60 protein-coding genes (2 of these 60 running past the window's edge) are annotated in these 55,427 nt (G+C 60.7%); 23 read left to right on the top strand and 37 right to left on the bottom strand.

Features of this window, described 5'->3' with window-relative positions:
- From C7U61_RS15330 to C7U61_RS15295, 8 genes are all read right to left on the bottom strand, one after another.
- Positions 1-192 carry the beginning of a 5'-nucleotidase C-terminal domain-containing protein gene (locus C7U61_RS15330; RefSeq protein WP_106998876.1) on the bottom strand. 1,902 nt of this gene lie to the left of the window's left edge, so 192 of the gene's 2,094 nt are visible here — the first part of the coding sequence; its start codon is at positions 190-192; its stop codon lies beyond the left edge, outside the window.
- Positions 193-339: 147 nt separating this feature from the next.
- Positions 340-663, bottom strand: coding sequence for a hypothetical protein (locus C7U61_RS15325; protein WP_106998875.1), 324 nt, complete (start codon positions 661-663; stop codon positions 340-342).
- Between the two features lie 27 nt (positions 664-690).
- The gene (locus C7U61_RS15320; RefSeq protein ID WP_106998874.1) at positions 691-1,080 is read right to left on the bottom strand and encodes a hypothetical protein; all 390 of its coding nucleotides are present in this window, start codon (positions 1,078-1,080) and stop codon (positions 691-693) included.
- Positions 1,081-1,259: 179 nt separating this feature from the next.
- Positions 1,260-2,711: a homospermidine synthase gene (locus C7U61_RS15315; protein WP_106998873.1), complete on the bottom strand. Its 1,452-nt coding sequence runs from the start codon at positions 2,709-2,711 to the stop codon at positions 1,260-1,262.
- A 242-nt stretch (positions 2,712-2,953) separates the two neighbouring features.
- Positions 2,954-3,238 carry a YciI family protein gene (locus C7U61_RS15310; RefSeq protein ID WP_106998872.1) on the bottom strand — a complete coding sequence of 95 codons (285 nt, stop codon included), beginning with the start codon at positions 3,236-3,238 and terminating at the stop codon, positions 2,954-2,956.
- The gene (locus C7U61_RS15305; protein ID WP_106998871.1) at positions 3,238-3,882 is read right to left on the bottom strand and encodes an aminotransferase class IV family protein; all 645 of its coding nucleotides are present in this window, start codon (positions 3,880-3,882) and stop codon (positions 3,238-3,240) included. The genes C7U61_RS15310 and C7U61_RS15305 overlap by 1 nt, the downstream gene beginning before the upstream one ends.
- Positions 3,867-5,027 (bottom strand): aminodeoxychorismate synthase component I, encoded by a 1,161-nt coding sequence (locus C7U61_RS15300; protein ID WP_106998870.1) that lies wholly within the window; start codon positions 5,025-5,027, stop codon positions 3,867-3,869. Before C7U61_RS15300 ends, C7U61_RS15305 begins: the two co-directional genes overlap by 16 nt.
- A 267-nt stretch (positions 5,028-5,294) precedes the next feature.
- Complete coding sequence (locus C7U61_RS15295) at positions 5,295-7,139, bottom strand: M3 family oligoendopeptidase (protein WP_106998869.1); 1,845 nt, start codon at positions 7,137-7,139, stop codon at positions 5,295-5,297.
- Between the two features lie 220 nt (positions 7,140-7,359).
- Between C7U61_RS15295 and C7U61_RS15290 the strand changes: the two genes are divergently transcribed.
- From C7U61_RS15290 to C7U61_RS15270, 5 genes are all read left to right on the top strand, one after another.
- Positions 7,360-8,940, top strand: coding sequence for a sigma-54 dependent transcriptional regulator (locus C7U61_RS15290; protein WP_106998868.1), 1,581 nt, complete (start codon positions 7,360-7,362; stop codon positions 8,938-8,940).
- A 175-nt stretch (positions 8,941-9,115) separates the two neighbouring features.
- Positions 9,116-11,062 carry a DUF882 domain-containing protein gene (locus tag C7U61_RS15285; RefSeq protein ID WP_106998867.1) on the top strand — a complete coding sequence of 649 codons (1,947 nt, stop codon included), beginning with the start codon at positions 9,116-9,118 and terminating at the stop codon, positions 11,060-11,062.
- Between the two features lie 279 nt (positions 11,063-11,341).
- Entirely contained in the window at positions 11,342-11,959 is a 618-nt protein-coding gene (locus C7U61_RS15280) for a hypothetical protein (RefSeq protein WP_106998866.1), read from the top strand.
- A 214-nt stretch (positions 11,960-12,173) separates the two neighbouring features.
- Positions 12,174-13,016, top strand: a complete 843-nt coding sequence (locus C7U61_RS15275) for a glycosyltransferase family 25 protein (protein WP_106998865.1) — start codon at positions 12,174-12,176, stop codon at positions 13,014-13,016.
- A gap of 10 nt (positions 13,017-13,026) precedes the next feature.
- A complete protein-coding gene (locus tag C7U61_RS15270; protein ID WP_106998864.1) occupies positions 13,027-13,728 on the top strand; it encodes a polysaccharide deacetylase family protein in 702 nt (233 codons plus the stop codon).
- Between the two features lie 147 nt (positions 13,729-13,875).
- Here the strand turns inward: C7U61_RS15270 and C7U61_RS15265 are convergent, their stop codons facing one another.
- Complete coding sequence (locus C7U61_RS15265) at positions 13,876-14,136, bottom strand: hypothetical protein (protein WP_106998863.1); 261 nt, start codon at positions 14,134-14,136, stop codon at positions 13,876-13,878.
- Positions 14,137-14,411: 275 nt separating this feature from the next.
- Here C7U61_RS15265 and C7U61_RS15260 point away from each other — a divergent pair, with 275 nt between their 5' ends.
- The 4 genes from C7U61_RS15260 to C7U61_RS15245 all read left to right on the top strand — a co-directional run bounded on the left by C7U61_RS15260 (position 14,412) and on the right by C7U61_RS15245 (position 19,138).
- Positions 14,412-15,674 carry an NAD(P)/FAD-dependent oxidoreductase gene (locus C7U61_RS15260; RefSeq protein WP_106998862.1) on the top strand — a complete coding sequence of 421 codons (1,263 nt, stop codon included), beginning with the start codon at positions 14,412-14,414 and terminating at the stop codon, positions 15,672-15,674.
- 190 nt (positions 15,675-15,864) lie between these two features.
- A complete protein-coding gene (locus tag C7U61_RS15255; protein WP_106998861.1) occupies positions 15,865-16,962 on the top strand; it encodes a branched-chain amino acid aminotransferase in 1,098 nt (365 codons plus the stop codon).
- A 98-nt stretch (positions 16,963-17,060) separates the two neighbouring features.
- A complete protein-coding gene (locus C7U61_RS15250; RefSeq protein ID WP_106998860.1) occupies positions 17,061-17,987 on the top strand; it encodes an NAD(P)-dependent oxidoreductase in 927 nt (308 codons plus the stop codon).
- A 98-nt stretch (positions 17,988-18,085) separates the two neighbouring features.
- Positions 18,086-19,138: a nitronate monooxygenase gene (locus tag C7U61_RS15245; protein ID WP_181315853.1), complete on the top strand. Its 1,053-nt coding sequence runs from the start codon at positions 18,086-18,088 to the stop codon at positions 19,136-19,138.
- Between the two features lie 63 nt (positions 19,139-19,201).
- Here the strand turns inward: C7U61_RS15245 and C7U61_RS15240 are convergent, their stop codons facing one another.
- From C7U61_RS15240 to C7U61_RS15230, 3 genes are all read right to left on the bottom strand, one after another.
- Entirely contained in the window at positions 19,202-19,453 is a 252-nt protein-coding gene (locus tag C7U61_RS15240) for a DUF2312 domain-containing protein (protein WP_069613239.1), read from the bottom strand.
- Positions 19,454-19,624: 171 nt separating this feature from the next.
- Positions 19,625-19,930, bottom strand: a complete 306-nt coding sequence (locus C7U61_RS15235) for a DUF1244 domain-containing protein (protein WP_106998859.1) — start codon at positions 19,928-19,930, stop codon at positions 19,625-19,627.
- 27 nt (positions 19,931-19,957) lie between these two features.
- Positions 19,958-20,752, bottom strand: coding sequence for an N-formylglutamate amidohydrolase (locus C7U61_RS15230; RefSeq protein WP_106998858.1), 795 nt, complete (start codon positions 20,750-20,752; stop codon positions 19,958-19,960).
- 204 nt (positions 20,753-20,956) lie between these two features.
- Between C7U61_RS15230 and C7U61_RS15225 the strand changes: the two genes are divergently transcribed.
- The 4 genes from C7U61_RS15225 (at position 20,957) to C7U61_RS15210 (ending at position 24,853) form a co-directional block, all read left to right on the top strand.
- Positions 20,957-21,445, top strand: a complete 489-nt coding sequence (locus C7U61_RS15225; RefSeq protein WP_069613236.1) for a DUF1036 domain-containing protein — start codon at positions 20,957-20,959, stop codon at positions 21,443-21,445.
- A complete protein-coding gene (pyk, locus tag C7U61_RS15220) occupies positions 21,445-22,884 on the top strand; it encodes a pyruvate kinase (protein ID WP_106998857.1) in 1,440 nt (479 codons plus the stop codon). Before C7U61_RS15225 ends, pyk begins: the two co-directional genes overlap by 1 nt.
- A gap of 127 nt (positions 22,885-23,011) precedes the next feature.
- Positions 23,012-23,893 carry an NAD(P)-dependent oxidoreductase gene (locus C7U61_RS15215; RefSeq protein ID WP_106998856.1) on the top strand — a complete coding sequence of 294 codons (882 nt, stop codon included), beginning with the start codon at positions 23,012-23,014 and terminating at the stop codon, positions 23,891-23,893.
- 324 nt (positions 23,894-24,217) lie between these two features.
- Positions 24,218-24,853 carry a LysE family translocator gene (locus C7U61_RS15210; RefSeq protein ID WP_106998855.1) on the top strand — a complete coding sequence of 212 codons (636 nt, stop codon included), beginning with the start codon at positions 24,218-24,220 and terminating at the stop codon, positions 24,851-24,853.
- On the opposite strand, the gene C7U61_RS15205 is transcribed toward C7U61_RS15210, so the two are convergent.
- The 4 genes from C7U61_RS15205 to C7U61_RS15190 form a co-directional block, all read right to left on the bottom strand.
- The gene (locus C7U61_RS15205) at positions 24,850-25,818 is read right to left on the bottom strand and encodes a threonine/serine dehydratase (RefSeq protein WP_106998854.1); all 969 of its coding nucleotides are present in this window, start codon (positions 25,816-25,818) and stop codon (positions 24,850-24,852) included. The genes C7U61_RS15210 and C7U61_RS15205 overlap by 4 nt on opposite strands.
- Positions 25,819-25,907: 89 nt before the next feature.
- Complete coding sequence (locus C7U61_RS15200) at positions 25,908-26,480, bottom strand: DUF4865 family protein (RefSeq protein WP_106998853.1); 573 nt, start codon at positions 26,478-26,480, stop codon at positions 25,908-25,910.
- A gap of 3 nt (positions 26,481-26,483) precedes the next feature.
- On the bottom strand, positions 26,484-26,879 hold the full coding sequence (locus C7U61_RS15195) for a cupin domain-containing protein (RefSeq protein ID WP_106998852.1): 396 nt from the start codon (positions 26,877-26,879) through the stop codon (positions 26,484-26,486).
- Between the two features lie 5 nt (positions 26,880-26,884).
- Positions 26,885-27,277: a tautomerase family protein gene (locus tag C7U61_RS15190; protein ID WP_106998851.1), complete on the bottom strand. Its 393-nt coding sequence runs from the start codon at positions 27,275-27,277 to the stop codon at positions 26,885-26,887.
- 111 nt (positions 27,278-27,388) lie between these two features.
- On the opposite strand from C7U61_RS15190, the gene C7U61_RS15185 reads away from it, so the two are divergent.
- On the top strand, positions 27,389-28,330 hold the full coding sequence (locus tag C7U61_RS15185; RefSeq protein WP_106998850.1) for a LysR substrate-binding domain-containing protein: 942 nt from the start codon (positions 27,389-27,391) through the stop codon (positions 28,328-28,330).
- Here C7U61_RS15185 and C7U61_RS15180 read toward each other — a convergent pair.
- From C7U61_RS15180 to C7U61_RS15155, 6 genes are all read right to left on the bottom strand, one after another.
- Positions 28,309-29,358, bottom strand: a complete 1,050-nt coding sequence (locus tag C7U61_RS15180; RefSeq protein WP_106998849.1) for an alpha/beta hydrolase — start codon at positions 29,356-29,358, stop codon at positions 28,309-28,311. The genes C7U61_RS15185 and C7U61_RS15180 overlap by 22 nt on opposite strands.
- A gap of 97 nt (positions 29,359-29,455) precedes the next feature.
- Positions 29,456-30,082, bottom strand: coding sequence for a hypothetical protein (locus C7U61_RS15175; RefSeq protein WP_106998848.1), 627 nt, complete (start codon positions 30,080-30,082; stop codon positions 29,456-29,458).
- A gap of 96 nt (positions 30,083-30,178) precedes the next feature.
- Positions 30,179-30,304 (bottom strand): type B 50S ribosomal protein L36, encoded by a 126-nt coding sequence (gene ykgO, locus C7U61_RS15170; protein WP_003582204.1) that lies wholly within the window; start codon positions 30,302-30,304, stop codon positions 30,179-30,181.
- A gap of 151 nt (positions 30,305-30,455) precedes the next feature.
- A complete protein-coding gene (locus C7U61_RS15165; protein ID WP_106998847.1) occupies positions 30,456-31,514 on the bottom strand; it encodes a 5-(carboxyamino)imidazole ribonucleotide synthase in 1,059 nt (352 codons plus the stop codon).
- Positions 31,511-32,008 (bottom strand): 5-(carboxyamino)imidazole ribonucleotide mutase, encoded by a 498-nt coding sequence (purE, locus tag C7U61_RS15160; protein ID WP_181315852.1) that lies wholly within the window; start codon positions 32,006-32,008, stop codon positions 31,511-31,513. Before purE ends, C7U61_RS15165 begins: the two co-directional genes overlap by 4 nt.
- 16 nt (positions 32,009-32,024) lie before the next feature.
- Positions 32,025-32,228, bottom strand: a complete 204-nt coding sequence (locus C7U61_RS15155; RefSeq protein WP_015341042.1) for a DUF465 domain-containing protein — start codon at positions 32,226-32,228, stop codon at positions 32,025-32,027.
- Between the two features lie 230 nt (positions 32,229-32,458).
- Here C7U61_RS15155 and C7U61_RS15150 point away from each other — a divergent pair, with 230 nt between their 5' ends.
- Complete coding sequence (locus C7U61_RS15150) at positions 32,459-32,632, top strand: DUF465 domain-containing protein (protein ID WP_069613224.1); 174 nt, start codon at positions 32,459-32,461, stop codon at positions 32,630-32,632.
- A gap of 344 nt (positions 32,633-32,976) precedes the next feature.
- Here the strand turns inward: C7U61_RS15150 and C7U61_RS15145 are convergent, their stop codons facing one another.
- Positions 32,977-33,237, bottom strand: coding sequence for a metalloregulator ArsR/SmtB family transcription factor (locus C7U61_RS15145; protein ID WP_106998846.1), 261 nt, complete (start codon positions 33,235-33,237; stop codon positions 32,977-32,979).
- A 223-nt stretch (positions 33,238-33,460) separates the two neighbouring features.
- Between C7U61_RS15145 and C7U61_RS15140 the strand changes: the two genes are divergently transcribed.
- The 5 genes from C7U61_RS15140 (at position 33,461) to C7U61_RS15120 (ending at position 38,551) form a co-directional block, all read left to right on the top strand.
- Entirely contained in the window at positions 33,461-34,114 is a 654-nt protein-coding gene (locus C7U61_RS15140; protein WP_106999119.1) for a thiamine phosphate synthase, read from the top strand.
- Between the two features lie 9 nt (positions 34,115-34,123).
- On the top strand, positions 34,124-35,344 hold the full coding sequence (locus C7U61_RS15135; protein ID WP_106998845.1) for a tetratricopeptide repeat protein: 1,221 nt from the start codon (positions 34,124-34,126) through the stop codon (positions 35,342-35,344).
- A 192-nt stretch (positions 35,345-35,536) separates the two neighbouring features.
- A complete protein-coding gene (locus C7U61_RS15130) occupies positions 35,537-36,337 on the top strand; it encodes an inositol monophosphatase family protein (RefSeq protein ID WP_106998844.1) in 801 nt (266 codons plus the stop codon).
- 135 nt (positions 36,338-36,472) lie between these two features.
- The gene (locus C7U61_RS15125; protein ID WP_106998843.1) at positions 36,473-37,516 is read left to right on the top strand and encodes a flagellar motor protein MotA; all 1,044 of its coding nucleotides are present in this window, start codon (positions 36,473-36,475) and stop codon (positions 37,514-37,516) included.
- A 3-nt stretch (positions 37,517-37,519) separates the two neighbouring features.
- Positions 37,520-38,551, top strand: coding sequence for a peptidoglycan -binding protein (locus C7U61_RS15120; RefSeq protein WP_106998842.1), 1,032 nt, complete (start codon positions 37,520-37,522; stop codon positions 38,549-38,551).
- Between the two features lie 7 nt (positions 38,552-38,558).
- On the opposite strand, the gene C7U61_RS15115 is transcribed toward C7U61_RS15120, so the two are convergent.
- The 4 genes from C7U61_RS15115 to C7U61_RS15100 form a co-directional block, all read right to left on the bottom strand.
- A complete protein-coding gene (locus C7U61_RS15115) occupies positions 38,559-39,803 on the bottom strand; it encodes a DUF6596 domain-containing protein (RefSeq protein WP_106998841.1) in 1,245 nt (414 codons plus the stop codon).
- Positions 39,804-39,808: 5 nt separating this feature from the next.
- Positions 39,809-40,147: a YciI family protein gene (locus C7U61_RS15110; protein WP_106998840.1), complete on the bottom strand. Its 339-nt coding sequence runs from the start codon at positions 40,145-40,147 to the stop codon at positions 39,809-39,811.
- Positions 40,148-40,394: 247 nt separating this feature from the next.
- A complete protein-coding gene (locus tag C7U61_RS15105) occupies positions 40,395-40,583 on the bottom strand; it encodes a YegP family protein (RefSeq protein WP_015341032.1) in 189 nt (62 codons plus the stop codon).
- A 101-nt stretch (positions 40,584-40,684) separates the two neighbouring features.
- Positions 40,685-42,487: an ABC transporter transmembrane domain-containing protein gene (locus tag C7U61_RS15100; RefSeq protein ID WP_106998839.1), complete on the bottom strand. Its 1,803-nt coding sequence runs from the start codon at positions 42,485-42,487 to the stop codon at positions 40,685-40,687.
- Between the two features lie 192 nt (positions 42,488-42,679).
- Here C7U61_RS15100 and rpmE point away from each other — a divergent pair, with 192 nt between their 5' ends.
- Complete coding sequence (rpmE, locus tag C7U61_RS15095; protein ID WP_034503571.1) at positions 42,680-42,901, top strand: 50S ribosomal protein L31; 222 nt, start codon at positions 42,680-42,682, stop codon at positions 42,899-42,901.
- Positions 42,902-42,975: 74 nt separating this feature from the next.
- Here the strand turns inward: rpmE and C7U61_RS15090 are convergent, their stop codons facing one another.
- The 4 genes from C7U61_RS15090 to C7U61_RS15075 all read right to left on the bottom strand — a co-directional run bounded on the left by C7U61_RS15090 (position 42,976) and on the right by C7U61_RS15075 (position 47,581).
- Positions 42,976-44,913 carry a TetM/TetW/TetO/TetS family tetracycline resistance ribosomal protection protein gene (locus C7U61_RS15090; protein ID WP_106998838.1) on the bottom strand — a complete coding sequence of 646 codons (1,938 nt, stop codon included), beginning with the start codon at positions 44,911-44,913 and terminating at the stop codon, positions 42,976-42,978.
- 273 nt (positions 44,914-45,186) lie between these two features.
- Positions 45,187-45,702, bottom strand: coding sequence for a DUF1465 family protein (locus C7U61_RS15085; protein WP_106998837.1), 516 nt, complete (start codon positions 45,700-45,702; stop codon positions 45,187-45,189).
- 384 nt (positions 45,703-46,086) lie between these two features.
- Positions 46,087-46,278: a DUF1192 domain-containing protein gene (locus tag C7U61_RS15080; RefSeq protein ID WP_106998836.1), complete on the bottom strand. Its 192-nt coding sequence runs from the start codon at positions 46,276-46,278 to the stop codon at positions 46,087-46,089.
- A 28-nt stretch (positions 46,279-46,306) separates the two neighbouring features.
- A complete protein-coding gene (locus C7U61_RS15075) occupies positions 46,307-47,581 on the bottom strand; it encodes an MFS transporter (RefSeq protein ID WP_106998835.1) in 1,275 nt (424 codons plus the stop codon).
- 224 nt (positions 47,582-47,805) lie between these two features.
- Between C7U61_RS15075 and C7U61_RS19540 the strand changes: the two genes are divergently transcribed.
- Positions 47,806-47,967, top strand: a complete 162-nt coding sequence (locus C7U61_RS19540; RefSeq protein WP_181315851.1) for a hypothetical protein — start codon at positions 47,806-47,808, stop codon at positions 47,965-47,967.
- Positions 47,968-48,015: 48 nt separating this feature from the next.
- Here C7U61_RS19540 and C7U61_RS15070 read toward each other — a convergent pair whose 3' ends face one another.
- On the bottom strand, positions 48,016-48,933 hold the full coding sequence (locus tag C7U61_RS15070) for a PhzF family phenazine biosynthesis protein (protein ID WP_106998834.1): 918 nt from the start codon (positions 48,931-48,933) through the stop codon (positions 48,016-48,018).
- A 159-nt stretch (positions 48,934-49,092) separates the two neighbouring features.
- Positions 49,093-50,277 (bottom strand): serine hydrolase, encoded by a 1,185-nt coding sequence (locus C7U61_RS15065; RefSeq protein WP_245410802.1) that lies wholly within the window; start codon positions 50,275-50,277, stop codon positions 49,093-49,095.
- Between the two features lie 28 nt (positions 50,278-50,305).
- Between C7U61_RS15065 and C7U61_RS19675 the strand changes: the two genes are divergently transcribed.
- Positions 50,306-50,581: a hypothetical protein gene (locus C7U61_RS19675; RefSeq protein WP_245410801.1), complete on the top strand. Its 276-nt coding sequence runs from the start codon at positions 50,306-50,308 to the stop codon at positions 50,579-50,581.
- A gap of 91 nt (positions 50,582-50,672) precedes the next feature.
- On the opposite strand, the gene C7U61_RS15055 is transcribed toward C7U61_RS19675, so the two are convergent.
- From C7U61_RS15055 to tkt, 4 genes are all read right to left on the bottom strand, one after another.
- Positions 50,673-51,875 (bottom strand): phosphoglycerate kinase, encoded by a 1,203-nt coding sequence (locus C7U61_RS15055; protein WP_106998832.1) that lies wholly within the window; start codon positions 51,873-51,875, stop codon positions 50,673-50,675.
- Between the two features lie 102 nt (positions 51,876-51,977).
- Positions 51,978-53,819 (bottom strand): potassium/proton antiporter, encoded by a 1,842-nt coding sequence (locus C7U61_RS15050; RefSeq protein ID WP_106998831.1) that lies wholly within the window; start codon positions 53,817-53,819, stop codon positions 51,978-51,980.
- Positions 53,820-54,231: 412 nt separating this feature from the next.
- Positions 54,232-55,242 carry a type I glyceraldehyde-3-phosphate dehydrogenase gene (gene gap, locus C7U61_RS15045; protein WP_106998830.1) on the bottom strand — a complete coding sequence of 337 codons (1,011 nt, stop codon included), beginning with the start codon at positions 55,240-55,242 and terminating at the stop codon, positions 54,232-54,234.
- 63 nt (positions 55,243-55,305) lie between these two features.
- A protein-coding gene (gene tkt / locus C7U61_RS15040) for a transketolase (RefSeq protein ID WP_106998829.1) crosses the window boundary here: on the bottom strand, positions 55,306-55,427 show its 3' portion. It continues 1,861 nt past the right edge of the window; only the last 122 of its 1,983 coding nucleotides appear in the window; the start codon falls outside the window, past its right edge; its stop codon occupies positions 55,306-55,308.

The raw sequence follows: 55,427 nt of genomic DNA, 5'->3' as shown, positions 1-55,427 counted from the left end.
CGCGCCGCCGAAGCACTCGTTCTTGGCTTCCTCAGCCGCGGAGCAGGTAGCGTCGAACTTGTTGATCGATTCGACGCGCGAATGGAAATCGTTGAAGTGCAGGATGTTGAGCTGATAGTCCGCGAAGGCGGCGCTGGTGCTGAGCGCCAGCAGCGTGGCGGCCAAAAGACCCACTCCGAAGGGCTGCTTCATCTGTCTCTCCTGTTGGTCATTGCAATCCGGCCCGCCTGTGCCCCACGGCGGTCCCCCATGCCGATGTTTTCATCCCGGCGGAGTGAGCGCAAGCAAAAGCTGTTGGCTTCATTAGGATTTTACAACGCGGCGGAAAGGAGTGCCCAATCAGGCGCAGGCCTCGACCGAGGATGCGCCGTAGGATTCGCGCAGCGCCGCAACGGCATTCCAGCCGACAGACGAGAGGACGAGCAAACAGCAGAGGGAGGCGACAAGATGAAGGCGCCGACTGCGCTTTCGGTAGAGCAGGATAGCGCCGGCACCATAGATGAGCAAAGCCGGTACGGCGAAAAGGAGGACACTCGCCGGGCCGTCGCAATCGAGAGCCTTTATGCCTTGTGCGCGGTAGCTGTTGACGGGGAGGACCGCCGCCAGAAGGGCGACGGGCAATGCTGCGAAAAGAGGCAGATAGAGGACCAGCATTCCGCGCATGATGCCTATCCGTCCATCAGGCCTCTATCAGCCCTGGCGATTGAGCGAGAAGTGCCCGCCGGTTTCGGAGGTGCAATTGAGCTGGCTGGGATTGGCCAGGAAGCAATTCACCTTCGATGAGGTGCGCTTGATGTTCGAATAAAGATTGATCTGAATCATGCCGGATGGATCGGTCGTATAGGTTCCCGAGGCCATCTGCTGGTTCGTGCCATCCGTGGTGTGCGTTTCGAAGCGACCGCCATTGAAGGTCGAATTCAGGCCGTTCGAATCGGCCCAGCTTCCCTCCACCGAATTCATGCGCGGCTGGGAGCCGCCCGGGTTCATCGCCATCGGCGGCGGCCGGGAGCCGCCGAAATCGACGCAGGCAGAGAGGGCTGCCGCGGCAGCAACGAGAGCAAGAACGGTTCTTATCTTCATAAATATCTCCCGCGAATAGGGGCGGCCTAAAGGCGTATCGGTTGCAAGGAAGATGCCGCGACCATTGCGCTAAAGCAAGACTTCACAGGCGATCTGCTTGATTTATCTGGCTTGCGTAACAAAAATGCCCGCACGACCTGTGCGGGCATTCGGTCTGGCATCAAGCTGACACTATACCCTTAGCGAACCAGAATGTTCCGGAACTGCCAGGGGTCCTTGGTGTCGATGTCCTCCGGGAAGAGGCCCGGACGGCCGTCGAGCGGGGTCCAGTCGGTGTAATGACCTTCGACCGGGCCAAGATAGGGCAGCTGCACTTCGAGGCAGCGCTTGTAATCGATTTCGTCGGCTTCGACGATGCCGGCCTTCGGGTTTTCCAGTGCCCAGACCATGCCGGCGAGCACGGCGGAGGTCACCTGCAGGCCGGTGGCGTTCTGGTAGGGGGCGATGCGGCGGGTCTCTTCGAGAGACAGGCGCGAGCCGTACCAGTAGGCATTCTTGGCATGGCCGTAGAGCAGCACGCCGAGTTCGTCGATGCCGTCTTCCAGCTCGTCCTCGTCGAGAACGTGATGGACCGGCTGCGGCGTGCCGCCATTGCCGAACATCTCGTGCAGCGAGAGCACGGCGTCGTTGGCCGGATGATAGGCGTAATGGCAGGTCGGGCGGAAGGTGACCTCGCCGTCCTTGTCGCGCACGGTGAAATAGTCGGCGATCGAGATCGACTCGTTGTGGGTGACGAGGAAGCCGTATTGCGGGCCGGGGGTCGGGCACCAGGTGCGCACGCGGGTGTTGGCGCCCGGCTGTTCGAGATAGATGGCAGCCTTGCAGCCCTTCTTGTGCTTCTTGGCGTTCTTCGGCATCCACTCTTCATGGGTGCCCCAGCCGAGTTCCGCCGGTTGCAAACCTTCGGAAATGAAACCTTCGACCGACCAGGTGTTCCAGAAGACGTTGAGCGGCTTCGGATGCTTGGTGCGCTGCGTGTCGCGCTCGGCGATGTGAACGCCCTTGACGCCGACCTTCTTCATCAGCTTGGCCCAGCCTTCGCGGTCATGCTGATCCGGCTCTTCGAACTTCAGGCCGATATCCTTGGCAAGGTTGACGAGCGCCTGCTTGACGAACCAGGAGACCATGCCCGGATTGGCGCCGCAGGTGGAAACGGCCGTCGTGCCGCCCGGGTTCTTTTCCTTTTCCTTGCGCATGGTTTCGCGCAGGGCGTAGTTGGTGCGGTCGGCGTTCTTCAGGTTCTTGTCGAAGTAGAAACCGAGCCAGGGCTCGACGACGGTGTCGATATACAGCACGTCAAGTTTGCGGCACAGCTTGACCAGATCGAGCGAGCCGGTGTCCACCGAGAGGTTGACGCAGAAGCCCTGGCCGCCGCCTTCCGTGAGAAGCGGCTTCAGGAGATCCTTGTAATTATCCTTGGTGACATGCTCCTGGATATGGCGGACGCCATGCTTTTCCAGGATCGCCAGGTGCTCGGCATCCATCTGCGGGTCGATGACGACCATCCGGCTCTTGTCGAATTTGAAATGGCGCTCGATCAGGGGCAGGGTGCCACGGCCAATGGAGCCAAAGCCGATCATTACGATCGGACCGGTAATTTCGGCATATACCGGATAGTCTTGTTTCGTCATTCTTTTCTCCTTCGAAAGGCAGGACGCCGTTCGGTTCACGAAATCTAGTTAGAGTTTGCGCGAAAACGCGGGGTGAGCGGCTCTAATCATAATTTGATGTCACAATAAAGAGCTGTCGAGAGTTAGCCAGGCAAAGTCAAGTGGGCCCAACATACACGCCTTATGCGACGGGTTTGTTGCCCTCAAGGTTGGTTTTGGCTGACATTAACGGAATGCGATGGAAGGCAACCGCATTCCGTCGCTTAGGCCTTCAGGCCTTCCAATCCGTCGACGACGGTGGTGAGGGCGATTTCCTGGACTTCATAAGCGGCGACACCGTGGATCGTGAAGGGGTCGGCGGCGACATAGGTCTCCAGTTCGGCACGCTCGCCGCGGGCAAAAATGATGCCGCCGGTGCGCGGCACCTTGCGGCCGGAAGCAAGAAACCAGCCTTTGGCATAGCCCTCCTTCACCCAGGCCATGTGCGGTTCCATATGCTTGTCGGCTTCGTCATTGCCCTTGAGGTAGGTGAGCGAGAGAATGAGCATCAATCAATTCCATAGAGTTGCGCGCGGATCAGGCCGCGCAGGGAATTTCCGACATAAAGGGGGCGATCTTTCAGGTCTTCGAGGCGGATGCGGCCGACGCGGGCCTTGCGCTGGCAGATGAGCTCGGTGCGCAGAACGCCGGCAAGCAGGCCGGCTGATATGGGAGGGGTGCGGAACAGGCCCCCACCGTCTTCAAGGAAGATCGAGGTGATCGTTCCCTCGCAAACCTCATCCTTCTCACTGAGCAGCAGCACTTCGTCTGCTTCGTCGGGCCGGTATTCCGCGCGCGCGGCTTCATAAACGGCGCGGCGCGTGGTCTTGACGCGCAGCAGCTTGTCGGCGGAATCGAGCCGGGTTGCGGCGATGCGGACACGCCAGACGGTGTCGGGTGGCAGCGGGACAAAGGGAGCAGTCGTCACTTCCGTCTTGCCGTCGCGGTCCAGCGTCAGCCGCACTCGCAAGGGCGCAGCGGCGCCTGTCACCGCCTGCTCCAGCTTGCGAAGCACGTTCTGCGGCGCGGAAAAGCCGAGGCGGCGGGCGGAACGCTGCAGCCGGGCGAGATGCAGGCGCAGACGCACGAAGCCGGTTTCCGGCTCGTAGCGCAGCGTCTCGATCAGGGAAAAATCCTCTACCGGTCGATCCATCTGTCCCCCACGGCGAAGCGAGCCTTGAGGAGGCATTCCTCATATTCCGCCTCCGCCGTCGAATCGAAGACGATGCCTCCGCCGACATTGAACACCGCGCGGCCGTCTTCGAAAAGCGTGATCGTGCGGATCGCCACCGAAAAGCGCATGGCTCCATCAGGCGAGATCATGCCGATCGCGCCGCAATAGGCGTCGCGCGGGCCGTCTTCGAGATCGTGCAGGATTTCCATTGCCCGCATCTTCGGCGCACCGGTAATCGAGCCGCAGGGAAAGAGCGCCGCAAGGATGTCGCGGATCGATATGCCCGAAAGCAGCTTCGCCTGCACATGGCTGACCATCTGGTGCAGGGTGGGATAGGTCTCGATCTCGAAGAGCTTTGGGACATCCAGCGTGCCGACTTCGGTGATGCGCGAGATATCGTTGCGAAGCAAGTCGACGATCATGCGGTTTTCGGCCTGCGTCTTCTCGTCGGCGAGCATGGCGGCGATGATAACTTCATCTTCGGCAGCATTCACGCCCCGCTTGGCCGTGCCCTTCATCGGATGCGTCTCGATCCAGCCGTCCCTGTCCGTGCGGAAGAAAAGCTCCGGCGAGCGCGACAGGATGATCGGGCCGCCGAGATCGACGAGCGCGCCGTATTTCACCGGCTGCCGTTCGATCAGCGACCAGAAGGCGGCGCGGGGATCGCCGTTCCAGCGGGCATGGATCGGCATGGTGAGGTTTGCCTGATAGCAGTTGCCGAGGCGCAGATGCTGGTGCAGCCTGTCGAAGCGCTCCTGATAGGTCTCGAAATTCCAGGCCGCTTTCGGCTCTGTGAGAAATTCCTGGTTTTCCGGGCGCTGCGCGGGCTGAGCAACCGGATGATCATCCGCCGCCGGGGCATCGAAAACGCCAAAGCAAAGCAGAGGCGTTTCCCTGTTTTCCTCGGCGAAGGGCGCGAGTTTTTCCTCGAAGAGATGGCCGGCCTCATAGGCGATATAGCCGGCGAGCCACTGTCCCCGTTGCCTGGCATCTTCCATTCGATGGAGGGTATCGAAGAATTGCCCGCGCGTATGGGCCGTAATGATCTCGGCCGGTTCGGCAAAGAGCATCACCTGTCCTGTGCTGTCGTCCCTGAAGAGGACGTAGGGTATGGCGTCGGCCATGCGCGGGTGTCTATCGGGTCGTTGTTATGTCGATTGTCAGGTACGTCCGCCATTGCCGCAACTTCCGTGCCTGGCCCCTCACCCCAACCCTCTCCCCGTCAATGCGGGGAGAGGGAGTTACCGCAGCTGCTACACCGTCGTCTGCAAAGAACGATGCGGTGAATGCTGAGCCAGTCCCCTCTCCCCGCAAGCGGGAAGAGGGCTAGGGTGAGGGGCATGCAGAAAGCTGCAGCAATGGCAGACGCGCCTGTCCTGCTTCTCTTCAGCTCAGTTCTTATCTAACGCTTCCAGCTCGTCGATCAGCCCTTCGATCATCGACAAGCCCTTGCTCCAGAACGACGGATCGGTTGCGTCGAGGCCGAAAGGCTTCAGGAGTTCGGAGTGATGCTTGGTGCCGCCGGCCTTCAGGAGCTCGAAATACTTTTCCTGGAAGCCTTTTTCGGCGTTGCGGTAGACGGCATAGAGCGAGTTCACTAGGCAATCGCCAAAGGCATAGGCATAGACGTAGAAGGGCGAGTGGATGAAATGGGGGATATAGGCCCAGTAGGTCTCGTAGCCCTCGGAGATCTTGATCGCCGGGCCCAGGCTCTCCTCCTGCACGGAGAGCCACAGCTCGCCGATATTCTCAGATGTCAGCTCACCATTCTTGCGGGCGGTATGCACCTTGCGCTCGAATTCATAGAAGGCGATCTGGCGCACGACCGTATTGATCATGTCCTCGACCTTCTGGGCGAGCATCGCCTTGCGCTCGCGCTTGTCGGTGGTCTTGTCGAGCAGCGCGCGGAAGGTCAGCATCTCGCCGAAAACGGACGCCGTTTCGGCCAATGTCAGCGGCGTCTGGCACATCAGCGCGCCCTGGCCGCCGGCCAGCACCTGATGCACGCCATGGCCGAGTTCGTGGGCCAGCGTCATGACATCGCGCGGCTTGCCCATGTAATTGACGAGGACATAGGGATGGGCCGACGGGACGGTCGGGTGCGCGAATGCGCCCGGCGCTTTGCCGGGGCGCACCGGCGCATCGATCCATTCCTCATCGAAGAAGCGCTTGGCAATGGCGGCCATTTCCGGCGCGAAATTGCCGTAGGCGGAAAGAACCGTTTCCCTGGCGTCCTTCCAGGGGATCAGCGCATTGGGCGTTTCCGGCAGCGGCGCGTTGCGGTCCCAGAAATTCATCCGGTCCATGCCGAGCCACTTGGCCTTCATCTTGTAATAACGGTGCGAGAGGCGCGGATAGGCGTCGCGCACGGCAGCCGCCAAGGCGTCGACGACCTCGCGCTCGACGCGATTGGCGAGATGCCTGCTATCGGCAATATCCTCGAAGCCGCGCCAACGGTCGGAAATTTCCTTATCCTTTGCAAGCGTATTGGTGATCAGCGTGAAGGTGCGCAGGTTCGCCTTGAAGGTTTCGGCAAGCGCGATTGCGGCCTTGCGGCGCACTTCGGGGTCCTGCTCCTGCAGCATGTTCAGGGCGACCTCCAGCGGCTGCTTCTCGCCGTCGATCTCGAAGCGCAGTTCCGCCATCGTTTCGTCGAACAGCCGGTTGAGGGCGGCAGCGCTCGTCATCGACTTTTCAAGGAACAGTTGCTCGAGCTTGTCGTCGAGCTGATGCGGCTTGTCCTGGCGCAGGTCGACGATCCACGGGCGGTAGTGACCGGCGATGGCGTCGTTCGCCATGCAGGCATCCATGACAGCGTCGTCGATGCGGTTCAGTTCCAGCGGGAAGAACAACAGATGTGCGGCGTAGTCCGTCAGCTTCGCCTGAACGTCGCCATAGAGTTTGCCGTTGGCCGGATCGATGGTGTTGGAGAAATAAGTGAGCCCGGCATAGGAGCCGAGCCGGCCCATGATATCGTCGAGCGCCTCATACTCCTTGATGGCGGCGCCAATGCCGGCGTCACCGGATTTGGCGGCAGCTTCGGTAAGCTTGCCCTTCCATTTTTCCTCGAAGGCAATCGCCATTTTGCCGGCCTTTTCGATGTCTCCAAGGAATTCCGGCGAAGTCGCGGATGGATAGAGATCGCTGAGCTTCCAGGCGGGCAGCTCGCCGAGCGCCTGGCCGGCGGCCGGGCTTGCGGAGAAGTTAAGGGAGTGGCGGAGCGAGGTCGGGCTCATGGGCGATATTTCCTCTGCTTTTATTTTTCGGATCGTCCGATCCGTTCGTGTCTAGTCGGCTGGATAGGCCGCCGCAAGGCCTGATTTCCCTGCATCGGCGGTTGAATCATAAGCAATTTTATATTCGTCATAATGATTAAAATGCGATGATTTGGCAAAACTTCATGTTCAAGCCTTTCTGCGAATGTTCGTGTCAGGTTTCGCATGAAGTGAGGCACCAATGACCGTTTACAATAGCGCCAAGGGGGGCGCGCAGATTCTCGTTGTCGAGGATGATCCGATTCAACGCCGTCTGCTGAAGAATGCCATCGAGCGGCACGGACACGTTGCCCATTTGGCAGAAAATGGCCGTCTCGGCCTAGAGTTCCTGAAGCGTGGCAACGATCAGATCAACGTGATCGTGCTCGATCTCATGATGCCGGAAATGAACGGCCTCGAGTTCTTGGGCGCGCTGAACGATATGGGCATAGACCTGCCCGTCATCGTGCAGACAGGGCAGGGTGGCATCGATACCGTGGTGCAGGCTATGCGCGCCGGCGCCTTCGATTTCGTCGTCAAGCCCGTGTCGCCGGAGCGCATCGCCGCGTCGATCGCCAACGCCCTGAAGCTCGACCAGCGCGAGGCGAAGGCTCGTGCCGGACGCAAATCGCGCTCGAGCAGCATCACCTTCGACGACATCGTCTCGGCAAGCCCGGCGATGATGCGCGTGATCGATCTCGCCCATCGGGCGGCGCAATCGAACATTCCGGTGGTTCTGGAGGGCGAATCGGGCGTCGGCAAGGAACTGGTGGCCCGCGCCATCCAGGCCGCCAGCGATCGTGCCGGCAAGCCGTTCGTGACCGTCAACTGCGGTGCGATCCCGCACAATCTCGTCGAAAGCATCCTTTTCGGACACGAAAAGGGCGCGTTCACGGGTGCGACCGAACGCCATGTCGGCAAGTTTATGGAAGCCGATGGCGGCACGCTATTTCTCGACGAGATCGGCGATCTGCCGCTGGAGGTCCAGGTCAAGCTTTTGCGCGCCGTGCAGCAGGGCGAAATCGAGACCGTCGGCGCACGTGTCGCGCAGAAGGTCAATGTCCGGCTGATTTCGGCCACCAACAAGGATCTGATCGAAGAGGTCAAGGCAGGGCGATTCCGCGAGGATCTCTATTATCGCCTCAACGTCTTCCCGATCACCATGCCGGCCCTGCGCCGCCGTAAGGAGGATATCCCGCATCTGGCGCGCGCTTTTGTCGACCGGTTCGCACTGGAACAGAAGCTCGATCGCCCGCTCGGTATCAGCAAGGATGCTCTTGCATTGCTGACGGCCTATGACTGGCCGGGCAACATCCGCCAGCTCGAAAACGCGATCTTCCGCGCGGTCGTCCTGTCGGAAGGGCCGGAACTGCTTGATAGGGATTTTCCGCAGATCGCCGCGCAGCTGCCGGGTTATTTTGCCGCCGAGCATCCGACCCTGGTTGTGGACAATTCGCATATCTCTTCTGCGGATGCTATCGCGGCTGAAAGAAGCGAACGGATCCCTTACGAGGTTTCGCAGGGGTCAGCTGCAACTCCTCCGCTTGTTTCTGCCGAGGCCCCGGCCGGTGCTTCCGACAACGTCATCGTCAGCACGAACACTTTAGGCGACGTGAGAAAGCTGGCGGATGTCGAGGAGGAATTGATCCGATTTGCCCTCAAATTCTACCGCGGACAGATGAGTCAGGTGGCCAGGAAGCTCGGTATCGGCCGCTCAACGCTCTATCGCAAGTTGAAGGACTATGGCATCGACCCGGATGATCCGCAAAAAAGCGCGGCATGAGGAAAAGCTTAACGTTTAGGCAAGCATATTTTGTTACCCGTCGTAAAGCACTTGTTAGTGCATCGTTCACCATGTATGAAGGGGGCGACTATGTGTGGCATTTTTGCCATCGTGTCACCGCAATTGACAGCCATTTGGAACACGATGCGACATTGTCTGTCGGACGGGGATCGAATTGCCGAATTTGAGTGCAAATACCAAGCCTAATAGCTTGAGCTGGCATTCTGCGTGCTCTCACCTATTTAGCAAGGTGGCCAAGGTTGCAGCCATTGGCCTCCTTGCTTTGGCCGTTTCTACTCCTGTTTTCGTCGGCACTCCCTCGCAGGCTGGTGGTGAAACCCGCAGCCTGAAGATCTATTACGTTCACACCGGCGAAAAGGCCGTCATCACCTACAAGCGCAACGGCAAGTTCGATCCGGACGGCCTGGAGAAGCTGAACCGCATCCTGCGCGACTGGCGCAAGAATCAGCCCACCAAGATGAACCCGCGCCTGTTCGATCTGATCTGGGAAGTTTACCGCGAAAGCGGTTCGCACGAATTCATCTACGTGATCTGCGGTTTCCGTTCGCCCGGCACTAACGAGATGCTGCGCACGCGTTCGGCCCACACCGGCGTTGCCAAGAAGAGCCAGCACATGCTCGGCAACGCGATGGATTTCTATCTCCCGGACGTCAAGCTTTCCAAGCTGCGTGAAATCGGCATGAAGCTGCAGGTGGGCGGTGTCGGCTATTATCCGACTTCGGGTTCGCCTTTCGTCCATATGGATGTGGGCGGCGTGCGCGCATGGCCGCGCATGGATCGCCAGGATCTCGTCCGCCTCTTTCCGGATGGTAAGACCATGCATATCCCAGCCGATGGCCGGCCGCTGCCGGGCTATCAGCAGGCGGTCGCCGATTACAAGCGCCGCATGTCCTCCGACGATATCCAGATCGCCAGCTCCTCTTCGCCGCGCCGTGGCTTCTTTGCCCGTCTGTTCGGAGGCGGCGGTGCGGATGAGGAAGAGGATAACGCAGATACCGGGACGACGGCGGCACCGGTGGCCGTCGCTTCGGCTGCTCGCAAAGGCCAGCCGGCTCCGGCCGCCAGCGATGATGGCGACGATAGCGCAGCTCCAGCCCAGGTTCAGGTCGCCAGCGTAAACGCGCCCGTTCCGCAGGTTCGCCCGGCCTTCGGCAATCAGCCTGCCGGCAGCGATGTTGCTTCCGCTCTCGTCTCGCCGTCTCGTAGCGCTGCTCAGGATGCGCTTGCCGCCGCCATGCCGGATACGGGAGATCAGCCGCAATATGCCGATCTTCGCTCTTATCATGTGCCCGTGCCGTCCTTGCTGGATCGACGCTCGCCTGGCGATGCCGAAGTTGCATCGGCAGAGGCTGACATGAAAGGCCAGCTGGCGGCCGTTCCGGTGCCGGCGCAACGTCCGGAATTGGCCGAAAGCCTGCTGGCATCAGCCGATGCCGATCAGGAGGCTGCCGACGACCAGGCCGATGCAGGCGCGCTTTCGCCTTCGGTCATTGCGGCTCTGGAGCAAAGCCGTCCGGATCGATCGGATACCAACAATGCGGTTGCGGTGACCCAGCCATCCAACAATCTTGCGTCCAAGGATGAGCTGCCCCCGGCAGGCAATGGTCTGACCTCCGGTAACGATGCGGCGCAGGCAATTGCTGCCGTCCTGCCGCAGCAGAGGCCGGCTCAGCAAATGCCGATGCAGGTTGCCGCGCTTGCGCCGGTTCGTAACGAGGTGAAGGCCAGCAGCCGTCGCTTCAACGACGGTTTCGAGCCGACGACACCTCAGGAACGTCCGATTGCCGCCGGTATTGCCACCAAGGGCGGTCGGCCGAACAAGCAGGACGCCGTTGTGGCCGATTCAGGCCGAGCAACGGTGACGACCGCGCCGACGCTGACGGAGAAAATGATCTCGCAATGGGCGATCGCGAAGGCTCGGGTCGAGATCGTGAACCGTCCTGTCAAGGCGCCGCGCTTCGTGAGCCCGACGCTCCGGGCGCAGCCGACTGCCGTTTACACCGACGGTTTCAAGATGCAGACGGCATCGATCGATCCCGAACGCTTCAGCGGAACGGCAGTGAATTTCCTTCAGGTGAAGAAGTTCAATTCAGTCGAATAGGCGAGGCGCATCGTCATCGCTTCGGGGAGCCCGTTTGGGCTCCTTTTTGATTCGGCAGGAGATCATCCCTTCGAGGTCGCAATCGGGCTTGCGCGCTCGCAAGCTGTCGATAAATCTGAGCTGAAGTTCGATTCTCAGGCACTGCTGTTGCTTGCGGGTGACATCGCGACGGCTTTCAGGTTCGTGTCAGGAATTATGTATCCTTGCCTGACCGTCATTCAGTTTCGCTTCATTTGGCTTCGTTAGGTCGGCGGTTTTAGACCTGGTGGATGTCCATATTTGACCCGCAAGACGGCAATTATCATCGGCAATGGCAAGCTGGACCGCGACCTTTCCGAGGTCGTGGACAATGCGGAATTCGCAATGCGCTTCAACGAGCCGAAAGCCTCGATCGGGATGAGCGGATCACGCACCGATATTCTCATGCTTGCGGCTTCCAGCAAGCCGATGCAGCGTCGATTGACGGACCCTGCCTTTCTGACAAGTCCGACTTTCATTGCCGCTAAAGAGGTCGTGCTGGCCTATCATCCCGATATCATCCGCAGATATCACCCCAAGCCCAATCTTCTCTCGCGCCTCAAGGGTAGGAGGAGCGATTGGACGATGCGGACGATCGAATTGGTCGGCGCGGCCGGCAAGGAAATCCGCATCATGCCGCCGCAGTTCTACATCGAAGGCTGCAAGGAACTCGGCGTGAACCAATGCCGGATGCACCAGCTCTTCCCGAGCACCGGCTTCTTCGGCATTCGATATGCCCTGTCACGATTGCCTGCCGACGAATGGGACGTGAAGCTGTGCGGCTTCAGCTGGGAAGGCTGGAGGCGCCATGCCTGGCTGGATGAGCGCCGCTGGGTGGAAGACAAGGTCGCGAGCGGCCGTATCGGCATGATCGTTTAAGTGTGTCGCGATCCTTCAGATTCGCTTCCCACACTTTTGCGCATGCCGTCGTGGCAAAACCGCTGTCCACATTTGCGTGACATGCTCTAGCCTTCCTTCAGTTGTTTAGATCACTTGAAAACAACCATTTTCAGTTTCGGCTCAGGTTTGCCTAAGCTCGCTTTCATTCAGGGTTGCTAGAGCCTCGCGGAATATGACCTCGAGGTATCCATTCATGCAAGCCCACGAATTCAACCCGTCTTCGGCGATGCCGCTCGAAAGATCTCATACGGGATTCGAGTTCGCTCCTGCGTCCAATCCGGTCGGTGTTGTTCCGGACGCGCCGGGCCAGCCGGTCATTCGTGGCTTCATCATCCATCTGGCTCGCGCCCGCGATCGTATGCCTCAGGTCGAAAGGCTTGCCGCAAAGCTTCCGGTGCAAAGCGAGATCGTCGAGGCAGTCGATGGCCGCACCCTGAGTGCCGCCGAGATCGATAACGTCTACCGTCCTCGGCTGCAGAAGCCATATTATCCGTTTGCGATGAGCGCGGGCGAGATTGCCTGCTTTCTGTCGCACCGCAAGGCTTGGTCCGCCATCGTCGAGCAAGGCATCGATGCCGGTCTCGTCTTTGAGGACGATGTCGAGATCGACGATGCGTTCCATGCCGCTTTCGCCGCCGCCAAGGCCTGCCTGAAGCCGGGTTCTTTCATCCGCTTCCCGTTTCGTATGGGCAAGGAGCATGGCAAATGCGTGCTCTCCCAGGGAGCGACCAATGTCATTCAGCCGACGCGGATAGGACTTGGCATGGTGGCGCAGCTTGTCAGCCGCGACGCCGCTATTCGCCTGCTGGAAGCGACCTCCGTCTTCGACAGGCCCGTGGATACCACCGTTCAGATGAGCTGGTTTACCCGCGTGTCGCCCCTCGCGGTCCTGCCAGGCGGTGTGCGGGAAATTTCTCCCCAGCTCGGCGGCAGCACGATCAAAAGCCGCAAGACATTGACGCAGACTCTCTCCAGAGAGGTGTTGCGGCCGCTCTATCGTGCCAAGATCGCGCTCCGCTCGCGCCGCTTCATCTGAGACATCCATCGTGGCCGTTCCGATCCTCGCGTATCATCAGATTGCGGTGCCGCCGTCGCGCAAGGCGCCGTTCAGAAGCATGGTTGTCCATCCGGAAGCCTTCCGCCGTCAGATGGAATGGCTGAAAAGGCTGGGAATCCACGGCATGGCGCTGCGTGAAGCAATGCCATACATCCGCGGCGAGAAGGCCGGCAAAGTCGCTGCCATCACCTTCGACGACAGCTATGCCAATGTCTATGAGAACGCCTTGCCGGTGCTGCAGGAGTTCGGCTTTACCGCCACGAATTTCGTCGTGGCGAACCAGATCGGAGGCAGCAATATCTGGGATCTCCCCCTCGGCGTTGCACAGGCGCCCTGCATGTCGGTCGAGCAGTTGCGACACTGGCACAGCCTGGGGCATGAGGTGGGATCGCACACCCTCGATCACGTTCGCCTGCCACAATTGCCGATGGAGGAGGCGCGCCGGCAGATCACGCATTCGCGCGATCTGCTCGAAGACCTGTTGGACGAGGGGATTTCGTCCTTCTGCTTTCCCTATGGCGACGAAACGCCGCTCGACCGTGTGCTTGCCTATGAAGCCGGTTACAGCGCAGCAACGACGACGCGACGGGGCCGGGCGCGCTCAGGCGACGATCCGTTCGGCCTGCCGCGCGCAACCATCCGGCGCAACGACAGCTGGCTGCATTTCGTCAAGAAATGCGTCGTCGGCTAGCCGGCCCTTCGATCACCGTCCGACAGTAAAGCTGGAACTGCCGTCGATCTTATGGACGGCGGTGGAAAGTACCGCGCCTGCCCCGACCACCTCGGTCCTGGTCGATCACCGTCCACGCATCTTGATCTTCTCATGCCTCATCGGCGGCTATGGCTGCTTTTTCGGCGCCGGATCGGCAATCGGATGAGCATTGCTGTCGCTGAGCGTGGTAGGTCCACCCACATGGATCTGCGCTGTTGCCGGCGGCATGAGGGTCCAGGTGAAATAGGCGATCAGACCGCAGACGCCGAGCAAGAAGATGGTGAGGATCGCGGGGATGGACCACTCCTTGGTGAACATCGGTGTTTCCGGACGCGGTTTGAAAAAGCTGCGGCGTGCGGTTGCGGTCTTATTGAGCTGTGTCGGCAAGGTCGCCTCCCATGCTGTGCTTCGCGGCCGAAAGTGTCGTTCCGAAGTCCGTTTCCGCACGATCGTCCTCATTATGTGCCTCGATGAAGCACGTACGACATTCGTCATTTCGGCTCAATGCGGCAATTTGGTATGCCCATCGCGGCGCCCGTTTACAGGCCGCGCCGTGGTCGGCTACAGATGGTCGCAAGGGTTCGCGTTGGCGGATTGGCGAGCCTCATCACCAAGTCGCGCGGCTGGATCACTCTCCGATGCCCGGGCGAAAAGGAATTGGAATGCCCATCGAATCCTGGAAAGGCGGCGAGGTCGACGTTGCCGTGATCGGCGCCGGCGCAGCCGGTGTGGCCGCAGCCCGGCAATTGCAATTGCTTCGGCCGGATCTCTCGATCCTCTTGCTCGAGGCCTCCGACCGCGTGGGCGGCCGGGCCCGCTCGATCCATCCGTTCGGGGCCGATGCCGCCGCGCTCGATCTCGGCTGCGGCTGGCTGCATGGCGCGCGGACCAACGCCTGGACAGAGATTGCCGGGGAAGTGGGTCTGACCGTCGATCGCACGCCTGCACCCTGGAGCGACGGCGGCCATCGGCTCGAACAGAGCGATCCCGATGCAAAAGCTGCGGCTGCAGCCGTCAACGCCTTCTTTGCGCGCGTCTATGATTATGAGGGCGATGCAGACGCCGATCTCTCGGCCATGCTGTCTCCGAATGATCCGTGGAATGAAAGGATTTACGCTGTCGGCGCCTTCATGACCGGGGGAGAGCTGGACAAGTCCTCGGTGATCGACCTTGGCCGCTATGATCCCGGCCCTGGTCCCGACTGGCGCGTGCGGCAGGGCTACGGCACATTGGTCGCCACCTACGGCCTGCCGGTGCCGACCGTTCTCGGCGCCGAAGTCAGCCGTATCGACCACAGCGGCGCCGGCCGTATCGTGCTTTCGACAGGCAAGGGCGAGCTGCGGGCGAAGGCCGTCGTCGTCACGGTTTCCACCAATGTGCTTGCGGCAGAACGAATCGCCTTCTGGCCGCCTTTGCCGGAGAAGATCGACGCGGCGGCCCGCCTGCCGCTCGGCTTGGCAAACAAGCTTTTCCTTCGCGTTGCTGAACCAGCGATGTTTCCGGAGGATACGCATGTGATGGGATCGCTGCATAGCCGCCGGACGGGCGCCTATCAGCTGAAGCCGTTCGGTGCGCCGGTTATCGAGGCCTATTTCGCCGCCGACCTTGCGTTCGATCTGGAGCGGCAGGGCGTGGATGCGATGTTTGATTTTTCGGTGGAACAACTGAAGCGCGTCTTCGGCGCCGATATCGGCAAGACGCTATCGCCGCTGGCGGCATCCGCCTGGGCGGGAGAGCCCTTCTTCGGCGGTTCTTATTCCTATGCGACGCCCGGTGCGTCCGATCTGCGCGGCGTCCTCGCCGCTCCCCTCGATAAACGCTTGTTCTTCGCCGGGGAAGCCTGCTCGAAGACGCGCTATTCTACCGCGCACGGCGCGTATGAAACCGGTGCTGCCGCCGCCGAAGCCGTTGCGGAAGCCCTCTGACGGAAGGCCGACGAGATAGATAACCAACCTGCCGGCAAGAAATCGCGATTGGCCTCGTAATTTTATGCAAATCGCTCTTAAACTTGCGTGAGAACAGGCGTAAACGCAATCAAATACCACCCGATTTGATTTACACCATTCTTCGGGAGATGGGCGGCGAATGCCGCGGCAAAGAAGCATTGGAGGAGCCATGAGCACCGGCGAAAAATTAACCTTCGACATCCAGAAAAATCCCAATCCAGCGACGGCGAGCGAGCGGGAAGCGCTGCTGCAGAACCCGGGCTTCGGCCGCATCTTCACCGATCACATGGTGACGATCCGCTATTCGCAGGATCGCGGCTGGCACAGCGCCAAGATCGAGCCGCGCAAGGCACTTGCTCTCGATCCGGCTACCGTGGTGCTTCATTATGCCCAGGAAATCTTCGAAGGCATGAAGGCCTATCACCTGCCTGACGGCGGGGCGGCGCTTTTCCGCCCGAGCGCCAATGCGCGCCGTTTCCAGAATTCGGCCGAACGGCTGGCGATGCCGCGCTTGCCGGAAGAACTCTTTGTCCAATCCGTCCGCGAACTGGTCAGAATCGAGCGCGAATGGATCCCGACTGCGGAAGGGGCTTCGCTCTATCTCCGGCCGTTCCTGATCGGTACGGAAGTCGCTCTCGGCACAAAGCCGTCGGCAGAATATATTTATTGCGTCATTGCTTCCCCGGTCGCCTCCTTTTTCAAGGGCGGCGGATCGGCCGTCACGCTCTGGGTCTCCGAAAATTTCACCCGCGCCGCGCCTGGCGGCACGGGTGCGGCCAAGTGCGGCGGCAACTATGCCGCAAGCCTTGCCGCATTGGCAGAGGGCCAGCGCGAGGGCTGCGATCAGGTCGTCTTCCTCGATGCCGTCGAAAAGCGCTGGATCGAAGAGCTTGGCGGCATGAACGTCTTCTTTGTCTTCGACGACGGATCGCTGCAGACGCCGCCGCTCACCGGCACGATCCTGCCGGGCATCACCCGCGATTCGCTGATCAAGCTTGGCCGCGACATGGGCCTGACGGTGCGTGAGGAGCCCTATTCGATCGAGCAGTGGCAGGCGGATGCGGAGAGCGGGCGCCTGCGCGAATCCTTCGCCTGCGGCACGGCGGCTGTCGTGACGCCGATCGGCAAGGTGAAGGGCCGCAAGCACAGCTTCACCATCGGCGACGGCAATGCCGGCGCTACGACACAGCGCCTGAAAGCAGCGCTGACCGACATCCAGTTCGGCCGCGCGCCGGACAAGAACGAGTGGCTGGATCGCCTGTTCTAAACGAACCATGAACCCATATCCGGCGGGAAGGCATATGAGCTCTCCCGCCGGCTTCTGACATCAGAGTTCGCATAGTCACCCGAACCATCGGAGTTGTTATGATGACCAGCGTCAGCGAACGTCCCGGCGCGGTGCCGGGCGAGGAGATAGGTTTTGTCGGTCTCGGCGTCATGGGCCAGCCGATGGCTCTTAATCTCGCGAAGGCCGGCACCAGGCTTGTCGTGTGGAACCGATCGCCGACAGCGGCCGATCCGCTGCGGCAGGCGGGCGCAGCGGTTGCTGCAAGTGTCGAGGAGGTGTTCAAACGCGCCCGCATCGTCATCCTGATGCTTGTCAACCAAACGGTACTGGACGAGGTGCTGCGGCGCGGGACTGCGGACTTTGCCAAGCTGGTGTCCGGGCGCATCGTCGTGTCGATGGGATCCAATCCGCCCGACTATTCGCGCGGGCTAGCCGCCGATATTCTCGCTGTCGGCGGGCGCTATGTCGAAGCTCCAATTTCGGGCTCGCGCAAGCCCGCCGAGACGGCACAACTCGTCGCTCTGCTCGGCGGGGATGCGGAGACGGTTGCCGAGGTGCGGCCGCTGCTTGCGCCTATGTGCCGCGAAACGATTTTGTGCGGTCCGGTCGGCAATGCGCTGCTCATGAAACTGGCCGTCAACCTCTATCTCTGCACGATGCTCGCCGGCCTTGCCGAAGCCGCGCATTTTGCCGAGAGCAACGGGCTCGATCTCCAAACGTTTCAGGCTGCCATCGATGCCGGCCCCATTGCCAGCGATCTGACGCGGGTGAAAATTCCGAAGCTTGTAGCGCGGGATTTTTCAGTGCAAGCGGCGACAGCCGATGCGTTCAACAGCACGAAGCTGATCTCGGTGGCGGCCCGCGCCGCGAATATGGCATCGCCTGTTCTCGATCTCTGCCGTACTCTCTACGGGGAAAGCGTCGAACTCGGCAATGGCCGGCTCGACATGATATCGGTGGTTGCGGCCATCGAGGCTCGCACCGAGGCGCTCAGGCGGAGCTGATGGACCCGTAATTTCCTCAAGCTTATGCTTGGGAAGCCGCCTTGCGGCACCTATGTTGCATGGAGACCTGAACAGACCTTTCTGAAAGGAAGCCGGACATGTCTGCCCCTATCGATAGCAATCTTTTTCAACAGCTCGGTTTGAAGCATCCGTTGATCGTCGCGCCGATGGCGGGCGGCCCTACGTCGGTGGAGCTGGTGGCGGCGGCTTCGGCTGCGGGCGCGCTCGGCGCCGCGGGCGGCGCCTATTTGAGCGCCGCGGCCATCGAAACCTTTGCAGCTCAGGTGCGTCAACAAACCGATAAGCCCTTTTCGATCAATCTGTTCATTCCGCATTCGATCCCGGAGGTCGCCACCGATCGGGTCGAGCGCGCGGCGGCGGCGACCGCACGATATCGCCAGGAGCTGGAACTGCCTTCGCCGCAGCTTTCTCCTCCCTATGAAGAGGATTTCGATGGGCAGTTCGAAGCTGTTTTGCGTATCAAACCGGCTTGTTTCAGCTTCGTCTTCGGCCTGTTGCCGGCGGACCATGTACGAGAGGCGAAAAAGGCCGGTATCCCGCTGATCGGCACGGCGACGGCTCTCGAAGAGGCGAGGGCGCTGGAAGAGAGCGGCGTGGATGCGATCGTGCTGCAAGGCTTCGAAGCGGGCGGTCATCGCGGCATTTTCAACGCCACGGCAGAAGATCCGGAAATCGGGATGCGCGATCTCCTAGCGCAATGTGTTGGCACCATTCGCGTGCCGCTGATCGCGGCCGGCGGCATCATGACCCCCAGCGATATCCAGGCGGCGCTGCAGGCGGGCGCGCAGGCCGTCCAGATGGGCACGGCCTTCCTTGCCTGCGCGGAAGCCGGAACATCGGCGCCCTATCGCAAGAAGCTGCTCGAAACGCCGGAGCGGAAGACGCGGACGACACGCGCCTTCTCAGGCCGTTTCGCGCGCGGCATCGAAAATCGCTTCATGAATGAGATGGATGGAAAACCGGCCGCCATTCTTCCCTTTCCGGCACAAAACAAGTTCACGCGGGACATACGCGGTGCATCGACGGCGAAGGGATTGCCGGATTTCCTATCCCTATGGTCGGGGACGGGCAAGGGCGAGCTTTGGCAGGGAAGTGCCGCCGAATTGATCCATCGCCTTTTCGCCGAGTGACCCTCAAAAGGAAGGAGCCGGCAAACCGGCTCCTGATCGTTCTGCGAGCTTGAGAAGCCTCGATCATTCCATGCCGAGTGCGGCCATGTAGGTCTGCAGGATGGATTCTTCTTCCAGGCGTTCGTTTGCGTCCTTCTTGCGAAGGCGAATGATGGTGCGGATCGCCTTGGTGTCGTAGCCGCGGCCCTTGGCTTCGCCCATGACGTCCTTGATGTCGGACTGGATGGCGGCCTTTTCTTCTTCGAGGCGCTCGATGCGCTCGATGAATTGACGCAGTTCCGCCGCGGCCACGTTCTCGACGCTGTTCTCTTCCATGCACTTCTCCTAAAGGGTCTCAAGGGTCGCTTGCAGCCGGTCGCGGATGAGATCGGTCGGTCACCGATAGGGGCACATCGCTTCGGGGCTTGCGCGGGATTTCGAATTCGATCGGGCAGTTGACGTGCCGCGAATGGCGCGCAAGGTCAAGCCGAATTGGTGAAGGGAGCGTTAATCTTTCGGCTTGTTCTGCTCGAAAGCGGCTTTTTGCACAGGCGAGGCTTCTTTCTGATGCAGGTTCTTCCAATCCTCGTAGGGCATGCCGTAGATCATTTCCCGGGACTCATCCTTGCTGACGGGCAGCCCGGCCTCTTCGGCCGCTTCGCGATACCAGTTGGAGAGGCAGTTGCGGCAGAAGCCGGCAAGATTCATCAGATCGATATTCTGAACGTCGCTGCGTTCGCGCAGATGCGCAACGAGGCGGCGGAAAGCAGCGGCCTCTAGTTGGGTCTCTTGTTCCTTGGTGAGCGTCATCATCTCTTTCTCCTCAATTCGCCTGCCGGCTTACGCCTCATAAGGGCCGGTGCGCGAAGGATACCGCTTATATTCATGGAGCGCCGCATCGGTATTGATCTCTGTGAAGATCGGTGCCAGGCGATCTGCCCATTCGACAATGCCGGCCTCGTCGCCGATCAGATCCTGCCGGACCTCCAGCAGCGCATGCGCAATGCCCTTCATCATGCAATGGCGGAACATGGTGTCGTTGCGCAATGCACCGTCATAGGGCTCATTGTCTCCGATAACGAGATCGGTATCGGCGCCGAGCTTTGCAAGAAGCGGCACGACGGCACGGTCGTCGCTATCCCAGAGCACGCTGGCATGCCAGGGTCGCGGCATACCCTTCCACGCTGGCGTGAAGGAGTGCATCGAGAAAACCAGGGGCGCCTTGCCGCTGGCTTCCGCCACCGCAGAAATCGTACCATCCACCGCTTGGTGATAAGGCCGGTGGAAGGCTTCTATACGATAGTTCCATTCCTCATCAGTAATCGGATGATTGCCGGGGATGATCGCGCCATCCGAGATCTTCATGATGAGGGTCGGGTCATCTTCGCCCCGGTTCGGATCGATCAGCAGACGGGAAAAGCCGCCGAGCACGCCGGGTATGTCCAGCCGTGCGCAGAGATGGCGGCATAGGCTCTCGATCCCGATGTCATAGGCGATGTGGCGGGAAAATGCAGCTTCCGGCAGGCCAAGGCTGCCATAGCGCTCGGGCAGGCGCCGCATGGCGTGATCGCCGAGAATGACCATGCCTTTGTCACGATTGCCGGGTATGAGTTCGTAGGGTCTGAAATCAGTCATGCAGATTGTCGGTTATTGAAATTTTCAACTCTTTGTCTGATTGCATGTGCGGATGGAAGGTGCAAGGTTCGCAATTTCGATCGGATGAGGAGCGGCGCATGGTGCCGTCACCATCCCGTGAAGAAAATATAATCGATTAGAGTTGCGTTGACATTCATGGGATGGCGGCGCAAGAAGACGCAACAACGAATAACCGGGAGCCAATTGGAAGCCGTGTCCAGCCAAGTCGCGCCACGTTTCGTTAAGCGGTCAGGCCCGCTCGCCCGAATCGCCTTCCTCATCCTCGCTGCGGCGGCGCCGTTCTTCTTCATGCCGAATGCCGCCCATGCCGATTTCCGAACGTGCAACGGCACGCAGAACCTTGTCGGCGTTGCCATCGGCTATCGCGCCAAGGACGGCTGGGTGACGGAGGGCTGGTGGCAAATTCCGGCCAATACCTGTGCGACTTTGATCGAGGGGCCGCTTCAATCCCGCTATTATTATCTCTACGCAGAAGATGCGGCCCGCGGCGGCCGCTGGACGGGCGACGTCGAAATGTGCGTGGCGGAAAATGAATTCAAAATCCCAGGCGTCAAGGATTGCTACGCGCGTGGCTACCAGAAGATGGGATTCAAGGAATACGACACCGGGCGCCAGGCGAGCTGGATGGTTCAGCTTTCCGAGCCCTCGGGCAGCCAAGAAAGCCAGAATTGATGAGACGAAACCGAAAAGTCAAAATCCTCGCAACGCTCGGTCCGGCTTCCTCCACGGAGGAAATGATCCAGAAGCTTCACGAGGCGGGGGCGGATCTTTTCCGCATCAACATGAGCCACGCCAGCCATGATGTGATGCGTACGCTGATCCAGCGCATTCGCGCCGTCGAAAGCCGCTGTGGTCGTCCGATCGGTATTCTCGCTGACTTGCAGGGTCCCAAGCTGCGCGTCGGCAAGTTTGCCGAAGGCAAGGTCGATCTGAAGCCCGGCCAGACCTTCACGCTCGACAATCAGGATATTCCCGGCGACAACACGCGTGTCTACCTGCCGCATCCGGAAATCCTGGAATCGGTTCAGCCCGGCCACCGTCTGCTGATCGATGACGGCAAGCTGGCGCTGCGTGCCGAAAAATGTGATGGCAAGAGCATCGTGACAACAGTCATTTCGGGCACCAAGATTTCCGACCGCAAGGGCGTCAGCCTGCCCGATACGCTGCTCGGCGTCGGTGCGCTGACCGACAAGGACCGCAACGACCTCGACGCCGTTCTCGCCACCAATGAAGTCGACTGGGTCGCTCTTTCCTTCATCCAGCGTCCGGAAGATCTGACGGAAGTCCGCAAGATCTCGCACGGCCGCGTTGGGCTGATGTCGAAGATCGAGAAGCCGCAGGCCGTCGAGCGCATCGAGGAAATCATCGAGCTTTCCGACGCTCTGATGGTGGCGCGCGGCGACCTCGGCGTGGAAATGCCGCTGGAATCCGTGCCCGGCATCCAGAAGCAGTTGATCCGCGCCTGCCGCCGTTCCGGCAAGCCGGTGGTCGTCGCCACGCAGATGCTGGAATCGATGATCTCCGCGCCGGTCCCGACCCGCGCCGAAGTTTCCGACGTCGCGACCGCCGTCTTCGAAGGCGCCGATGCCGTCATGCTCTCTGCAGAATCCGCATCCGGCGACTATCCGGTCGAAGCCGTTTCCATGATGGCTTCCATTGCCGGCACGATCGAGCGCGAGCCGCATTATCCGGGCATCATCTATGCCCAGCGCGCCCTGCCTGAGGCAACTGGCGCCGACGCGATCTCGCTCGCCGCCCGCCAGATCGCCGAGACTCTGAAGCTCGCCGCCATCGTCTGCTATACGTCCTCCGGCACTACCGGTCTGCGCGCCTCGCGCGAGCGTCCGCAGGTTCCGATCCTGGCGCTGTCGCCGATCATCCAGACGGCACGCCGCCTGTCCGTCGTCTGGGGCATGCATTGCGTCGTCACGCATGATGCAACCGACCTTGACGACATGGTCAACAATGCCTGCCGCATCGTTGCCGAAGAAGGCTTCGGCAAGCCAGGCGACCGCATCATCATTTCGGCCGGTGTGCCGCTCGGCACGCCGGGCGCTACCAACATGCTGCGCATTGCCTATATCGGTTCGGACGGCCAGTCCGGCGTGTGATTGCCGAATTTCGATCGCGGCAGCATCCTGAAACATCCGAAACCCGCTGTCCAAAGACGGCGGGTTTTTTCTTGAAGCCGAAACGTCTGCAATCCTCCAGCAGGCGGATTGAGAAGGAGATATGCCAATGAAAGTCGGATTTATCGGATTGGGCCAGATGGGCACCGCCATGGCCCTCAACCTTATCAAGGCCGGGCATGAGGTGACCGTCTACAATCGTTCGCGCGACAAGGCCGAGGCCTTGGCCGGCGAGGGCGCCAAGGTTGCGGCGACCGTGGCGGAAGCCTGTGGCGGCGAAGCTGTCTTCACCATGCTCGCGCATGACGATGCGCTATCGGCGGTCGCCCATGGCAATGGCGGCGTTCTGGCAAGTCTCGGCAAGGGCGCGGTTCATATCTCCGCCAGCACCATCAGCGTGGCGACGTCCGAGCGGCTCACCAAGGAGCACGCCGCGGCAGGCCAGCGCTTCGTTGCCGCACCCGTTTTCGGCCGTCCGGAAGCGGCGGCCGCGGCAAAGCTCTTCGTTGCTGCGGCGGGTGCGCCGGATGCCATTCAATCGGTCACGCCGCTCTTCGACGCCATTGGTCAGCGCACCTTCGTGCTCGGCGACGAGCCGAAATCCGCCAACCTCGTTAAACTCAGCGGCAATTTTCTCATCGCTTCGGTGATCGAGTCACTCGGTGAGGCCATGGCGCTGGTCGAGAAGGGCGGCGTCGACAGGCACGCCTATCTCGATCTCCTGACCGCCACGCTGTTCAACGCGCCCGTTTACAAGACCTACGGAAGATTGATCGCGGACCGCAAGTTCCAGCCGGCCGGCTTTACAGCTCCGCTCGGCCAGAAGGACATCCGCCTGGCATTGGCCGCCGGCGAGGCGCTGAACGTGCCGCTGCCGCTGGCGAGCCTGTTGCGCGATCGATTCCTGAACCTGCTGGCGCATGGCGGCGAGGAGCTGGACTGGTCGGCGATTGGCGCGTTGGCGGCCAAGGATGCGGGGTTGGTGGAGTGATTGTCGGGCCTTGGAGGTGCCATGGTCGGCGATTGAGTTCGTGGAGGGTGTGCACCCCCCCCTGTCACTTTGTGAAATCTCCCCCACAAGGGGGAGATCGTTTGGAGTTTGCCGACGTTCCTTTCGAACCGGCGCACTGCAGTTTCTGTAGATACAATGTGCGCTTGGGGCTCGTGGGTGCCGCCCCAATCTCCCCCTTGTGGGGGAGATGTCCCGACAGGGACAGAGGGGTATCACAGGTGCGGCAGACTGAAAGCCTCCACCAAGCCCCTTGCTAACCACCTTCCCACATGCAACCCTCCTCCCTTCCAGAGGAGAGACCTCATGCATGTCACCACGCTGCTTGCCTTTGCCGCCGTTTCCTTCATCGGTATCGCCACGCCGGGGCCGACCGTGCTTCTGGCGCTGACCAATGGTTCGCGTTTCGGCGTCAGGCGCGCCTTGCCGGGCATGGTGGGGGCCGTTCTTTCCGATGCTGTGCTGATCGGCGCCGTCGCCATCGGCCTTGGCGCCCTGCTGGCTGCTTCCGAATTCTGGTTTTCGGCCCTGAAATGGGTGGGTGCGGCTTATCTTGCCTTTCTCGGCATCATGATGCTGCGCTCGAAAGGAAGCATAAACGGCGCCTTACAGGCGAGCGCGAGCCAGTCGAAGGGAACCGCCTTTTCCATCGGCCTCAAGAGTTTCATGGTGGCGGTCACCAACCCGAAGGGCTATCTCTTCTTCTCGGCTTTCCTGCCGCAGTTCATCGATCCCTCGGCGCCGCAGATGCAGCAATATATCGTGCTCGGTGCGATCTTCGCCGCGCTCGATTTCATGATCATGTTCGGCTATGCGGTGTTCGGCTCGCAGGCCGTGCGTGTCCTGAAGTCGGAAGGGGCGAAATGGCTCGAGCGCGCCTGTGGCGGCGCGCTTTTGGCCCTTGCCGGATCGCTGGCGCTCTATCGCCGAGCCATAAATTAAAGGCTCAGCGCCGCCTCGAAGACTTCCCGATCGACGTTGCCGCCGGACGTGACGGCGATCACGGTATCGCCGTTGAGGTCGTTGCCGTGAAAGAGCGCTGCGGCGAGCGCGACGGCGCCGCCCGGTTCAACGACAATCTTCAAACGAGTGAAGGCGAGCGCCATGGCCTTTTGTGCTTGCTCGTCCGTCACGACGAGGCCGGGGCCGCAGAGGCGCTTCAGGATTGGAAAGGTGATGTTGCCCGGCTGCGGCGTGATGATGGCGTCGCAGATCGAGCCCTGCAGCGCGGCATTGCGCTCGATCTTGCCCGAGGCAAGCGAGCGGGTGGTATCGTCGAAATTTTCCGGCTCGCATGGGCGTGCCCTCAGGGCCGGAGCGCGGGATTCGAGCGCCAGAGCGATCCCCGAAGTCAGGCCGCCACCGCCGCAGGGGACCAGCACGTCGGCTGTCTCGATGCCTTCCTCCGCTGCTTGTTCGGCGATTTCCAGCCCGGTTGTTCCCTGGCCGGCGATCACCTGCGGCTCATCGAAGGGCTTGATGAGCGTCAGGCCACGCTCCTTGGAAATGCGCGCGCCGATCTCGTCGCGATCTTCCTTGATACGGTCATAGAGTACGACCTCGGCACCGAAGGCGCGCGTGTTGGCGATCTTCAGCTTCGGAGCGTCGGTCGGCATGATGATGACGGCGGGAATGCCGTGCAGCTTGGCTGCCAGCGCCACGCCCTGGGCATGATTGCCGGAGGAGAAGGCGATAACGCCTCTTGAGCGCACGGCCGGCTCCAGCGCGGAGACTGCCGACCAGCCGCCGCGGAATTTGAAGGAGCCGGAATGCTGCAGGCACTCGGCTTTCACGAACAGGCGGCGTCCGGCGATCTCATCGAGAAAGGGCGAAGAGAGGAGCGGCGTGCGCCGCGCCCGACCGCCGAGGCGAGTGCGGGCGGCTTCGATCATTGCAATATCGACCATGGAGGGATCACTCTTCTGATTTAAAAAGGTTTTCCATCCATAAAGCGCCCACCTCACCTTTAAAACAAGGAGATTGTCTCCGTGACACTTCAGGCGATGCCGGGCAGCGAAAGATGCCCGACATTGTAGACTTGGAGTCCCGATCTGGCCGGATCTTTTTGCGGTTGGGCGAGCAGGCGGAAACGCACCAGCGTCCAATGTGTCGGTTCGAAGGCGGCGACGGAGGCGAGGGCGTCGCCATTCAATAGGGCCTGCGCCGCTGCCTCGGCTTCGTTCGCGCGGAGTTCGGCAAGCGATGTTTCGGCATCGATTGCGACCACCTCACGTGTCGCGAATTTGGCGCGGCGGATATCCTGAGACGTCTCGGCGTGCCAGGCTACCCAGGTGTTGACCTGAGGGCGGCCAAAGCTCTCGGTCAGGGCTGCGAAGCCCGGCCCGCAGACGAAGTCGCTCAGGCCCTCTTCTTCATGCCAGACGTAGAAAGGGGAATAAAGGTTCTGCCGGCTCCCCGTGACGGCATCGCCCTTTCTTGCCGTCAGGTAGGCCTTGAACTTCAGGCCCGGAAGATTGTCGAGCAGGGGACCTTTGTCGCGAATACGGCGATCGATGATCGCCATGTCGTAATCCGCGGGGAGGGGGAAGTTATATTGCATGGCGATCATCGGTCATTCCTCCAGCCAGGTTACGGCGCTTCCATCCTGCGCCGCCTGGATGCTGATATAGGCAAAGGCGTTCTCCGGCGCCGCGCCGTGCCGATGGCGTTCGTTCGGCGCGAAGCTGATGCAGTCGCCGGCACGCAGCTCCTCGGCAGGGCCGCCAAAGCGTTCGGCAAGTCCGACCCCGGACAGAACATAGAGGATCTGCCCATGCGGATGCGTATGCCAGCGCGTCATCACGCCGGGTTCGAGTTCGCAGCGCATCGCCGTAAGGCCGCCGTTTTCGGCGTTCTCCACGAGCGGCTCCACCAGGAACGAGGCGGTAGCAATACCCTCGGGCGATGGCTGCATATTCGTGCCGGCGCGATGAATGGCGGACAGTTGCGTCGATGTGGTCTGCGGCATGGCTTTCAGCCCTGTTCGATCATCTGCGCGCGGCCATCGGAGAAGGACCAATCTTCGCGAGTTGCCGTGGTGATAGTGATCATGATGTCTTCGGGACGAATGCCGGGTGCATCGGCAAGAAGCTCGGCGACGCGGCGATAGAAGGTCTTCTTGACCTCAGTACTCCGCGGCTTGCCGATGGTGACATCGAAGAAGACGTAATCGTCCGAACGCGGCTTGCTGGCGAAATAGGTGCGATCGAAAATGAGCTCATGCGGCTCCAGCTGATGAATGGACTGGAAGCGATCCGTCGGCGGTACCTCAAAGGCTTCGGCCAGGGCGCGGTGGAAGTTGTCGGACAGCACCTTGAGATATTCCGGCGGCTTGCCGCGCAGAAGGGTGATGCGGGTGAATGGCATGGGATTGCTCCTGTTTCCGTGTCACTTGACGAGCACAGAATGCCAGCGGATAATCATCCTGAAAATCAGATAATTCGGTATTGATAATTCTAAAAAGATGGACGGTTTTCCATGCGGAAAGTCATCTTCGATCTCGATGTGCTGCGCAGTTTCGTTACCGGCGTGGATCTTGGCAGCTATGCCAAAGCGGCGGACCGGCTCGGGCGTTCAACCTCCGCCGTCAGCGCCCAGTTGAAGAAGCTGGAGGAGCAGGCGGGTACGCCGATCTTCCGCAAGGTGGGGCGAGGGCTGGCGCTGACGGAGGCCGGTGAGACGATGCTTGGCTACGCACGGCGGCTGCTGGATCTCAACGACGAGGCGGCCACGGCGCTGCATGGAACTGACCTTGAAGGCTGGGTGAGGCTAGGTTTGCAGGAGGATTTCGGCGAGACGCTGCTGCCGGACGTCCTGGGCCGTTTCGCCCGCGCACATCCCAAGGTGCGCATCGAGGCGCGGGTGGTGCGCAATGCCGAGCTTGTGGAGCGGGTGACATCCGGCAAGCTCGATCTGGCGCTTGCCTGGAGCGACGGTTTCCGCACCGCTTATACCGACCGTATAGCCGAGGTGCCGCTCTGCTGGGTCGGTCCGGCCAATAGCGCCGTGCAATGGCACGCCGATAGCGGTGAGATCATGCCTCTGGCCTCGCTGGAAGCGCCATGCCTGCTACGCAACATTGCCACGAGGACGCTCGATCGCGCCGGTATCGGCTGGCGGATATCCTTTGTCAGCCCGAGCCTCGGGGGGCTTTGGGCTGCAACGGCGGCGGGTCTCGGTCTGACACTGCGCACCCCCCTCGGCCTGCCGCAGAAGGTGCGGCAATTGACGCCTGACGAGGCCGGCCTGCCGGCTTTGCCGAAGCTCGATCTCGTGCTGCATCGTGCCGAAGCGGAGGCAAGCCCGGCGACGGAGCGCTTGGCTTCGATCATGCTGCAGGCGGTGCGGCAAACGATCGAGACGGTGCCGCAGAGCCGGATATTCGAGCATGTGCCTGGCTACGATGTCGTGATGGCCTGAGCTGCAGGGCTAGGCTGCGAGGTTTCCTCCGTCGGGCTGGCGATGCGGATTTCTGCCTGCGCAGCCAGCTCGTACAGGTCACGCGGCTGGCCTGCCAGCCGTTCCATGGCGGCGATCGCGACATCCGTCGCGACATAATCCGGCTTGTGGCCGAGATTGCGGATGGTGACGAGTTCGGCGCCGGGGATATCCCGCGCAAGCCCGCGCGAATGCAATTCTTCAAGCACGATATCGTCGCTGTCGCCGGTGATGATGACCGTGGGTGCCTTGATCTCGCGGTAGCGCGGCGCATGGGCGGAGACATAGGCGAAGAGATTGACCACGTCGATCGCATTGTTGCGGAAGGTCCGCGGCCGCAGCACCAGCTCAGGCACCGTCCTCATGATATAATCCGCCGGCCGTGCGTTCGGGCGGAAGATGCTGAGCGTGCCATTTTCGACTCGGCGCAAGCCGATCGGAATGACGAAAAGCTGAGTGAAGAGCCAGCCGAAAACGGGTAGGGCGGCAAGCGTGTAGTACCAGTCGACGCCGCCCGGCCAAGGGTGAGTCGCCGGAGCGAGGAAAAGCAGACCCTCCGTCTTTTCAGGATGCCGCATGCCGAAGGCGGCGGCGATTGCGCCGCCGAAGGAATGTCCGATGATGATGGCGCTCTTGATGCCGCGTTTGTCCATCAGCTTGGCGATGGCATCGGCCTGGCCGGAGGGAAGGGCGTTTTCGGCCGTCCCGCGTTCGGAATAGCCATGGCCCGGGCGGTCAACGAACAGCATTTCAGCGCGGCCGGCTAAAGATGCCGCGAACGCCGTGAACTGATCGCGCAGGTTGCCGCTGGCGCCATGGATAAAGACCAAGGCAGGCAGATCGGCGGTTATCGGCCGCGGCAGATGCACGGCATTGAGGCGGTAGCCGCCGATATCGGTCAATTCGCCGATATTGGGATAGGTCTGTTCGATGGCGCGGGTCTTGTAGGCGGAAAAGCCCGTAGCGGCGATAAGAAGCAAGACAATGGCGAGGAGGAGAGAATCGATCATTGCGGCACGGATCAAATATCTAAGACCCTAACATAGCGCGATATTGCGGCGTTTCATTCCTCCAAAGTTGATTTGAGCGGAGGTTACGGCATAAAAATCAGGTGCGGCTGCCGGCAATCTTTTCCGAGAGCTTGTCCGCTTCTTCCTGGGCCGATCGATTCGCGGGATAGACTTCGAGGAAGCGCTCCCAGGCCTTAAGCGCGAGGACATCGTTGCCGCGTTCTGTCAGCATCGCCGCCATGCCGGCCAGCGCTCCGAAATGGCGCGGTTCGATGCGCAGGACCTGGTTGATGTCTTCCATCGACTTGCGATAGTCGCCGATGGCGAAATTGAGGGTGGCGCGGCGGTTCCAGCCTTCGACATAGTCGGGCTTCAGCGCGATCACCTGATCGAGATAATCCATCGCGGCGGCATTGCGCTTGTCCTGAATGGCCTTATCGGCCCATTGCATCAGGAGATTGACGGTGGCGCTGCCGGAATCGTTGAACTCGGCATTGATCTGCTCGGCGATAAGATTTGCCTGATCGGGATCGCGTTGCCGCTTCAGCGCAGTGAACAGATTGTCGAGCTGCTGTTTAGGCGACAGTGTGCCGGAGGAGTTGCCGGGATTCTGCTTTTCCACAGGGTTTGGCTCATCGGCCAACGCATGGGGCGCAGAGGCAGTCAGAGCAAGAAGAATCGACAGGGCCAGATATGGCAAAGCAAAAACGCGCATGGCGGGCATAGTAGCCCGCCAATGTCGAAGATCAAAAACAAATTTGATGCGATCAACTAAAACTGAGGCCCGATCCATGGGACCAGAGCCACGCGCTATACTATATCAGCCCTGACGAGCCTTGTAGCGCGGGTTCAGCTTGTTGATGATGTAGATACGGCCCTTGCGGCGGACGAGACGGTTGTCACGGTGGCGCGCCTTGAGCGACTTGAGCGAATTCTTGATCTTCATTTTTCTGATCCGCGATCTCTGAGGGGGAATGTCACATTCGCCCGGGTCTTTAACAATCAAAAGCGCGCTCAGGGCGCGCTCTTTAGGGTGGGGAGCAAATACCCTGTCATACCCGGCCTGTCAACCATGTCAGGGCTTTTTCCCGCTGATCTCAGCGCAGAAGCTGTGTGACATGACCCATCTTGCGGCCCGGCCGGGCTTCGGTCTTGCCGTAGAGGTGCACGAGCGTATCGTCAAGGCGCAGCCATTCCGGCAGCGCCAGGATGTCGTCGCCGATCAGGTTGGTCATGACACAGTCCGAATGACGCCGAGGATTCCCGAGCGGCAGGCCGGCGACGGCGCGGATATGCTGCTCGAATTGCGAGATGACGCAGGCGGCTTCCGTCCAATGGCCGGAATTGTGGACGCGGGGCGCCATTTCATTGGCGATCAGGCTGCCATCGGCAAGGACGAAGAATTCGATTCCGATGACGCCGACATAGCCGAGCGCCGTCAATATTTTCTCCGCAGCGTCGCGCGCGGCGTTCGCCGTATCCTGCGAAATGCTCGCCGGCAGCGTGGAGGTGTGGAGAATGCCGTTGCGATGGACGTTCTGGGCCGGGTCGTAGCAGGCAACCTTCCCGTCGCTGCCGCGGGCGGCGATGATGGAGACCTCGCGCTCGAAGGATACGAAACTCTCCAGAATCAGCGGCACGCTGCCCAAGGCCGCGTAGCCGCCCTCAGGGCTGTCGGCGGCGGAGCGATAAAGGCGCTGGCCCTTGCCGTCATAGCCGAGGCGCCGCGTCTTCAGCACGCCCTGGCCGCCGAAATCGGCAAGCGCTTTTTCCAGGTCGTCCTGGCTGTCGACCGCATGGAAACGGGCCGTCGGAATGCCGCAGCCATTGATGAAGCGCTTCTCAATCAGCCGGTCCTGGGCCATTTCAAGCGCCTTCGGCGGCGGATAGACCGTTATCTGAAGGGCAAGATCCTCGGCGGCGGTCACGGGCACGTTCTCGAACTCATAGGTCACGACATCGCAGCGCTTCGCCAGTTCGGCAAGTGCTGCCGCCTCGTCATAGGCAGCGACAATCTGTTCGTTGGCAACATGAGCTGCGGGACAGTCAATTTGCGGCTCGAGAATGACGGTGCGGAAATTCAGGCGGGCGGCCGCCATGGCCAGCATGCGGCCGAGCTGGCCGCCGCCGATGATGCCGATCGTCTTCGCGTTCATAGGTCGTCCATCGGATATTCGGCAACCGCGGCGCTCTGGCGCGCGCGCCATTCGTCGAGGCGGTCGGCAATCTCCTCGTCGCCGAGCGCCAGGACGGCGGCGGCGAGAAGGGCGGCGTTGACCGCGCCGGCCTTGCCGATCGCGAGCGTGCCGACGGGGATGCCGGCCGGCATCTGCACGATCGAAAGAAGGCTGTCCTGCCCGGAGAGCGCGCGCGACTGAACCGGCACGCCGAAGACGGGCAGCGGCGTCATGGAAGCAGCCATGCCCGGCAGGTGCGCCGCGCCGCCGGCGCCGGCGATGATGACCTTGAAGCCCTCGTCCCTTGCGCCCTTGGCGAAATTCACCAGCCTGTCCGGCGTGCGATGCGCGGAAATGATGCGCGCATCATAGGTGATCTCAAGCGCTTCCAAGGTGTCCGCGGCATTCTTCATGGTTTCCCAGTCGGACTGGCTTCCCATGATGATGGCGACAGGCGGTCTTTCGGTCAGCATCGTTGCGCTGTGCTCCTCAGGCGATGATATCGGGAATGATCTGGTCTTCCAGCTTGGTCAGCTTGTCCTTGATGACGAGCTTCTTCTTTTTCATGCGCTGGATACGAAGGGCGTCGCAGCCCGTCTCGATCATGGCATTGATCGCGGCATCATAATCCTCGTGTTCCTGGCGCAGCCGCGCCACGATCAGCCTGATTTCCGCCTGTTCCTGATCGGCCATGTTCATTTCCCCAGCATATCGCGGAATCGCATTCGTTCCGCCTCCTGAATTCCGCAAGCTCCTATCACCAAATGGCGATAACGGGAAGTTATCCTTCTTCACGAATTTGCCGCCTATAGGACACGTTTTCGCCTTCGACAAAGGCTCGATCTTGTGGCACAGTAAGAAGGTTGACACCTAGAGCCTTGGCGAATGGATGGTCAGGGCTCTTCAGAGGAAGGAAGGGTCATATGACTGTTCAAGCTCATCTTGAATCGCTCGAAAAGAAACATGTTGCGCTCGAGGAGGCGCTGCATGCGGCAATGTCATCTCCCTCTAGCAATGATACGGAAATAGCCGACATCAAACGCAGGAAACTGCGCGTCAAAGACGAAATCCAGCGTCTGCGTTCCTCGGTACACTGAGGTAACGTTCCAAAGTTCAAAAAGCCATCGATCTTGAGGGCAAGAGAGGCGAATCGAAAGGTCTTTAGCAAATTCCCAGCCAGGATCGATGAGCATTTCCGTCAAACGGATGCGCCAACTTCGTAGCGTCGAAAGTAGGGGTTGGCGCAACTTTCCCAGCTTAATGAAGTATATGCCGTCGCTGACCACATGCCGCTTGTCGCCCTCGCGGCGCTGATCCATCCCGAAAGTCAGGTCACTTTTATCTCTCGCTTAGCTCGAGGGACTGCTTTTCACGCCGCCGTTCATGACGCCATTGGCCGCGCAATTCCTTAAGTTTCTAGAAGACCGAAGGTGAAGAACTTTCAGGACCAGAACTGATCAAGCCAGAGATTCAGCTTGTCGAAACCGCGGCTGTTGACCGTATAGATGCGTTTGGTGCCTTCATTGGTGACGGAAACGAGATTGCTGTCGAGCAGCGTCTTAAGATGCTGCGAAACGGCCGGGCGGCTGATCGGCAAACCTTGCGCCAGTTCGTTGACCGTCTTGGGTGCGCGGCGCAACTCTTCCAGCAGATGACGCCGGTTCGGGTCCGCGATGGCTGCGAAAGGATCCATGGTCGACATGGCGGAAAGCTACGTCAAACACCAGGGGGCGGCAAGTTAATTGTGCGCTGCATGATATATTGTGCGAATGGCTGCTCGCGGAGGTTGGTGGGCCCGATGTCCCTCACCGTGAACTGCCCGTTTCGGCCACGGCCCCTTGTCAGAGAGAGCTAACGGATTTACTCACGATTATCGAACCGGTGCGCCATCGCTGACGATGGAGGCCGAAACCATGGAAGCTCGCATGACCGTGCCCGAAGATCGTTGCCGCCTCGTACTCATCGTTCCCGACATTGCCGATATCGAGCAGAGGGCGAAGGCAGTGGCCGATGCGCTGAGGGGCGGGGACGTCGCTTCGGTGATCATTCCCCAATATGGCCTCGACGACAGCACCTTCCAGAAACATGCGGAAAAGCTGGTGCCGGTCATTCAGGCCACGGGTGCGGCCGCGCTCATTGCCGGCGACAGCCGCGTGGCGGGGCGTGCCAAGGCCGACGGGCTTCATATTGCCGGCAATCTTGCCGAGCTTACGGGAGCCGTCGAAAAGTTCGTGCCGAAGCTGATCGTCGGCGGAGGCAGCGCGGCCGACAGGCATGGCGCGCTGGAGATCGGCGAGCTCAGACCGGACTATATTTTCTTCGGCAAGCTCGATGGCGACATCAAGCCCGAGGCGCATCCGAAAAATCTGGCGCTCGGCGAATGGTGGGCTTCGATGATCGAAATCCCCTGCATCGTCATGGGCGGCACCGATCCGAAATCGGCACTGGAGGTGGCGCTCACCGGTGCCGAGTTCGTGGCGCTGCATAAGGCGGTTTTTGCCGACCCCGCTGCAGCCCCTTCGATCGTTGCGGAAGTGAATGCGCTTCTGGACGAAAAAGCGCCACGGTTTGAGGATTGATAGCGATTCATGTCGTCAGCGCCTCGATTCCGCCATCGATCCTTCCTTGCCGTGCTTGCAGCCGGCCTTGCAGCATTTCCGTTGCCGGCCTCAGCGCAATCCGGCAATGACAATACATCGCTGCCGGGCGTGTCGCAGCCGGCGGACAAGGGGGCGCGGCCGGATTACAATGCACAATCCGACGACGATACGGCCATTCCGGATGCGCCGCAGCACAATGATAACGTCATGACACGGCCCTTGGGCGCCGATGCCGGTACCTTCAAGACCGACAAGATCCAGCCGAGCGCCGAACCGAAAGCCGATAGCGACATCAAGCCATCCCAGGGCGTCGGCGTTTTCGAGCGCATGGGGGCAAACTTACCCGACCTGCCGCCGGAAAAGCCCTTCACCGGCAAAGTGGACGATGCCTATGGTGCCTTCCAGCGCGGTTACTACCTGACCGCCTTTCAGAAGGCATTGCCGCGGGCGCAGCTTGGCGATCCGGCCGCACAGACTTTGATCGCTGAACTGATGGCACAGGGGCTGGGCGTCAAACGCGATACCAAGGACGCCGCTTTCTGGTACGGCAAGGCGGCCGAAGGTGGCGATCCCACGGCGATGTTCAAATACGCGCTGATCCTGATGGAAGGCCGCGATGTGCCTCGCGACCAGAAGAAGGCCGACGAATGGATGAGGAAGGCGGCCGATGCGGGTCAGCCTTCGGCGGAGTTCAACGTCGCCCAGATGCTGACGGCCGAAAATCCCGGCCTGAAGGGCCTGCAGATGGCGCTTCCTTATTATGAGAAATCCGCCGAACAGGGAATTGCCGACGCGCAATATGCCGTGTCACAGCTCTATTTGAACCTGCCCGATCTGCCGCCGGAGAAGAAGGCACGTGCGCGGGAGTGGTTGTCGCGTGCCGCCAATGCGGGCTTCGATACCGCGCAGCTCGACATGGGCATCTGGCTGATCAACGGCACCGGGGGCACGCAGGATCTCGAAAACGGCTTCAACTGGATGCGGGTTGCAGCCTATCGTGGCAATGTCGTCGCGCAAAACAAGCTGGCGCATCTTTATATCAACGCCATCGGCACGAAGCAGGACCCGGTGGCCGCCGCCACCTGGTATGTCATTTCCCGTCGTGCCGGCCTGAAAGACCCCGAGCTCGAGGATTTCTATCAGGGGATCGAGGACTACCAGCAGAAGGCGGCCATCGACGCAGCCAACAAGTATCGGCGCGCGCGATAATAAAGGTGACGGATTGAGCCTTGGCGGACCTGATCTGAGGTCAGTTTGCGCCTGCCATAGCCTCGCCACTTGAAATTCCCGCGATTTTATGGTCTTGAGGCCGCCAATCTTTTATCTCCGCTGACGCTCCCGCTCCGTCGGGGCCTGCTTTCGGGCCCGATCAGCGCTTTCTGCATTATCCAAGGAAACCCGATGGCCCGTTCTGCTCTTCTCAATGTCATGGTTCAGGCTGCCCTCAAGGCAGGCAAGTCGCTCAGCCGCGATTTCGGCGAAGTGCAGAACCTGCAGGTTTCGGTAAAGGGACCGGGCGATTTCGTCAGCCAGGCGGATCTGAAGGCGCAGAAGATCATCCGCGAGGAGCTGATGAAGGCTCGCCCGACGTATGGTTTCCTCGGCGAGGAAAGCGAAGAGGTGAAGGGCACGGACGGCGCTCATCGCTGGATCGTCGATCCGCTCGACGGCACCACGAACTTCCTGCACGGCATTCCGATGTTTGCCGTCTCGATCGCGCTCGAGCGCAACGATGAGATCGTCGCCGGCGTCATCTTCAATCCGGCGACCGACGAACTCTATACGACCGAACGCGGCGGTGGTGCCTTCCTCAACGACCGCCGCCTGCGCGTCGCCTCGCGCCGCGTGCTGTCGGACAGCGTCATAGGCTGCGGCGTACCGCATCTCGGCCGCGGCAACCATGGCAAGTTCCTGGTGGAGCTGCGCCATGTCATGGGTGAAGTCGCCGGTGTGCGCCGCCTTGGCTCCGCATCACTCGATCTCGCCTATGTCGCGGCAGGCCGCTTCGACGGCTTCTGGGAAACCGGCCTGTCTGCCTGGGACATCGCAGCCGGTATTCTGCTGATCCGCGAAGCTGGCGGCTTCGTATCGGATTTCCATGGCGGCACCGACATGCTTGCAACGAAATCGATCATTTGCGGCAACGAGCATATCCAGAAGGCGCTTGCCGAAGTGGTCAAGCGGCCGGTCCCGACTAAGTAAGCCATTCCGTCATACGCCTTTTCGAGTGACAAAACAGTCTGTTCCCAACAGGCTGTTTTGTGCTTTCCGTCTCTTCAATTCGGCACAATGTTGCTCTAGTCTCCGCGTGCGGAAAATGCGGTGGCGGAGCCTGTGATGGAAAATGTGAAATTGGCGGATCTGGGATCGACCGACAATGTGTCGGGCGGCTACGCCTATAAGCTCTCGAGTCCAATGGCCTTCTTCTGGACGATGGTGCTTTTCCTCGTCATCGTCGGCTTTATCGTGGCTATCCTCTTTCGTCAGGCCCAGGTTGCGTTCCTGCATAATCCGGGCCTCAACGGCCTGATCGTCGGCGTGCTGGTCGTCGGCATCCTGCTGGTCTTCAACCATGTGCTGATGCTGAGACCGGAGGTTCGCTGGTTCAATCATTTCCGCGCCGTCGGCAATGCCGATAAAGTCGGCCGCAATCCGCGGCTGCTGGCGCCGATGCGGGCGCTGCTCGGCAACCGTCGGGCAATGCAGCTTTCCACGGCGACGCTGCGCTCGATCCTCGATTCGATCGCCACCCGCCTCGACGAATCGCGCGATACCTCGCGCTATCTCATCGGCCTTCTCGTCTTTCTCGGGCTACTCGGCACGTTCTGGGGCCTGATCGGCACGATCGGCTCGATCAATGACGTCATTCAGGGCCTCGATGCTGGTACCGGCGACACCGGGGATATCCTCAGCGCCTTGAAATCGGGTCTGTCCGGCCCGCTTGTGGGTATGGGCACCGCCTTCTCCTCCTCGTTACTCGGTCTTTCCGGCTCGCTGATCCTCGGCTTCCTCGATCTGCAGGCCGGCCGTGCGCAGAACCGTTTCTACACCGAGCTCGAAAACTGGCTTTCTTCCGTCACCGATGTCGGCTCCGATATCGCGCCTGTCATCGAAAATACCGCCGGCGCTTCCTCGGAGGATGTCCGCGCGCTATCCGATTATCTGCGCAAGATCGCCGAGGAGGGCGGCGGCCAGCGCTCGGTGACTGCGATGGCGAACCTTGCCGAAGGCATTCAGGGTCTGGTCAAGAACATGCGCAACGAACAGCAGATGCTGCGCGACTGGATCGAGGCGCAGCAGGAAGAGGCCAAATCGATGCGCCGCACGCTCGACCGCCTTGCCGACCGGATCAGCCATACAGAGAAGACCGGGAGCAAGTAAGCCATGGCGCTCGCCCGCAACCGACGCCATCAGAGAAGCGTCGACTATTGGCCCGGATTCGTCGATGCGCTGTCGACGCTGCTGATGGCGATCATGTTCCTGTTGACGGTATTCGTCGTCGGCCAATTCATCCTCAGCCGCGAAATTTCTGGGCGCGACGAAGTGCTCAATCGCCTCAACAGCCGCATCAACGATCTGGTGCAGCAGCTGGCGCTGGAAAAAAGCGGCAAACAGGACCTTGAGGATGCCGTCGCCAATCTGCAGGCATCGCTCTCCTCCGCGGAGACTGAGCGCTCGCGGCTGCAGGCCCTGCTCGCAGCAGGCTCCGGCAACAGCCAGGCCGCGGAAAAGCGCGCCGGATCGCTTTCGCAGGAGCTTGACGAGCAGAAGCAGGTGAGCGCGCGGGCGATGAGCCAGGTCGATCTGCTTAACCAGCAGATCGCCGCCCTGCGCACGCAGATCGCTGCCATCGAAGCCGCACTTCAGGCATCGGAAGCGAAGGACCAGTCATCGCAGGTGAAGATTGCCGATCTCGGCCGGCGGCTGAATGTGGCGCTGGCCCAGCGCGTGCAGGAGCTGAACCGCTATCGATCCGATTTCTTCGGCCGCTTGCGCGAAATCCTTTCCGACCGTGATAATATCCGCATCGTCGGCGACCGCTTCGTGTTCCAGTCGGAAGTGCTCTTCCCGTCCGGTGCAGCCGATCTCAATCCGGCGGGACAGGCGGAGATGACGAAGCTTGCCGCAGCGCTCATCGACCTCGCCAAGGAAATTCCGCCTGAAATCAACTGGGTGCTGCGCGTCGACGGTCATACGGACAATGTGCCGCTTTCGGGCAATGGCCGTTACCCGGACAACTGGGCGCTATCGTCGGCACGCGCGATTGCGGTCGTCAAGTTCCTGATCTCGCAGGGCGTTCCGGCCGACAGGCTCGTTGCTGCCGGTTTCGGCGAATTCCAGCCGATCGCGCCCGGCGACACGCCGGATGCTCGCGCCACCAACCGCCGTATCGAGCTGAAGCTGACGGAGAAGTAATCGGTCATCACTCGGGCGATGCGATGCCATCGAGGCGTGCCTGCAGGAATTGCCGCACGGCTTCGCTGTCGCTGAGGCCGATCGCCGAGCGATAGGCGCACGCCGCCTCCTCTGTATCGCCGGTTTCGGTCAGCAGATGCGCGCGCACGGCCCAATAGGGCTGATAGTTGACGATTTCGCGTTCCGCTATCCGGTCAAGGAGAGCCAACCCGGCAGCCGGACCTTCCACTTTGCCCACGACGGCCGCGTGGCCGACGTGGGCGCCGGCGGTCGGCTTCATGAACACAAGTGCTCCATATAGTTTGCCCAGTGCTGTCCAGTCGGTCATGCCGGAGCGCCGCCGGTCGGCATGCACGGATTGGATCGCAGCCTGGCATTGGAACGGACCGAAACGCCCGAATGCACCAGCCTTTCGCAACAGATTGTCGGCCTCCACGATCATTTCGGCGTCCCAGAGGGCCATGTCCTGTTGGTCGAGAGGGACATATCGTCCATTTGCGTCGCGCCGCGCTTCACGGCGGGATTGGCTGTAGAGCATCAGCGACAGCAAGCCGGCGGCCTCCGGCTCCCGGGGCAGCGTCGCAAGCAGCGTGCGACCGAGCCAGATGGCCTCCTCCGCCAAGGATCTTTGCTTGCCAAACTCTCCGTCGGCGCCGTCCCAGCCGAGGCCATAGGCGGCATATATTGCCGAGAGCACGCTTTCCAGTCGATCCGGCAGCACGGACCGTTCCGGAACGATAAAGGGAATATGGGCATCGCGGATCTTGGTTTTTGCCCGCACCAGCCGCTGACTCATGGCTTGCGGCGAAACGAGGAAAGCCTTGGCTATGGTTGCGGCATCGACGGCCAGCACGGATTGCAGCATCAGCGGGGTATGAGCCGAGCGATCCAGAGCCGGATGGGTGCAGACGAAAAGGAGCTTCAGGCGCTCATCCGGAAAGGTGGAATTGTCGGCGTTCATGCGTTCCTCCGCTTCTTCGAAGGCCATCATGATCCTGTCGCGCGCTCCGGCCCTGACATTCTCGTGCCTGACCCGGCGAAGCAGGTTGCGCTTGGCTGCAACCAGCAGCCAGGCTTCCGGATTGTCGGGGACACCCCGTTCCGGCCAGGTACTCAGCGCTGCCGCGATCGCATCGGACAAAGCGTCCTCGGCCGCCGGTACATCGCGAAAGCGTGCGGCGAGAAAGGCGATCAGCTTGCCGTAGGATTGACGCGCCGTTTGCTCGGCGGCGCGTCCTGCATCCAACGCCATGATGGCTACATCTGCAATCGCGGCCGTATCTCGACCGAGCCTTGCTGCGAGATCGGGACGCGCAGCGCCCATTCCAGCGCGGCATCCAGATCCGGCACATCGATCAGGTAGAAGCCGCCAAGCTGCTCCTTACCATCAGGGAAGGGACCGTCCTTTACCTCGTGATCCTCGCCCTGGCGACGGATGACCGTTGCCGTCTCTGGTGCCGTCAATCCCGCGCCCCCCGTCATGATGCCGGCCTGGACGAGCGCCTGCGTGTAGGCGATCCAGCCGTTCTTATAGGTCGGATCGGCACGACGCCCAAAATCCTCGGCTGATTCACGGATGATCAAAGCATATTGCATGAGATAAGTCTCCCATTTGCAGATTTGACGATGGCCGGACGGCGTAGCCTGCAAAGCTGAATGCCGGAATATACAACACCGCTGGCAAAACGGCTTCCTGCCGCTTCGACATAATGAGCCGCAAGACCGGTCGAGTTCGACACTCGCGGAAAGATTTTTTTGAAATTGACGGCCGAAATCAAAACGGCCGGCACGCCCAAGGGCAGCCGGCCGTGAGTGGCTTTGCAGCGAATGCGTGACGCGAGTATTATGCGGTGGCGGTGGTCTGGTCGTCGATGACGGCGCCGCCGACGTGAGCCTTGATCGATTCGATAGCATGCAGGGCCGAGGCCTTCGCCTTGTAGCCTTCCGAACCGAACATGGTTTCGCCGTTCGAGGCCTTGAAGCGGAAGCGAAACTCGCCGGCCTTGTCCTTGTAGACTTCAAATTTATACATGGTTCTCGTCTCCTAGAATCGCGTCAGCGCGGGATAACGCCGAAAATCTAGCTCAACTTCAAAACTATTGCCACAAGGTTGTATTTGAGACGATCTACCCGCTATTTCGCGATGAGCATGTGATCCTCGATGCCGGCATCGAATTGCAGGCGCGCGAGCTTGGCATAGATGCCGCCGTGGCGGATCAGGCTCTGGTGCGTACCTTCCTCGACGATGCGGCCCTGATCCAGCACCAGAATGCGGTCGGCCTTCAAGACGGTCGCCAGGCGATGAGCGATGACGAGGGTCGTGCGTGTCTCCATCAAGCCCTCCAGCGCCTTTTGAACAAGCGTCTCGCTTTCGGCATCGAGAGCAGAGGTTGCTTCATCGAGCAGCAGGATCGGCGCATTCTTCAGAATGGCGCGGGCAATGGCCACGCGCTGACGCTGGCCGCCCGAAAGAGTGACGCCGCGTTCTCCGACCTGCGTATCATAGCCTTTTTCGAGACGTGAAATGAACTCGTCCGCCTGCGCGGCGATCGCGGCGGCGCGCACTTCGTCGCGCGAGGCACCAGGCCGGCCGAAGGCGATGTTGTCATGGATGGAGGCGGCAAAGATGGTGGTGTCCTGAGGGACGATGGCGATGCGTTCACGCAGGGTATCCGGCAGCACATCGCGCGCATCGATGCCATCTATGGAGACGCAGCCTCTTTGCGGATCGTAGAAGCGCAGCAGCAATGAAAAGATGGTGCTCTTGCCGGCACCCGATGCGCCGACGATCGCGACGGTCTCTCCCGGCTTCACAGAGAATGAAAGCCCATGCAGCGCCGATCTGTTCGGCCGGGACGGGTATGAGAAGTGGACATCGGAGAATTCCACACGGCCCTGCGGCGGCTGCGGCAAGGGCAGGGGATTGGCGGGGGCGGCGATGGGGGACACTTCGGCAAGCAGTTCGCCCAGGCGATCGGCGGCACCTGCGGCCTGGGATAGCTCTCCCCAGACTTCAGACAGCGAGCCGAGCGAGGAGCCGGCGATGACGGAATAGAGCAGGAACTGGCCGAGCGTGCCGGCAGACATGGTGCCGGCAAGCACATTCTGTGCACCGACCCAGAGCACGGCGACAATGCTGCCGAAAACCATGGCAATGGCAAAGCCGGTCAGCAGCGAGCGGGATTTGATCGCCGCGCGTGCCGCCTGATAGGCGTCCTCGACGGCGCTGCCGTAGCGTTGCGCCGCTGCGCCCTCGCCATTATAGGCCTGGATGGTGCGGCTGGCCGCGATGGTCTCGTTGGCATAGGCCGATGCCTGCGCCAGCGTCTCCTGCGCGGCCCGCGAACGCTTACGCACGGAACGGCCGAAACTGACAAGCGGCAGGACGATGACGGGGATAGCGATCAGCACGATGCTCGAGAGCTTCGGGCTGGTGACGATCATCATGATCACCGCGCCGAGACAGAGGATCAGGTTGCGCAGCGCGACGGAGGCTGTGGCGCCGACGGCGGACTTGATCTGCGTCGTATCGGCCGTCAGCCGCGAGACGATCTCGCCGGATTGATTGACGTCGAAGAAGGAGGGCGACAGCCGCGTGACATGGTCGAAGACCTCGCGGCGCATGTCGGAGACGATGCGCTCGCCGATGGAAATGACGAAATAGTAGCGTAGCGCGCTCGCCGCAGCGAGCAGCAGCGCCATGATCATGATCACGACGAAATAGCTGTCGATCAGCCCGCGGTCGGCCTGATCGAAGCCGTGATCGATGATGCGCCGGACGGCGACCGGCAGCGCGAGCGAGGTGACGGCGGCGATGACGAGCGATATGATCGCGCCTGCCACCATACCCCGATATCGCCTGAGGTAGGGCGTCAGTCGTCCGAGAGGGCGGATTGAACGGGTTTTCTTTTCCTCAGCCTGGCCAGTTTCCGACAAGTCGTCTCCAATCCCCATATCAGCAAGGGACTCGGCGTTTCGCCCCTTGTTATCGCCGCTGCCTTCATGTATAGGCACGCCATCTTAATTGGAAGCCGTGGCCTTTAACGGACTGCGGCTTCATTTATTCAATCGGTTCGGTTGCCGCAATGCCTTGCGACAAATGGACCCTGGCATGACAGGAAGATTGTTATGAAGGCCAACATTCATCCCGACTACCACACTATCAAGGTAGTCATGACCGACGGCACCGAATATGAAACCCGCTCGACCTGGGGTTCTGAAGGCGCCGTCATGAACCTCGAAATCGACTCCAAGTCCCACCCGGCTTGGACCGGCGGCAACCAGCAGATGATGGACCGTGCCGGCCGCGTTTCGAAGTTCAACAAGCGCTTCGGCGGTCTCGGCATCTAATCGCATTGCGATTTACCGCTTGAAAAGAGCCCGGTTTTGCCGGGCTTTTTTGCGTTGGTCGAATGTGCGGCGCCTCATCGCATGCGCCGCAGGTAGTCGGCACGATCGAACGGATTTACGGCTGTGCGCTCGCGTACATGATGTGACCCAGATATCGGCGCATAATGATCGAAGGCGTGCTCCAGGACACCGGCCCCGCCCGACAATCCCGGCAACTGCCTTTGGATGGTCTGGATCATCGATGATGCCACCGTGCCTTCCAGCCGGGCCATACCCTCTTCGATCAACGATCTTCTCATCGCCGCGCCGGATTTCGCAAGCAGGCCCTGCACACCAGGTAAAGCCGCGGCCGGTATCTCGATGTGAAAATGCTCGACGGGTTCGCAGAGGATCGTCTTTGCCGATGAAAGCGCGGATGCGAGGACCAATGGCGTGAGCTTGCGGAAATCCACCGCCGTGCTCGCGGGCGGACTTTGCCGCGCCGCTGTCATGGCGACATGGCAGTCGATGATCTGCCAGCCGAAAAGACCTTCCTTCAGCGTTTCGAACGTGGCCTCCTCGACTGCCCGATAGAAGCTTGCGGGCATCTGGCCGACATCCACCTCCAGGGCAAAGCTGTTGCCGGCGTCTTCCGGCCGCGGCTCGACGCGCAAGCCTACGGTCGCGAGAAACGGATTAGGCTCCTTGAAGATCAGCTCAACGGCGCTTCCCGTTCCGGCCAGCCTCTCGACATAGATGACAGTGCTTTCCTCAAAAGCGATGTCCAGGCCGAACTCGGCCGAGAGCGTTGCCTGAATGACCTCCTTCTGCACCTCGCCGTAGAGCGAAACATATATGTCGCCGGTTTCTTCATTGGTACGCAGGTTGATGAGCGGGTCCTGCTCTGCAAGTTGTCCCAGAGCCAGCCAGAGTGCAGCGTTTTCCGAAGAGCGCATGGCGCGAATGCGGGTTTCCAAGGTCGGCGGCGCGAAGTGGCGAAGCGTGCCTTGCGGGCTTTCGGTGCCGATCCAATCGCCGATACGGGCATTTGGAAGGCCGCCGACTTTGGCGATCTGGCCGGCGCCGATTTGTGCGACCTTGTCCGCCCTGCCGCCCCGGAAGAGCCGAAGGCTGCTGATCGTTGCCGGGCCGTTCGCGGTCCCGATATCGTCGCGAAGGCCAACCGTGCCAGACGCCAGATAGAGATAGGCGAGTTTCTCGCCGCCCCATCCGCGTTCGATCTTGAAGATCGTTCCGGAAACCGGGCCGTCAGGATTCGGCTGCCGGCTTGGCAGCAAAGTCTGGACCGCCGAGATCAGGGCAGGGATGCCGAGGCCTCGTGTCGCCGCACCCGCAAATGCCGGGTGGATCAGGGACTTCGCTACCTGATCGGCAAGGGCCTGCTCCAGCCTTTGCGGCGTCAGGCGCTCCGAAGCCAGAACATAATCTTCCAGCAAGAGCTCGTCGTTGACTGAAAGTGCTTCGCAGAACCGCGAGAAATGCGGATCGCTTCCGAGATCGGCGGTTTCCACGGTGGCGAGCCTGCTGCCGGCGTCATGGACGATCGACATCGGCACGGGTCGGACCGCCAGCTGGGTGGCGATATCCTCGAGCACCTCATCATAGCGCGCGCCAAGACGGTCGATCTTGTTGACGAAGAATATGAAAGGGATGCCGAGGCGGCGCAATGTCCTGACGAGCACGCGGGTCTGCGATTGCACGCCCTCGACCGCGGAAATCACAACCACGGCCGCATCGAGCAATTGCAGGATCCGTTCGATCTCGGCAATGAAGTCCGGATGCCCCGGTGTGTCGATGAGGTTTACCGAAACGTCGCCGATGGTGAAGGCGACCACCGCGGCGGCGATGGTGATGCCGCGCTGTTTCTCGAGTTCGAGGCTATCTGTCTGCGTGCTGCCGGCATCGACGCTGCCGAGCTTGTCGATTATGCCGGTGTCGAAAAGGAGTCGTTCGGTGAGGCTAGTCTTGCCCGCGTCTACATGGGCGAGGATGCCCAGATTCAATGTGCGCATGGTTCATCATCTTCTCAGAATTTCGGATTTGATTTTCGTGAGAAGTGAGTCGGCGCATTGGGTCCTCCACGCGGATGCGATACGGTTCCTCCATCCCCCGAAGGAGACGGGCATTTCTTTTTACAGACGTTTCGCGGAATCCGTCAAGCTTTGTCCGGTTTCTACTCAGGGCTTAAATTCGCGCGCCGGTTTTCCAAGCAAGGAGTGATTGCGCAAAATAAAACCGGCCGCGCCGTGCGCGACCGGTTGGAATTCATAGGCGAGGCTTGGGGTTCAGTTGCCGCCGAAAGCCGTCTGCAGCAGGGTCAGCTGTGCCTTGACGCTGTTCTGGTTGTCCGGAACGATGGCAGTTTCCGTCGGACGGTAGATTTCGCGGTCGAGGATAGCAACGCGGTTTTGCAGGCGCAGCGAACGCTCCACGAGATCGCGGAAGGATTCCGGCAGGTCGTTCCAGCCCGGTGCCGTGCGGTCGACATTGAAGCCGTCAAGACGAACCTTGTTCTTTTCGGCCAGCACCTGATCGCGCGACATTTCGCCGTTGTTGACGGCGCGCTGAAGGAGCAGCCAGGAGGCCATCTGCATGAGGCGGGTCGTCAGGCGCATCGATTCAGCGGCATAAAGCACTGAGGCCATGCGCGGCAGAACCTTGGAAGCCGCGCGGCCCTGACCGTCGAGATAGCCGGCAGTTTCCTCAACCAGCGACATGCCTTCAGAATAGAGCGCCCTGAACTGCGCCGACGATGCGGCGTGGTCAGCAAAGCTGATCGTGTTCAACCCAAGTTCCGACATCGAATAAATCCCTGCTTCACGCAACACTTTTGTTCAGGAAAAGCCGGTCAAGTCCCTAAGAGCTTTCGGCATCCGCTTTTATGACTTTAAGATGGTTGTTTTAACTGAAATTCGCAAGGCGTTTCTTAAGAAAGGGTTAATCTCCACAGTTTCGGCAAGGTCCGTGATCCAGGACAAAAAAGAAGAGCCGCAAAAGCGGCTCTCAAGGTAAAACAGGGAGAAAAATCAGACCAATTCGCCAAGTGGAGGAACTGTCTGAGTCCAGAGCGAATCTGGATGGTCATAGTAATATGTCGTAAAGCTTAATATTCAGTTGAGCATGCCTTAATGCTGGATTGCACAGTACAGATTTCGTGCTGCGGCAAGGCACGCCGGAACGGTGCTTCAGAAGCGGAAAAGGCTATCCGCTGCCTTGCGGCCGGAGGTCTTGGCAGCGATTTCCTCTTCCAGCCGGACTATCTCGCCCTGGAGCAATGCGACGCGGCTTTTCAGCTCGTCCACCGATAGCAACGACAGATCGCTGCCGATCTCGTGGGCGGATGGCTGCTTGGGACGATCATCATCGAATAGGCTCATTTCGGCTCCTCCTTTCCCTTCACAAGGATCAGGTGCCGTAATTTACAGTTATATCGTCCTTTTTTGAAGTCTCGCTCCGCGCCAGCGCCATGCTCTCCGGGGTGATCATCTGCGCGTTGGCCGACGGCATGGTCGTGTACGCGTCGCGATCGCCCGCCGGCTTTGCGGCGCGCATGCGGCTGCGGAAGATCGAATAGGAGGTAATCAGCACATGAGCAATGGCGGTGACGAAGAATAGCGAGTAGGGGCCGATGGAGGACATGACCGGGCCGCTCAACGTCGGGCCGATGATCGTGCCGATGCCGTAGAGCAGCAGCAGGCCGCCCGAAACCTTGACGAAATCTTCCGGCGCCGCGAAGTCGTTGGCGTGGGCGACGGCGATCGGATAGAGCGTGTTTGCGACGGCGCCGTAGATGACGACCATGCTGATGAGGAAAGCCGGGCTGCCCGGCTTCAACAGGAAGAGCAGCAGGCCGTCGAGGGCTGCGATCGCCGCCATGCCCGCTAGTACGTAGCGACGGTCGATGCGATCGGACAGGCGGCCGGCCGGCAGCTGCATCACCGCGCCGGCGAAGATGGTCGAGCTCATCATCAGCGCGATATCGCTCTCGGAAAGGCCGGCCTTGGCGCCGAAGACGGCGCCGAGCGTGCCGTATGCGCCATTGGCGATGCCGACGAGCAGAATGCCGATCGAGGCGACCGGCGAATTGCGGTAGAGCGCCTTCAGGTCGAGGCTGACGGCCTTCAGCGGCTGCGGCGAGGCGGCGGTCGACAGCGTGGTCGGCAGCATGGCGACGCAATAGCAGATGCCGCACATCATGAAGAGGATTGGCGTGTGGATATCGGCGAAGGGCACCATCATTTGGCCGGCGACGGCGCCGATCAGCGTGATGCCGATATAGAGCGAGAAGATCGCTCCACGGCTTTCATTGGTGGCGCGTTCGTTGAGCCAGCTCTCGATGATCATCGAGGTTCCGGCCGTGCAGAAGCCGGTCACGGCACGCAGCGCCACCCACCAGATGGGGTCGACGATGATGCCGGTCAAAAGCGCGATGATGGCGATGACGGAGATGAAGCCGGAAAAGGCGCGCACATGGCCTATGCGCCTGACCAGCTTCGGCGCCGTCAGGCAGCCGAGGACGAAGCCCGTCGCCCACGTCGTGCCCAGCAGGCCGAGCGTCGTCGTCGCATAGCCTTCGGCCGTGCCGCGCACGGGCAGCAGCAGGCTGTGCAGACCGTTGCCCGTAAACAGGAACAGCGTGCCGAACAGCAGAGCGAGTACCGGCAATATGTTTCGTTTCATGCTCCCCACCTTCACGCGGCTCGTTTAGGAGCCGGCTAGACAGGTCCTGCCCTGTCCGCATTCGCTATTGATTGTGTCCCGGATTGCCGCTATCGGCGTGTAGAAACAGTCTGTTGGCGCGGAAAAATGTCCGTCCTATGACGATTAGAGCATGATCACGAAAGGCGCGCAGCGGTTTTTGGTCGCGGCTGCTCTCAACTCTTGCATAAACGGGGAAAAATAGCGTGACAAAGGCCATAGCGGTGCTGCTTCTGCTCGCCATGGCGGTGCATATCATTAAGCCTTTGGGGCTGCCGGGCCTGAAGCGCAGGGCTGATTTCTGGAAGATCGCCCTCTTCGCCTTTGCCATCTGGACGGTGGCACTCGTTATCAACGAGGTGTTTTAGCGCATTTCAGGCCGAATTCGAGGCTTCGGCCCCGGCATGGGTCGCTTGCTAGATCCCGATCTCTCCACGCATGACGAAGACGCTGCTTCCGGACAGCAAGACTTCATTTACCGTACCGGCAGATTTTTTGACATTGACGCCGATGACGCTGCGTCTTCCCATTTCCACGCCCTGCTCGATAGCGATTTTTACTTCCGCGTCCTGTGCCGGCAGCAGGGAAGTCAGATAGGCGCCGATTGCGGCGGAGGCGCTGCCGGTCGCCGGGTCTTCCGTCACATTGTCGAGCGGCGCAAACATGCGGGCGCGGATGGCCCAAGGATTTTCGGCGCAGCGAACGTAAAGAAAGAGCGAAAAGCCCGTCTTGTCTTCCCTGTGCCGCGCAGCCGCCTCGGCAAAAACGGCAGCATTCGGCCATGCTTTGCCAAGCGTTTCGAGGCTGTCCAGCTCGGCAAAGGCGAAAGGCAGGCCGACGGATGCGAAGATGGGAGCATGGGTCGTATGGCGGATCGATTGCGGGTCGATCTGCACGCAGCGGGCAATCAGTTCGCCTGCGATCGCCTCGCCGACTGAAAGTTGGCCCGGCGCGCGGATGCTTGCGCCGCAGACTGCGCCATCGTTGCGCAACAAGGCGATTTCCACAAGGCCGGCATCCTCTTCGAAGATCAGCCGGTCGCCGGCGGGTCTTCCGAAGATCGCCCGCTGCTGCCCGAGAACGAAGGCGGTGCCGACATTCGGGTGGCCAGCAAAGGGAATTTCCGATGTCGGCGTGAAGATGCGGACGCGTGCCGTGTGATCGGGATTTTCAGGCGGCAGCACGAACGTCGTTTCCGAGTAGCAGAACTCGGCTGCGATCTTCTGCATGGCGTCGCTGCTGAGGCCACGCGCATCGGGGATGACGGCCAGTGGATTGCCAAGGAAGCGTTCGGACGTGAAGACATCCACGGTGACATAGGCGACGGTGTTCATAGCGGCCCCCGGAGCTTTTACAGATCTACGAGGATTTAGCCGCTGCCCGGCGGATGCTAAAAGCGGGAACTTGTGCCGGTGACAACTTCAGCAGCGGTCTCCTTTGGGAAGTCTGCCTTTAAGCATCGGCTTGAAAGCCGCCTGGCAATGGCGATCGCGTCAATTGTTCTGAAACTGCTTCAACACGCTGGACCAGAGTTCGACAAGCTCGGCACTGCCCGTATCGCCGGGTTTCGCACGAACGGCAGTGTGCACCAGCACCAGATGCGTTGCCGGGTCGACGAGAATGCGCTGGCCTGCCCGCCCGTCCAGAAAGAATGTTCTGCGCGGACCGGGCATCAGCCAGGTCTGATAGCCGTAGCCCCATGGGTTCGTTTCGTGATTGACTGCCAGGAACGAGCCTTGCTTCACCGGCTGCGTGGCATCCAGCAGCCATTGGCGCGGGATGATCTGCCGTCCGTTCAAGGCACCGTCATGGGCAAGCAGCATGCCGAAGCGGGCATAGTCGCGAAGCGTCGCGCTGAAGCAGCAATAGCCGACTTCCTGGCCTGTTTTGTCGACCTGCCAGTTCGCGCTGGCTTCCGCACCCATCGGCTGCCAGATGCGGGTCTGTAGATAGTCCCCCATGCTCATATGGGTGGCGTGGGTCAGGACGAGGCTCAGCCCCTCCGTATCGAGATTGCTGTAGTGCCAGACCGTATCGGGAGGCGCTACCCGCTTGTTGAAGCGGGATATGGCTGTGATGGGGTCGAGTTTTTCCGGGCCAAGCAGGGAATTGCTGAGGCGGATGTTGTCGTCGGGATTACCAAAGTTTTCGGTGAAGGCAATGCCGGAGGCCATGTGCAGCAATGCGCGGATCGGCGTGCCGCCCATCTCCGTGCCCTTCAGCTCCGGCACATAGGTCTGCACGGTATCATTGATCGAATGAATGGCGCCTTCGGAAATCGCGATCCCGATCATCATGCCGGTCAATGTCTTTGCCAGGGATTGCGAGACGAAGCGGTCGTGATCGGTGCGGCCATATTGATAATGTTCGAACAGGATCGTGTCGTTGCGGGCAATCAGCAATCCCGTGGTGGGATTGGTGTCGAGATATTTCGGCAAGGAAGCGGTTTCAGCGCCAAACGTGAACTTAACCGAAATCTCGGATGGGGCGCGCAACAGCGTTAGCGGATGTTCGGCGGCGGCGATCGTGTGAATTGGCGCAAGCTGATCGGCGTGGGTGAAGTTGCCGATCATGTTGTGTTGTTCGCTGAGTGGCAGGCCGACTGGATAGCCGAGTTTTTCGCCGTAAGCTTCTGCGTCCGGTCCGGTCGGGGAAAAGACGGGAACAGCTGCGCGCACCTGTTGGGCTTGAGCAATATTTATTTGAGTGACCCAGGCTACAGCAAGAACGGCAATAAAACTGCGCCAGGCCAACATGTGGCAACCCCTCTATTCAGCCTTCATCATAATTGGCCTAAAGCGTGTCGCGATTTTTCAGATTCGCTTCCCACGCTTGGTCTTTGATTTTGCGCATGCCGTTGTCGCAAAACCGCTGCACACTTTTGTGCGGCATGCTCTAGTGCCGCGTTTTTGTTACATCCGTTTGACACGGTTGCTTTCCGATATCACAGCAAAGCTGATCTTGCCATTGTGGCAGATGTAACTTGCTCTGTTCTGAACGTTCGGACGTTGTTGCATAAAGAAAAAAAGCCCCCCGGCCGGGGGGCTTTTCATTCATTCGAAGTGCTGCTGATTTACTTGCCGGCCTGCAGAACGGCAACGCCGGGAAGGACCTTGCCTTCCATCCATTCGAGGAACGCGCCGCCCGCCGTCGAGACATAGGTGAAGTCGTCGGCAACACCGGCATGGTTCAGCGCCGAAACCGTATCGCCACCGCCCGCGACCGAGGTGAGCTTGCCGGCCTTCGTGCATTCGGCGGCATATTTGGCAGCTGCCACAGTCGCGGCGTCGAAGGGGGTGATTTCGAAGGCGCCGAGCGGGCCGTTCCAGACGAGCGTGGTGGCGCGGCCGATCCAGCTCTTGACGGCTTCGACCGATTTCGGGCCGACATCGAGCACCATGGCGTCGGCGGGGATGGCTTCGATCGCGACGACCTCGTTGTCGGCGCCGGCCTTGAATTCGCGGGCGACGACGCCGTCTTCCGGCAGCACGATCGCGCAGCCGGCTGTGGCGGCTTCGATCATGATCTGCTTGGCTGTGTCGGCAAGATCATGCTCGCAGAGCGATTTGCCGACATTGGTGCCGCGGGCGGCGAGGAAGGTGTTGGCCATGCCGCCGCCGATGACAAGCGCATCGACCTTCTTCACGAGATTCATCAGAAGATCGATCTTGGTGGAAACCTTGGCGCCACCGACGATCGCGACAACCGGACGAACCGGATTGCCGAGGCCCTTTTCCAGGGCTTCGAGCTCGGCCTGCATCGTGCGGCCGGCATAGGCCGGCAGCAGGTGGGCGAGGCCCTCGGTCGAGGAATGGGCGCGATGGGCGGCGGAGAAGGCGTCGTTGACGTAGATATCGCCATTGGCGGCGAGCGCCTTGGTGAAGGTACCGTCGTTCTTTTCCTCTTCCTTGTGAAAGCGGGTGTTTTCCAGCAGCAGGATGTCGCCATTGTTCATCTTGGCAACCGCCTCGGCTGCCGGGGCGCCGATGCAGTCGGAAGCGAAGAGAACGGCATGGTCCAGGACTTCTTCGACGGCCGGTACGATGAGGCCGAGGGAAAGATCCGGGGAAGGGCCATCCTTCGGGCGGCCGAAATGGGCAAGCAGGATGACCTTGGCGCCCTTTTCGGACAATTCGAGAATCGTCGGGGCGACACGTTCGATGCGGGTCGCATCGGTGACCTTGCCATCCTTGACCGGCACATTGAGGTCGACGCGCACCAATACGCGCTTGCCGGTGATGTCGGTGAGATCGTCGAGAGTTTTGAAGGCTGCCATGGGAGGATCCGATATTGTTGGTGGCGAAAAGCGCGCCGACCATACTACGGATGATCGCAGACGCAAGAACCGTTCAGCGTTTCTTGGGATCGCCGAACGGTTCTATTTCCCTGGAGTTGTTTCGTCCGAAACCGCCTCATTCACGCGGTCGCGGCGCTTCTGCAGGTAAGCGCGGATGCTCTTCAAAATATCATGGAGATTGATGAAGATCGGCATGATGACGGGCGGTTCCACCGCCTCGAGCGACATGCCGACGGATTGGATGTGATCGTTCTCGTCGAGATCGCGGACGATGAGGATAATCTCGCCCAGACGAACGCGATCCGCATAGTCGGCCTTGCCGCCGAGGCGATGGCGCATGAGCTCCGCTATGGTCAATCCCTTCTCCTGTTCGCTCAGCAGTCCCGGCCCATAGGCAGCGTCGAGATCGGCGGCGGGGCGCAGCGGTGAGATCGAGAAGGCCCCGAAGAACTCGGCATCCTCGGGATCGACCGGCGCGCGGCTGGCGAAAAGGCGGTCGAGCAGGCGCGAATAATTGGGGGAGACGAAAAGATAGACGATATCGTTTTCGCGCATGCGGCCGGCATATTGATAGCGCATGGACTTGCCGTCACGAACGATGAGCGAGGGCGTCGCCCAACGCGGGATGCGTTCGCCGCGCAGGACGGGGCTGTCCTTCACGACACGATAGGAGAGGAGTTCGTGGTTGACCGTGCCCGGCAGGTCGACCTCGACCTTGTCGATCGCCCCCATGCGTGGGGGAACGATGAGGCCAAGCCGGCGCGCCATGGGTTTGATGGTCCAGCCCTGGATCAACAGCGAAACCAGCACGACGATGAAAGCGACGTTGAAATAGGTCTGGCCCGCCTGCAAGCCGCCGAGGATCGGCATGATGGCCAGAAGAATGGAGACGGCGCCGCGCAGACCGACCCAGGCGACGAAGCCGGTTTCCCGCTGTGTGTAGTCGAACGGCAGCACGCAGAGCCAGACGGCAATCGGCCGGGCAACAAAGATCAGGAACAGCGCCAGCGCGACGGCAGGGATGGCGATCGCCGGGAATTCCGATGGCGTGGCGAGCAGGCCGAGCACGAGAAACATGATGATCTGCGCCAGCCAGGTCATGCCGTCCTGGAAGCGCTTGATCGAGGCGGATGCGGGCAGCTTGCGATTGCCGGCATAGATGCCCGCGACATAGACGGCCAGGAAGCCGCTGCCGCCGACAGCGCCGGTGAAGGAGAAGACGAGGAGCGCCAGCGCTAGCACGAAAATCGGCGTCAGTCCGCGATCGGTTTCCAGGCGGCTGACGATGAGGACGATCATCATGCCGCCGAGGAGGCCGAGAATGAGGCCCAGTCCCATCTGCTGGACAAAGGTGGCGAGCATGGCGAGGTTGATGCCGGCATAGCCTTCGCCGTTTGCCAGAAGTTCGACCAAGGCGAGCGTGAGGAAGATCGCCATCGGGTCGTTGGTGCCGGATTCGACTTCCAGTGTCGAGCGCACCTTGTCACGGATATTGATGCCGCCGATGCGCAGAAGGAAGAAGACCGCCGCCGCGTCCGTCGAGGCGACGATGGAGCCGAGCAGCAGCCCCTGCAGCCAGGTGAAGCCTAGCAGCCAGGTTGCGGCAAGGCCGAACAGCGCCGCCGTGACGATGACGCCGACGGAAGCGATGGTCAGCGCGGGTGCCGCAGCAAGCTTGAAGGCTTGGATCGGGGTGCCATAGCCGGAATCGAAGAGAATGATCGCAAGCGCCAGCGAGCCGAGAATATAGGCGAGATAATTGTTGGAGAATTCGATGCCGAGGCCGTCGGTGCCGGCGGCAAGGCCGATCATCAGGAAGAGCAGCAGCAGGGGAGCGCCGAAACGAAAGGCGAGGAGGCTGGAGAAGGCTGCAATGAGTATGAGAACCGTGCTGATCAGCACGATAATGTAAAATGCCTCCACTTTTTTCCCTTTCCGTGCGCCGCCACCGGACCCGAAGCCCGGAACACTGGAGGTCTTCCCCAGTTTCCATCATGCCGCCGTGCCTGGCCAATTGGCAAATACGGAAATCGTTCGGAGGAGAGTTCAAGGAGCGAAACTCTTTCCGACGACTGCATCGTCATGGTGTGATGCGCCTTGCCAGAACGGCAAAGCGGTGGAATGCCTGGGAGACTTCCTGATTCAAAATTTACTGGTAAATCTGGACGATAGCAGGGCAGGCAATGAAAAAATCGAAATGTTTTTAAGACGATGCAGGATTGGTGCTGCGGTCTCCTTAGGTGCTTGCCGGCGGAGCACTTTCATCAAAATAGCAATGCCGGCGGCGCCTGAAATCGCACCGCCGGCATCAATGTCACTTTGGATCGAGCCGTAATCAGATCAGCTTCGCGAAGGCAACGGCCGTGTCCGACATGCGGCTCGAGAAGCCCCATTCATTGTCGTACCACGACAGGACGCGCACGAAGTTGCCTTCCATGACCTTGGTCTGATCGGTCGCAAAGATCGACGAGTGGCTGTCATGGTTGAAGTCGCGGGAAACCAGCGGCTCGTCGGTGTAGCCGAGGATGCCCTTCAGCTTGCCGTTCGATGCAGCCTTGATAGCTTCGTTGATTTCGCCGACCGTCGTTGCCTTCTTGGCCACGAACTTGAAGTCGACGACCGAGACGTTCGGCGTGGGAACGCGGATCGACGTGCCGTCGAGCTTGCCCTTCAGGTGCGGCAGAACCAGGCCGACAGCCTTTGCGGCGCCCGTCGACGTCGGGATCATGGACAGGGCTGCGGCGCGGGCGCGGTACAGGTCCTTGTGCATGGTGTCGAGCGTCGGCTGGTCGCCGGTGTAGGAGTGAATGGTCGTCATGAAGCCATGGTCGATGCCGACGGCGTCATCGAGAACCTTGACCACCGGTACCAGGCAGTTCGTGGTGCAGGATGCGTTGGAGATGACCAAGTGCTCCTTGGTGAGCTGGTCATGATTGACGCCGAAAACGACGGTCAGGTCGGCGCCGTCGGCAGGAGCCGAAACGATGACGCGCTTGGCGCCGGCCGTCAGGTGGGCGGCAGCCTTGTCGCGGGCGGTGAAGATGCCCGTGCATTCCATGGCGATGTCAACGCCGAGATCGCGGTGCGGCAGGGTCGCCGGGTCCTTGATCGCCGTGACTTTGATCGGCTTGCCGCCGCCGACGATGATCGTGTCGCCTTCGACCTTCACTTCGGCGGGGAACTTGCCGTGGATGGAATCGTAACGCAGCAGGTGCGCATTGGTCTCGACCGGACCGAGATCGTTGATGGCGACGATTTCGATATCGGTGCGGCCGGATTCGACGATTGCACGCAGAACGTTACGGCCGATGCGGCCAAAGCCGTTGATGGCTACTTTTACAGTCATGAATGTCACTCCCTTTCACTCAGGGTGTTTATCTATTGGATTTGAGAGCGCTTGTCAGCGCACTCAGGAAAGCTTTGCCTCAGCGGCGGCGACAACGGCTTCGGCGGTGATGCCGAAATGCTTGTAGACATCCTTGTACGGAGCCGAAGCGCCGAAACTCTTCATGCCGATGAAGGCGCCTTCCG

The sequence above is a fragment of the Rhizobium sp. JAB6 genome (assembly GCF_003024605.1).
GTDB lineage: Bacteria > Pseudomonadota > Alphaproteobacteria > Rhizobiales > Rhizobiaceae > Rhizobium.
The sequence above is the reverse complement of the archived record's forward strand: the minus strand, read 5'-3'. Positions and strand labels throughout refer to the sequence as shown.

Bases quoted from the DNA above. Each gene is read 5' to 3' on its own strand.
- C7U61_RS15325 (WP_106998875.1), bottom strand. From the start codon at position 663: ATGCGCGGAATGCTGGTCCTCTATCTGCCTCTTTTCGCAGCATTGCCC.
- C7U61_RS15320 (WP_106998874.1), bottom strand. From the start codon at position 1,080: ATGAAGATAAGAACCGTTCTTGCTCTCGTTGCTGCCGCGGCAGCCCTC.
- C7U61_RS15315 (WP_106998873.1), bottom strand. From the start codon at position 2,711: ATGACGAAACAAGACTATCCGGTATATGCCGAAATTACCGGTCCGATC.
- C7U61_RS15310 (WP_106998872.1), bottom strand. From the start codon at position 3,238: ATGCTCATTCTCTCGCTCACCTACCTCAAGGGCAATGACGAAGCCGAC.
- C7U61_RS15305 (WP_106998871.1), bottom strand. From the start codon at position 3,882: ATGGATCGACCGGTAGAGGATTTTTCCCTGATCGAGACGCTGCGCTAC.
- C7U61_RS15300 (WP_106998870.1), bottom strand. From the start codon at position 5,027: ATGGCCGACGCCATACCCTACGTCCTCTTCAGGGACGACAGCACAGGA.
- C7U61_RS15295 (WP_106998869.1), bottom strand. From the start codon at position 7,139: ATGAGCCCGACCTCGCTCCGCCACTCCCTTAACTTCTCCGCAAGCCCG.
- C7U61_RS15290 (WP_106998868.1), top strand. From the start codon at position 7,360: ATGACCGTTTACAATAGCGCCAAGGGGGGCGCGCAGATTCTCGTTGTC.
- C7U61_RS15275 (WP_106998865.1), top strand. From the start codon at position 12,174: ATGCAAGCCCACGAATTCAACCCGTCTTCGGCGATGCCGCTCGAAAGA.
- C7U61_RS15260 (WP_106998862.1), top strand. From the start codon at position 14,412: ATGCCCATCGAATCCTGGAAAGGCGGCGAGGTCGACGTTGCCGTGATC.
- C7U61_RS15255 (WP_106998861.1), top strand. From the start codon at position 15,865: ATGAGCACCGGCGAAAAATTAACCTTCGACATCCAGAAAAATCCCAAT.
- C7U61_RS15250 (WP_106998860.1), top strand. From the start codon at position 17,061: ATGATGACCAGCGTCAGCGAACGTCCCGGCGCGGTGCCGGGCGAGGAG.
- C7U61_RS15245 (WP_181315853.1), top strand. From the start codon at position 18,086: ATGTCTGCCCCTATCGATAGCAATCTTTTTCAACAGCTCGGTTTGAAG.
- C7U61_RS15240 (WP_069613239.1), bottom strand. From the start codon at position 19,453: ATGGAAGAGAACAGCGTCGAGAACGTGGCCGCGGCGGAACTGCGTCAA.
- C7U61_RS15235 (WP_106998859.1), bottom strand. From the start codon at position 19,930: ATGATGACGCTCACCAAGGAACAAGAGACCCAACTAGAGGCCGCTGCT.
- C7U61_RS15230 (WP_106998858.1), bottom strand. From the start codon at position 20,752: ATGACTGATTTCAGACCCTACGAACTCATACCCGGCAATCGTGACAAA.
- pyk (WP_106998857.1), top strand. From the start codon at position 21,445: ATGAGACGAAACCGAAAAGTCAAAATCCTCGCAACGCTCGGTCCGGCT.
- C7U61_RS15215 (WP_106998856.1), top strand. From the start codon at position 23,012: ATGAAAGTCGGATTTATCGGATTGGGCCAGATGGGCACCGCCATGGCC.
- C7U61_RS15210 (WP_106998855.1), top strand. From the start codon at position 24,218: ATGCATGTCACCACGCTGCTTGCCTTTGCCGCCGTTTCCTTCATCGGT.
- C7U61_RS15205 (WP_106998854.1), bottom strand. From the start codon at position 25,818: ATGGTCGATATTGCAATGATCGAAGCCGCCCGCACTCGCCTCGGCGGT.
- C7U61_RS15200 (WP_106998853.1), bottom strand. From the start codon at position 26,480: ATGATCGCCATGCAATATAACTTCCCCCTCCCCGCGGATTACGACATG.
- C7U61_RS15195 (WP_106998852.1), bottom strand. From the start codon at position 26,879: ATGCCGCAGACCACATCGACGCAACTGTCCGCCATTCATCGCGCCGGC.
- C7U61_RS15190 (WP_106998851.1), bottom strand. From the start codon at position 27,277: ATGCCATTCACCCGCATCACCCTTCTGCGCGGCAAGCCGCCGGAATAT.
- C7U61_RS15185 (WP_106998850.1), top strand. From the start codon at position 27,389: ATGCGGAAAGTCATCTTCGATCTCGATGTGCTGCGCAGTTTCGTTACC.
- C7U61_RS15180 (WP_106998849.1), bottom strand. From the start codon at position 29,358: ATGATCGATTCTCTCCTCCTCGCCATTGTCTTGCTTCTTATCGCCGCT.
- C7U61_RS15175 (WP_106998848.1), bottom strand. From the start codon at position 30,082: ATGCCCGCCATGCGCGTTTTTGCTTTGCCATATCTGGCCCTGTCGATT.
- ykgO (WP_003582204.1), bottom strand. From the start codon at position 30,304: ATGAAGATCAAGAATTCGCTCAAGTCGCTCAAGGCGCGCCACCGTGAC.
- C7U61_RS15165 (WP_106998847.1), bottom strand. From the start codon at position 31,514: ATGAACGCGAAGACGATCGGCATCATCGGCGGCGGCCAGCTCGGCCGC.
- purE (WP_181315852.1), bottom strand. From the start codon at position 32,008: ATGCTGACCGAAAGACCGCCTGTCGCCATCATCATGGGAAGCCAGTCC.
- C7U61_RS15155 (WP_015341042.1), bottom strand. From the start codon at position 32,228: ATGGCCGATCAGGAACAGGCGGAAATCAGGCTGATCGTGGCGCGGCTG.
- C7U61_RS15150 (WP_069613224.1), top strand. From the start codon at position 32,459: ATGACTGTTCAAGCTCATCTTGAATCGCTCGAAAAGAAACATGTTGCG.
- C7U61_RS15145 (WP_106998846.1), bottom strand. From the start codon at position 33,237: ATGTCGACCATGGATCCTTTCGCAGCCATCGCGGACCCGAACCGGCGT.
- C7U61_RS15140 (WP_106999119.1), top strand. From the start codon at position 33,461: ATGACCGTGCCCGAAGATCGTTGCCGCCTCGTACTCATCGTTCCCGAC.
- C7U61_RS15135 (WP_106998845.1), top strand. From the start codon at position 34,124: ATGTCGTCAGCGCCTCGATTCCGCCATCGATCCTTCCTTGCCGTGCTT.
- C7U61_RS15130 (WP_106998844.1), top strand. From the start codon at position 35,537: ATGGCCCGTTCTGCTCTTCTCAATGTCATGGTTCAGGCTGCCCTCAAG.
- C7U61_RS15125 (WP_106998843.1), top strand. From the start codon at position 36,473: ATGGAAAATGTGAAATTGGCGGATCTGGGATCGACCGACAATGTGTCG.
- C7U61_RS15120 (WP_106998842.1), top strand. From the start codon at position 37,520: ATGGCGCTCGCCCGCAACCGACGCCATCAGAGAAGCGTCGACTATTGG.
- C7U61_RS15115 (WP_106998841.1), bottom strand. From the start codon at position 39,803: ATGGCGTTGGATGCAGGACGCGCCGCCGAGCAAACGGCGCGTCAATCC.
- C7U61_RS15110 (WP_106998840.1), bottom strand. From the start codon at position 40,147: ATGCAATATGCTTTGATCATCCGTGAATCAGCCGAGGATTTTGGGCGT.
- C7U61_RS15105 (WP_015341032.1), bottom strand. From the start codon at position 40,583: ATGTATAAATTTGAAGTCTACAAGGACAAGGCCGGCGAGTTTCGCTTC.
- rpmE (WP_034503571.1), top strand. From the start codon at position 42,680: ATGAAGGCCAACATTCATCCCGACTACCACACTATCAAGGTAGTCATG.
- C7U61_RS15090 (WP_106998838.1), bottom strand. From the start codon at position 44,913: ATGCGCACATTGAATCTGGGCATCCTCGCCCATGTAGACGCGGGCAAG.
- C7U61_RS15085 (WP_106998837.1), bottom strand. From the start codon at position 45,702: ATGTCGGAACTTGGGTTGAACACGATCAGCTTTGCTGACCACGCCGCA.
- C7U61_RS15080 (WP_106998836.1), bottom strand. From the start codon at position 46,278: ATGAGCCTATTCGATGATGATCGTCCCAAGCAGCCATCCGCCCACGAG.
- C7U61_RS15075 (WP_106998835.1), bottom strand. From the start codon at position 47,581: ATGAAACGAAACATATTGCCGGTACTCGCTCTGCTGTTCGGCACGCTG.
- C7U61_RS15070 (WP_106998834.1), bottom strand. From the start codon at position 48,933: ATGAACACCGTCGCCTATGTCACCGTGGATGTCTTCACGTCCGAACGC.
- C7U61_RS15055 (WP_106998832.1), bottom strand. From the start codon at position 51,875: ATGGCAGCCTTCAAAACTCTCGACGATCTCACCGACATCACCGGCAAG.
- gap (WP_106998830.1), bottom strand. From the start codon at position 55,242: ATGACTGTAAAAGTAGCCATCAACGGCTTTGGCCGCATCGGCCGTAAC.